Genomic DNA, 57,576 nt, shown 5'->3' on the forward strand with positions numbered 1-57,576 from the left:
ATTGACCGAACGCAAGACGCGCAAAGAACACATCCTGAAGATCGATCGCAAGACGGCGGAATGCGTGAAGCAAGCCTTACAGGAAGTGAAGCAACAGTATGGATCCGTATTCTCAACCGTGTTCAAAACGATCACATCAGACAATGGAGCTGAATTNAGTGAACTCAGCCANGCTATNGAATCCGAGGTGTATTACACACATCCTTACACATCATGTGAACGAGGAACCAATGAACGCCACAACGGACTCATTCGTCGATTTATTCCAAAAGGCAAGTCCATTGAGGATATCGATCCATCGCTCATTATCTATGTAGAGAANTGGTGTAACACCCTCCCCAGGAAGATCCTGGAATATCGTTCACCAAACGATGCGTTTCATGAAGAGTTACGAAACATCGCTTGATCATAACCATATTTTGGATTACTGTGAGTTGTTGCATTTATTATTGCAATTTAAGTTCGGTTTTTCTATAAAAAATCCGACTTTTAAATCTTGACAACAATCGACAAATATGGTAGCAAACACAACATATTGTATATATAAAAATATTGTTATACAATATATTGATTTTTGCGGACAAGTTATGGTATTGTAAAGATACACTTCAAGATTCCGAATGCTGCTTGCATATAGAGAAAATTTTAAGGAGTGGGTATCGATGAACACGGTTGTCAATGAAAAACCGAAAATAAATGTGAAACAATTGAACGAGGCCATCAAACTTTTCCCGCAGGTGTTCCCGATTACCGACGACATGAAGATCACCTTCAAGGGCGTGTCCCGCCTCGTCATGCTCGACCGGTATTCCTTCAAAGACACGGAAAAATTGACCCTGGCCAAAGGGGATTTTGTCGTTTTGACGATCAAGGACGATCCGAAGTTTCCCGCCCGCGGATTGGGATACATTGTGGATATCGACTGGGAAAACAACAAGGCCCGGGTGCTGGTGGAAGAGGAATACCGCCATGCCTTGGACAAGGAAGAAGAGAAGGAGACGGGGATCGTCGTCCGCTCGCTGGAAGTGATCGACAAGCCTTTGGAGATCTATTTCGAGCAAATCGCCAAAAGGAACGCCGCCGGCTTGTCGCAGGTGGAACAGACGGAGGAGAAAAGACGGGAATGGTTTGAAAAATTTTACCGGGAGCTCGTCCAGCTGAATTTCATCCCCGCGGGAAGGGTGCTGTACGGCGCCGGCGCGGGGATCGACGTGACCTACTTCAACTGCTACGTCATGCCCTTCGTCCATGATTCCCGGGAAGGGATCTCCGAGCACCGGAAACAGGTGATGGAGATCATGAGCCGGGGCGGCGGCGTCGGAACGAACGGTTCGACCCTGCGCCCCCGGAATGCCCTCGCCCGGGGCGTGAACGGAAAATCTTCCGGCTCCGTTTCCTGGCTCGACGATATCGCCAAGCTAACCCACTTGGTGGAACAGGGCGGATCCCGCCGGGGGGCGCAAATGATCATGCTCGCCGTCTGGCATCCGGACATAATCGAATTCATCGTTTCCAAGATGCAAAACCCGAGGATTCTGCGCTATTTGATCGAAAACACCAACGATGAATCGATCAAAAAGGCGGCGGAAGCAAAATTAAAATTCGTCCCCCTCACCCCGGAAGAAAGAAAGATGTACGAGGTCATCGTGAAGTACAAACATATACCGGGATACGGCGGATTCACGGAAGAGATCATCAAAAAGGCGGAGGCGAAACTGCGGGACGGCGGCACCTACGAAGTCCATAACCCGGACTTCTTGACGGGCGCCAACATCTCCGTCTGCCTGACCAATGATTTCATGGAAGCCGTGGAAAAGGACGACTGGTACGAGCTCCGCTTTCCCGCGGTGGAAACCTACAATGAACAGGAAATGAAAGAATACAACGAAAAATGGCATCTCGTCGGCGACGTGCGGGAATGGGAAAAGATGGGCTACCGGGTGCGCACTTACAAACGGATCCGGGCCCGGGAACTGTGGAATTTGATCAACATTTGCGCCACCTATTCGGCGGAGCCGGGGATCTTTTTCATCGACAACGCCAATGAGATGACGAACGCGCGGGCTTACGGACAGAAGGTCGTGGCCACCAACCCGTGCGGGGAACAGCCCCTCGCCCCCTATTCCGTCTGCAATTTGGCGGCGGTCAATCTGGCCAACATGGTGGATAAAGAGAAGAAGGAAGTCGATTTTGACAAGCTGATCCGGACGGTGCAGATCGGCGTCCGTTTGCAGGACAACGTCATCGATGCCACCCCCTATTTCCTGGAAGAAAACCGGAAGCAGGCCCTCGGGGAACGGCGGATCGGCCTCGGCGTCATGGGTCTCGCGGATATGCTCATTTACTGCGAAAAGGAATACGGTTCGCCGGAAGGGAACGAGCTGGTCGATAAAGTCTTTGAAACGATCGCCACGACGGCTTACCGGACTTCCATTGAGCTCGCGAAGGAAAAGGGCAGTTTCCCGTTCTTGGTCGGGAAAACGGAGGAGGAAACGAACCGGCTGAGAAAGGCCTTTATCAACACCGGGTACATGAAACGGATGCCGGAGGACATCCGCCAGGACATATTGAAATACGGCATCCGCAACTCCCATCTGTTGACGGTCGCCCCGACGGGCTCGACGGGGACGATGGTCGGGGTCTCCACCGGGCTCGAACCCTATTTCTCGTTCACCTACTACCGGAGCGGCCGTTTAGGAAAATTCATCGAAGTCAAGGCCGAGATCGTTCAAGAATACTTGCGCAAACATCCGGAGGCGGACCCGGATCGGCTGCCGCACTTTTTCGTCACGGCGATGGACTTGACGCCGGAAGCCCATGCCGACGTCCAATGCATCATTCAGCGGTGGGTGGACAGCTCCATCAGCAAAACGGTCAACGCCCCGAAGGGATATACGGTGGAACAGGTGAAAAAGGTGTACGAGCGGCTCTACAAAGGCGGCGCCAAGGGCGGGACGGTCTATGTGGACGGCAGCCGGGACTCCCAGGTGCTGACGTTAAAAGCGGAGGAAAACACCCGGGAGGAAGCGGAGGAGCTGCACCCGGAAAAGCCGAAGGTCGTCCTGGTGGAAACAATCCAGGACCTGCGCTCAACGGATGTGACGATCGGCTCGGAAATCGGCAATACATGTCCCGTCTGCCGGAAAGGAAAGGTGCGGGAAATCGGCGGCTGCAACACCTGTGACAACTGCGGCGCCCAATTGAAGTGCGGGCTGTAGCCTCAGGGATACAAGGCGGACCAACGTCCGCCTTTTTTCTTTGCTTTCATCCCCTTCCCGGGTACTAAAAACCCTTACCCTCGATTACATATGGATAAAAAGCCTTTATGGGGGATGGGTCATGCTTGTTCACGGGGTTTTTTCGGGAGGCGGTGTCAAGGGGATCGCCTTTATCGGAGCGTACCAGGTTTTGGAAGAGAAGGGGATCCGGTTCGATCAAGTCGCGGGGACGAGCGCGGGTGCCTTGTTCGCTTCCCTGATCGCCGCCGGGTATACGAGCGAGGAACTTTTTCAAATGTTTTCGGATTTGGATTTCCGGGATTTTTTGGATGAGACGGATGCCCTTGCTGCTATTCCGATTATCCGCTGGGTGCCTTTATATTGGCGGCTCGGCCTCTACAAGGGAAAGGCGCTGGAAAAATGGATCGCCGGCCGTCTGTGGAAGAAGGGGATCCATACCTTCAGCGATCTGCCCCCGAACGCTTTGCGGCTGATCGCCTCCGATTTGACCAACGGGACGATGATGGTTTTGCCCGACGATCTTCCCCGGTACGGCCTGTCGTGGAAAACCTTCCCGGTGGCCAAGGCGGTGCGCATCAGCTGCAGCCTCCCTTACTTTTTTGAACCGGTCCGGCTGAAGACGGAAAAGGGGAAGGTCGTTTTGGTGGACGGCGGGGTTTTAAGCAATTTTCCGGTTTGGCTTTTCGAAGAGGGAAGGATGCAAAGGAAGCGCCCGATCATCGGCATAAAGCTGAGCCAGGAAAAGGAAGTGATTCCGCCGAAGCGGATCAAAAACGCCTTGCATCTCTTTGAGGCCCTGTTTACGACGATGATGGACGCCCATGATGCCCGCTACATTTCCAAAAAACACACCGCGAACCTCATTTTTATTCCGACGGATGGGATAAACGCCACCGATTTTTCCTTGTCGGAGGAGAAAAAAAACACCCTCCTGCAGATCGGGAGGGAGAGGACGAAGGAATTTTTGAAAACGTGGCGCCGGGTGTTTTAAAGGTTTTCCCTTTTTCCCTTCTTTCCTTCAATGACCGTCAAACGGACGCCGCTTTTTTTCCGGAGGGGCGGGCGTTTCATTTTTCGGCCTTTCAATTCCCGCCGGTTTTCAAAACGTTTCCGCGACAGGCGGGCCGCCTTTCGGAAGGACGCCATTTCCTTCCGTTTCGGATCGTTCCGAAGGAGGAAATAACGGACGAGGAAAAACAGGATCCCGCCGATGAAGATCAGGGCCAGCAGGTGATTCATCCACCGGCCGGAGCTGCCGGACAGGGAGGATGCCAAACCGATCAGGGCGAGGAGGAAGATTCCGTAAATCGCCCACTTCGCTCCTTTTTTCATACTTCTAGCCACCCCCTATATGCATCATAAGCCAACGGCCCGGTTTTTAAACATTTCGGAAAATTTTTCGGAAACTCCGTCCCCAAAGATCTGTTTGCCGCCAAAAGATCGGCGCCGCAAGAGGCGGACGGCCGGAAACGAAATCCTCCACACTATCAGTTTAGCAAAGATCGTCCCGCTGCCTCCATCCGAATTTTATAAAAATCTTCTCCGGAAGCATACTACCAGGGTGGAGGTGCAGCCAGGTGAAAAAGTTGGAACGGGAGAAGGAAAAACCTTTTTCCTTTCGTCGGACGGTTGTCTCTGCCGGCTTTGGCGGCGGCGTCATTTGGTCCTTGGCCGGTTATCTCGCCTATTTTTTCAATTTTACGGAGATCCGGCCGAACATGCTGTGGAAACCTTGGGTCCACGCCGGGTGGAAGGCCGGCTGGATCGGGGACTTGGCCGCCGTTTTGGCCATCGGGATCCTGGGGATCGCCGCCGCCTTTCTCTATTATTTTTCCTTGCGGAACGTTCCTTCCGTCTGGGCGGGGGTCCTATACGGGGGAGTGCTGTTCGTCTTCGTCTTTTATTTGCTGAACCCGCTCCTTCCCGGTTTTAATCCGCCGTGGAAATTGGATGCGAACACGATTGTCACGAGCCTTTGCCTGTATGTGCTGTTCGGGATGTTTGTCGGCTATACGATCTCCTACGAGTACGGCGAGTACAAGCGGGAGCGGAAAGGGGGGCAGGGCGCGGGGAGCGGATGATTTCGCAGAAAAGGCAGGAAAAAATTTCTTTTCTATGTTAGAATACAGGTATCGGACGGGAAGGCACCCGATTCGGGCTTTCGCCGACAACCGCCGGAAAAAGGCAGGGATCCTGATGAAGAGCGTTTGGGTGATCAACGGACCGAACTTAAATCTGCTCGGCAAAAGGGAACCGGAGATCTACGGGCAAAAAACCCTCGCCGATTTGGAAAGCCTATTGAGGAAAAAGGCGGAAGAACATGGCATCCGGCTGGTGTTCAGGCAGTCGAACCATGAAGGGCAGATCATCGACTGGCTCCATGAGGCAAACGGGGACAAAACGGCCCTCGGCATCATCTTGAATCCGGGCGCCTTCACCCATTACAGCTACGCCATTTTTGACGCGGTGAAAGCCATTGAAGTCCCCGTATTTGAAGTCCATTTGACCAACATCTTCGCCCGGGAACCTTTCCGGAGCCGGTCGGTCATCGCGCCGGCCGCAGCCGGCCATATCTGCGGGGCCGGTTTTTACGGCTACGAACTTGCCCTGCAATTCTTTATTGACTTGAGAAAGAGGAGAGGCGAAAATGGAAAAGCTGGAGAAGATCCGGAAAAAAATCAGTGAATTGGGCGTGGACGGCTTGCTCATCATGAGTCCGTCCAACCGGCGTTACGTATCCGGTTTTACCGGGACGGCGGGAGCGGCGCTGATCACGCTGGACGAGGCCTTTTTCATTACCGATTTCCGCTACGTGGAGCAGGCGAAAAAGCAAGCCCCGGATTTCACCGTCGTCCGCCACAAAGGCTCCATCATCGAGGAAGTGAAAAATCTTTGCAGCCGCAAGGGCTGGAAACGGATCGGATTCGAGGAGCAGCACGTGACCTACGCGCTGTACCGGGAGATGGAAAACCGGCTGCCGGCGGAGCTCGTTCCCGTCTCCGGCGCCGTGGAAAAATTGCGATTGATTAAAAGCGAAGCGGAGATTAAGATAATAAAGGTGGCAGCCGATATTGCCGACGCGGCGTTCAAGCATATTCTCGATTACATAAAACCGGGCGTTACCGAAATGGAAGTGGCCAACGAACTCGAGCATTTTATGAAAAAATGCGGCGCATCCGCCGTCTCCTTCGAAACGATCGTCGCCTCCGGCCACCGCTCCGCCTTGCCCCACGGGGTTGCCTCGGAAAAGGTCATCGAAAAGGGGGATATGGTTACCCTCGATTACGGGGCCGTCTACCAGGGCTATGTTTCCGACATTACCCGCACCGTGAGCGTCGGCGAGCCGTCCGACACCTTGAAGGAAATTTACGGCATCGTGCTGGAAGCCCAACGGAAAGGGGTGGAAGCGATCCGGCCGGGGATGACCGGGAAGGAAGCGGACGCCGTTTGCCGCAGCTATATTGCCGAAAAAGGCTACGGGGAATATTTCGGCCATTCCACCGGACACGGAATCGGCCTCGAAGTTCATGAAGGGCCCGCCCTATCGGAAAGATCCGATGAGGTGTTGGCGGAAAACATGGTCGTGACCGTCGAACCGGGCATCTATCTTCCGGGAGTCGGGGGCGTCCGCATCGAAGACGACATCCTTCTCTCGGAAAAGGAAAATATTCGGCTGACCCATTCCACCAAGGAACTGATCGTACTTTAGATTGATGGATGGAAGGACGTGAAAAGATGATCTCTGTGAACGATTTTCGCAACGGCCTGACGATCGAAGTGGACGGCGAGATCTACCGGGTGCTCGAATTCCAGCATGTGAAGCCCGGAAAGGGTGCCGCCTTCGTCCGTTCGCGGCTGCGCAATTTGCGCAACGGAAATATCGTCGAGAAAACCTTCCGCGCCGGCGAAAAAGTGGAGCGGGCGCAAATCGACAATCGGAAAATGCAGTACCTGTATTCCACCGGCGATACATATATTTTTATGGACACCGAAACCTATGAACAGGTGGAATTGTCGGCGAAGCAAATCGAGTACGAACTGAAATTTTTAAAGGAAAACATGGAAGTTTCCGTCATCATGTATCAAGGGGAGACGATCGGCGTCGAACTGCCGAACACCGTCGTCTTGACCGTCGTGGAAACCGAGCCCGGCATTAAGGGGGATACGGTGAGCGGCGGAACGAAGCCGGCCAAACTGGAAACCGGCCTCGTCGTCCAAGTTCCCCTTTTCGTCAACGAAGGGGACAAGCTGATCATCAACACGGCGGACGGCACCTATGTTTCCCGGGCGTAACCGGGGGAGATGTCCGTCGCGGCTTGCCGGATAAGGATCATCCGGCAAAACTTTCCGCAAAAATGCGGGGATCCGTCCGCAAAGGTCCCGGAAGCCCGATTGCGGGAACCCTTTACAGGTTCCCCTTCCCTGCGGCTTCCGATCCCCGCACTTGCCGGTCTTATCGCGGCCGGAATTGGCGGTTTGACCCGCCGGTTCCGCGCCGCGTTTTTTTGTACCGGGAAAAAATTCCTGCCGGGGCTGCCGGCCCTGAATCCCCGGGACGCCGGCTCGGCCTTGGCTGCCTTTTTCCCTCTCGCCAACGGACGCATAAGAGCCGCAGGTGAGGCGGCCGCCTTGATATATGTCGGCCATCCCATTTCCTTGAATTTCGAAATGGAACCGCCCCGAGCCATCGGGGTTATTTTTTTGCCGGGGGCGAATGCGGTTCCGTCCCCCTTTGCCCCCGGACCTTGGGGGTATTTTTTTGCCCTTCAAGAGAATTCCGGTTTTGCCAGTCATACTTTGTCCAACGGGCCAATACATTTAAAATAAACAGCAGCATATCCGAGGTGGATGGGATGAAGGAAGTGATCCGTTATTTTCCGGAAAGGATCCGGGAACGGATTCTCGCCATTCCGGAGGCGAGCAGGGAAAGGATCGATGAGATCCGCATCCGAATCGGCCGGCCGGTGGAACTGAATTTTGGAAAAACCGTTCAATTCCTTCCCCCGGCCGTCAGCGAAAAGGAAGGGGAACAATTGTTTGGCAATTTGGCGAAGCATTCCATATACGCCCTTGAAGAAGAATTGAAGAGGGGATACATCACCGTCGAAGGGGGCCACCGGGTGGGCCTGGCAGGCAAGGTCATTTTGGAGAACGGCGCCGTGAAAGCGATCCGCGATATTTCTTCCTTCAACATCCGCATTGCCCGGGAGAAGATCGGGATTGCGGACAAGCTGTTGCCCTTTCTTTTTGACGGGGATTGGAAACATACGATGATCATCGGCGCTCCCCATACCGGGAAAACGACGCTGCTCCGGGACATCGCCCGGCTCGTTTCCACCGGTTCCAAGGCACGCCGCATTCCCCCCGCCAAAGTGGGGATTGTCGATGAGCGTTCGGAAATCGCCGGATGCTTTCACGGCATTCCGCAAATGACCTTCGGAACCCGGGTGGACGTCTTGGACGGATGCCCGAAGGCGGAGGGCATGATGATGATGATCCGTTCCATGAGCCCGGACGTTTTGATCGTCGATGAAATCGGCAGAAAGGAAGATACGGAAGCGATTTTGGAAGCCGTTCACGCCGGGATCCGGCTGATCATGACCACCCACGGCGAGACGCTGGACGAACTGGTTCAGCGGCCCATTTTAAAAGAGATCATCGAGCAGAAGGTTTTTGAACGGTTTATCGAATTATCGAAAAGCCAGGGCCCGGGCACGATCGTCTCCTTGAAGGACAGGGAAGGCAGGCAGCTTTTCCGCAAGGTGAGTGCCGTCCATGATTAAGATCACGGGGGCCTTGATGATTCTGTTGGCGACCAGCTGGATCGGCTTCGAGCTGTCAAGGCGGTATGCGGAACGTTCTTCCCAATTGCGGCTGCTGCGATCGGCGCTGCAAAGTCTGGAGGCGGAGATCATGTACGGGCACGCCCCCCTCCATGAAGCTTCGCGGAGGATCGCCAAACAGCTGCGGGCGCCGGTTTCCGAGCTGTTTGCCGCCTTCGCGGGAAAGCTCTTGCAGAAGGATACGACGGTAAAGGACGCCTGGGAGGAAAGCCTTTCGGAAGTTTGGAAGCGGACGGCCCTGGAAAAAAACGAATACGAAATCTTGCGCCAGTTCGGGGAGACGTTGGGAAAGCACGATAAAATCCAGCAGCAGAAACAAATCATCTTGGCCTTAACCCATCTGGAACGGGAGGAAAAGGAAGCCAGGGAGAAGCAGGCGGCTTACGGGAAGATCATGAAGAGCGTCGGCTTTTTGAGCGGCCTGCTGGCGGTCATTTTGCTTCTGTAAGGAATAGGAGGATCAGGAATGGGCATTGATGTGGACGTCATCTTTAAAATCGCGGGGGTGGGCATCGTCGTCGCATTTTTAGTCACGATCCTGGACCAATTGGGAAAGAAGGAATATGCCCAATGGGTGACCTTGTTCGGCTTCATCTACATCCTGTTTCAAGTTGCCGCCATCGTCGATGATCTGTTTCAAAAAATCAAATCCGTATTTCTGTTCAACCATTAGGGGGGATCGGCGACGGAAATCTTTCAAATCGTGGGAACCGGCTTGATCACCGCGTTTTTGGCCCTCATCCTGAAGGAACAAAAGCCGAATTTCGCCTTTTTGCTGACGGTGTTTGCCGGCTGTGCGATCTTTCTCTTCCTCATCGACCAGATCTTCCAGATCATCCAAATGCTGCGGCGGATCGCCGTTCATGCCAACGTCAATCTCGTTTACCTGGAAACGATTTTAAAAATCATCGGAATCGCCTACATCGCCGATTTCGCTTCCCAAATCACGAAGGATGCCGGCCAGGGGGCCATCGCTTCCAAAATCGAATTGGGAGGGAAAATATTGATCCTGGCGATGTCCGTTCCGATTTTAACCGTTTTGATCGAAATGGTCCTGAAAATGATCCCGACCTGATTGGGAGTCGAAAATGGCGAGGTGAGACGATGAAAACGAAATGGGCCCGGCTGTTGGCAGTCGCGGCGGTGTTTTTCCTCTTTTGGCTGGATTCCGTTTCGGCGGTTGAAAAGGGCGGGGGGGAAACCGGGGAAGAATTGAGCCCGAAGGCGATCGCGGAAAAGGAATTGAAAGAATTGGATCTGGGGGGAATCCGGCAATTTTGGGAAGAGATTCAACGGGAATACGGCGCCTTCCTCCCGGAAAGCAAAACCGGGGACGTGACGGATTTTATAAAAAGCGCGGGCAGTTTTTCCTTTAAGGATTGGGGGACCGGCCTGTTGAAATACGCCTTTCAGGAACTATTGATCAACGGAAAACTGCTGGGATCCCTCCTGCTTCTGACGATCTTCAGCATGTTTTTGCAGATGCTGCAAAATTCCTTCGAAACCGCTTCCGTCAGCAAAATCGCCTACGCCATCGTGTTCATCGTCCTGTTGATCATCGCCCTGAACAGCTTCCATATCGCCGTCTCCTATGCCGAGAAAGCCGTCGGCCGGATGGTCCATTTCACCCTGGCCTTCATTCCCCTCTTCCTGGCCCTTATGGCCTCGGGCGGCGCCGTCGTTTCCGCCGGCTTTTTCCATCCGGTCCTCCTCTTCATGGCCAATGTCAGCGGCATGTTCGTCCAAAAAATCGTCTTTCCCCTGCTTTTCCTCTCCGTCCTGTTAAACGTCGTCAGCACCTTGACGGAGCATTACAAGGCGACCCAGCTGGCGGGGCTGTTGAGGAATTGGAGCATCGGGCTCCTCGGGCTGTTCATGACGGTTTTTTTGGGGGTGATTTCCGTCCAGGGAGGAGCCGCGGCCGTGGCCGACGGGGTGGCGGTCCGCACGGCAAAGTTTTTAACGGGCAATCTGATCCCCGTTTTCGGACGAATGTTGACCGATGCGGCGGATACGGTCATCGCCGCGTCGTTGCTTCTAAAAAACATGATCGGCGTCGCCGGGGTGGTCATGCTGCTGTTCTCGGTCCTCTTTCCGTCCGTCAAAATATTGCTGATCGCCTTTTTTTACAAATTGGCCGCCAGCATCATGCAGCCCCTGGGCGGCGGCCCGATCATCGAATGTTTGTCGATCATTTCAAAAAGCGTCCTCTACATTTTTGCCGCCCTCGGAATCGTTTCGATGATGTTTTTTCTCAGCCTGACGATCATCATCATCGCCGGAAACATGCAAGTCATGATCCGTTAGAAGGTGATACGGTGGAACTTCTATCCTCCTGGATCCAGAACATCATCCTTTTTATCCTGCTTTCCGTCGTCATTGAAATGCTTCTTCCCCGCTCCGACATGCAGAAATATGTCCGCATGGCCGCCGGGCTCGTGCTGTTGATCCTCATTTTAACCCCGATCATGAAATTGTTCGCCATGGATGGGGAAGAGCTGATGGAACGGGCCCGGGAATCGATCGCTTCCATCCCCGCTGCGGGAAATGACATCGATGCGAAGAAAAAAGAAATACAAGCCAGACAAGATGCATATATTTTAGAACAAACGGCTTTCCAGCTGAAGGAAGCAGCGGAAAAGGGGCTGATCGGCCAATTCGGTTTCCGGTTTGACGAGATCGAAATCGAGCTGAAGAAGGGCGATGGGAACATCCCCGGCGACGCGGAGAAGATCCGGGCGGTTTTGGCCAAGGAAGAAGGCGGCCGGGAGGTGGAAGAAATCCGGGAAGTCCATATCGGAGCGGATGGCGACGCCAAGAGGATTGAGGAAGATTTGCGGCAGGAAATCGTGAAGTATTTGTCGGAAAAATGGGAGGTGGATTCGGAAAAACTTGAAATCGTCATTGAAGGAGGATAAGCGCCGAAAAATGAAATTGTTCGGGAAAATCAGCGAAATCCTTTCCGGATGGGGCGATGAAAAGAAAAAGTCCTATTTTCTTGTCATTCTCGTACTCGGCATCGCTTTGATGATCGCAGGAAATATCTTCCGTTCCGATGAATCGGCGATAACGGAGCCGTCGGGAAAAAATCCCGGCGGCGCGGAAAGCCGAAAGGAACAGCCGGTTTCCGGGAATGAAGCCCCGAACCAAGCCAGCGGAATGGCGGACTATGAATCCTATTACGAAAACGAACTGAAAAAGGCCCTCGAATCGATCGCCGGGGTGGGGGATGTCACCGTCCTCATCAATGTCGGTTCGACGGAGAAGAAGATCTATGAAAAAAATACGGTGAAAAAAAAGCAAGTGACCAATGAAAAGGACACAAACGGGGGAGAAAGGGAGATCGAGGATGAAACCGTGGAAGAGCAGATGGTGATCATCCGGGAAGGGGACAAGGAGGTCCCCCTCGTTTCGGAAACGAAAAAGCCGGAAATATCCGGCGTGCTTGTCGTCGCCAAAGGCGCGGAACAGATCCAAATCCGGAAGATGATCCTGGAAGCGTGCATGAAGGTGTTGGATGTGCCGAGCCACCGAATATCCATCATGGCGAAAAAATAAAGGAGGTTTTGCGGGATGATGCTGAAAAAACAGACGGTATGGTTTTTAACCATGTTAAGCCTGGTCATCGTTTTGGCCGTATATTATCTTTCGTTGCCGGAAAATAACAGGGATCTTTCGGCGGTCAGCGAAAAAGGGAGTTCGCAGGAAAAATCCGGAGGCGAAGGGAACCCGGAAGATACGTCCGGTTTGACCGGCGATGAGAACTTTGAAGCGATCCGCCTGCAGCTGCAGGACGAAAGGAGCAGAAAGATGGAAGAGCTGCAGGCCATCGCCGCCTCCACCGATTTATCCGCCGAGGAAAGGAGCCGGGCGAAGGATGAAATGGACCAGCTGAGCAAAAACGCGGAAAAGGAAAAATTGCTCGAGTCGCTGATCACCTCCACTCTCGGCTATGAAGACGCCCTCGTCCGCGTCGACGGGAACGAGGTAAGGATTACCGTAAAAGGGCAGGAGCCGTCAAGGGCGAACGCCAATGAGATCATCCATCTCGTTCTGAAGGAAGTGGGAACCACCCAGGTCAACGTCGCCTTCCAAAAAGAACAGACGAACGATTCAAAATAAGGAAATGTCCGGTCCTCCTGATGAGAGGATCTTTTTTGTCCCGCTTCAGCCGGTTTTCGTGGAAAAGCCGCTGGGGAGCGGCATCCTTTTTGCTTTTTGGCCAGTTGGGAATCGCCTCATCTGTCATGTGGCCGTTCCAAGAGCGGCTTCCTTTTTGCTTTTTCGCCAGGCCGGATCCGGGTAAGGGCTTCCATGGCGGCCCGGCATTTTTCCGAAACGCGGGAACGGAAGCAGCGGCCGCCCGGCCCGATCCCTTTTCAATGGTGGTTGAATCGGAGAAATGGGTTATTGTATGATATTAGTAGCTAGTCACAAAAATAAAGGGGTGTGTTTTTTTTGCTGAAAGTGCAGGAGATACGGGAATTGATCCGTTTAGTCGACCAATCCAGCCTGGAAGAATTCAAATACGAATATGACGGCATGAAATTGGAAATGAAAAAGAGAAAAATCCTCCCGGAAACGGCGATGGAGGCGCCGGTCCGTCAACCGGCGGCGGAGCGGACCCAGGAACAGCCGGGGAATGCCGAAGCGGAGGCCGGCCGTTCCCTTGCCGTGAAGGTAGAGAATGAAGGAAAACCCGCGGTTGCCGAACCGTCCCCCGCAAAGGAAGAGGGCGGACAGAACGCCGGGGAAAATCTCCATAAGATCACGTCGCCGATGGTCGGCACCTTCTATCAGGCACCGTCGCCCGGCGCGGAACCTTACGTGAAGATCGGTTCGAAAGTGAAGAAAAACACGGTCGTCTGCATTATTGAAGCGATGAAGCTGTTCAACGAAATCGAAGCGGATGTGGAGGGGGAAATCGTCGATATCCTGGTGAAGGACGGACAATTGGTGGAATACGGCCAGCCGCTGTTTTTGGTGAAGGAAGAATAAGGGGTGGCTGCAGTGATCAGGAAAGTTTTAATCGCGAACAGAGGGGAAATCGCCGTCAGGATCATCCGCGCCTGCAAAGAGCTCGGCATCGAAACGGTCGCCGTCTATTCCACGGCGGATCAGGACGCCCTCCATGTGCAGCTGGCCGATGAGGCCTATTGCATCGGGCCGAATCCGTCCAAGGACAGCTATTTGAACAAAACGAACATTTTGAGCGTCGCCAAATTGACCGGCTGTGACGCCGTTCATCCCGGTTACGGGTTTTTGGCGGAGAACGCGGACTTTGCCGAACTGGTCAATGAATGCCAGTTGATTTTTATCGGGCCGAGCCCGGAGGCCATCGCCAAGATGGGGCTGAAAGACGTGGCCAAAGCGACGATGAAGGAAGCGGGCGTTCCCGTCGTTCCCGGTTCCGACGGCATTGTTTCCGACAGTGAAGAGGCGGTGAAAATCGCCGAAGACATCGGTTATCCGGTCATTATTAAAGCGACGGCCGGCGGCGGGGGAAAAGGGATCCGCGTCGCCCGAGACCGGGATGAACTGATCAAGGGCTTGAGGATCACCCAGCAGGAGGCGATGACCGCCTTCGGGAATCCCGGCGTCTATTTGGAGAAATGCATCGAAGATTTCCGCCACGTGGAAATTCAAATTTTGGCCGACCGTTACGGAAACGTGATCCATTTGGGAGAACGGGATTGTTCGATTCAAAGGAGATTGCAAAAATTGGTGGAGGAAGCCCCGTCTTCGGCCATCGACGAGGAAATCCGGAATCGGATGGGGGAAGCGGCGGTCCGGGCCGCCAAAGCCGTCGGCTATACCGGCGCAGGGACGGTGGAATTTATTTTCGACGTGCAAAACAAGAAGTTCTACTTCATGGAAATGAACACGAGGATTCAGGTGGAACACCCCGTCACGGAGCTGGTGACCGGCATCGACATCGTCAAGGAACAGATTTTGATCGCATCAGGCGAGAAATTGTCCTATAAACAGGAGGATATCCGTTTTGACGGCTGGGCGATCGAGTGCAGGATCAACGCGGAAAACCCGCTGAAAAATTTTGCCCCGTCCCCGGGGAAGATCCGGATGTACCTCCCGCCGGGGGGATTTGGCGTGCGCGTCGATTCCGCCGCCTATCCCGGCTACAGCATTCCGCCCTTTTACGATTCCATGATCGCAAAGCTGATCGTTCACGGGAAGACGCGGGAAGAAGCCATCGCCCGGATGAAGCGGGCGTTGGGCGAATTTGTGATCGAAGGCGTGCATACGACCATCCCCTTCCATTTGAATTTGATGGATCATCCGGCATTCAAGGAAGGAAAGTTTAACACAAAATTTCTTGATATTCACGATGTGATGAAGGAAACTAAAGAAGGAGGTGTATCGCATGGCTGAAAATAATCCGCTGGAAATGGTGAAAGAAGGCTTGGGCAAAATCGAGATCGCCCCTGAAGTGATCGAGGTGATCGCCGGGATCGCCGCCTCGGAAGTAAAAGGGGTTGCGACGATGCGCGGAAATTTCGCGACGGGCGTGGCGGAACGCTTGGGGAAAAAATCCCACAGCAAAGGCGTCCGCGTCGATTTGTCCAACAATCAGATCATTATCGATGTTTATTGCGTCTTAAATTTCGGCGTTTCCATTCCGAAGGTGGCCAAGGAAATCCAGGAAAATATCCGTCAGGCGCTTTTGAACATGACCGGACTGGAGACGGATGAAATCAACGTCCACATCGTCAACATCAATTTTGAATCGCAAAAGGAACCAGCCGTCGAAGAGTGAGACTTTGCCAAGGCGGAGAACCCGCTTTGGCTTTTTTATTCCCCTTCGGGGCGGCCGGTGCCGGCACTTTTCTTATCATTTTTGTTATGTTATGATCATGTTGATCGATTTTGGCAATGAGAGGTGCGTCCATGAAGAGGAGGACAGCCAGAGAAAAGGCGCTGCAAACCTTATTTTCCATCGACATCGGCAAGATCCGGCCCCAGGAGGCCTATGAACATATGGCCGGCGAAGGGGAAGCGGATGATTTTTTCAAGGATCTCGTCTTCGGCACATGCGAACGCCTGCCGGAGATTGACCGGTTGATCGAAGAACATTTGGAACATTGGAAGCTGGAAAGGCTGCCGGCGGTGGAACGAAATCTGTTGCGGATGGCGGTCTACGAGATCGTGTACCGGGAAGACATCCCCGCGGGGGTTGCCGTCAACGAGGCGGTGGAAGTCGCCAAAAAATACGGGGATGAAAAATCCGGCCGGTTTGTCAACGGCGTTTTGGCAAAAATCATCGATCGCCGTGGCGAATGAGGAGGAACGGGGCCCCGCGCGGGGGAACCGTCCGCCGGCATCGGCCGGCAAAAAGGAACCGGCGAACGGAGGGGGAAAAGGTGACAGCGAAGATCATCGACGGAAAAGCGATCGCACAAAAATTGCGGGAAAGATTGAAACGGGAAGTGGATGATTTAAAAGAAAAGGGCATCACCCCCGGATTGGCGGTGATTTTGGTCGGGGAGGACCCGGCGAGCCTGACCTATGTGCGCAACAAGCGGAAGGCCTGCCGGGAAATCGGGATCCGGTCTTTTTTATTTTCCCTTCCCGAAACGGTTTCCGAAGGGGAGCTCGTCCGAAAGATCGAAGAATTGAACAAGGATGAACAGGTTCATGGAATTTTGGTCCAATTGCCCTTGCCCTCCCATGTGAACCCGGCAAACATCCTTCCGCGCATCCACCCGATGAAGGACGTGGACGGATTCCATCCCCTCAATGCCGGCAAGTTGATGGCCGGAGAAAAGACCTTCATTCCCTGCACCCCTTTGGGGATTTCCGTCCTTTTGAAGGAGATCGGATGCCGGGTGGAGGGGAAACACGCCGTTGTCGTGGGCCGATCGAATATCGTCGGGAAGCCGGCGGGGCAGCTTCTTTTGAACATGAACGCCACCGTCACCTATTGCCATTCGAAAACGGCGGATTTGCAAAAATTCACCTCCATGGCGGATATTTTGATCGTCGCCTGCGGGAAGCCGAATCTGATCGGCGCCGGCCACGTGAAGGAAGGGGCGGTCGTCATCGACGTAGGCATCAACCGGGACGAAAGCGGGCGGCTGACCGGCGACGTGAATTTTGAGGAAGTCAAGGAGAAGGCCGGTTTCATTACCCCCGTTCCCGGAGGGGTCGGGCCGATGACGATCACCATGCTTTTGTCCAACACGATCCAGGCGGCCAAGCAAATCCACCGCCTGCCGTGGCCTTGATTCTGCCGGAAAAGCCCGGGACCCGGTCCCGTCCGGGGAGATCGAGCGGCCGGGATAAGGGTTCCCCGATGAAGCCTTGGCGGTGAAGCCGATTTGCGAGGGCGGGCCTTCGCCGGAAACGGGAAGCTTCCGGAACGGAAGGCCGGAGACCGGTATCGGAGCCCTCTCTTCCGTCAGCCGGATCTTTCCTTTCCGCGGGCCCGGGAGACGGAAGGGATGCTTTGTATTTTCACGATTTTCAAATAAAGGTGATTCTATGGCGGAGTTCCGTTATTTGACCGTATCCGCATTGACGAAATACATAAAGAGGAAATTCGATTACGACCCCCACCTGCAAAACCTCTATGTCAAGGGCGAGATTTCCAACATGAAAAAACATACGAGCGGCCATATTTATTTTACCTTGAAGGACGCCGGCGCCCGGATTCTGGCCGTCATGTTTTCTGCATACGCCCAAAAGGCCGGGTTTCAGCCGGAAGACGGCATGCACGTCTTGGTGCGGGGGGATGTATCCGTTTACGAACCGTCCGGCAATTACCAGATCTATGTGAAGGAAATCCAGCCGGACGGCATCGGCAGCCTGTATTTGGCCTATAAACAACTGGAGGAAAAACTGGCGAAGGAAGGGCTGTTCAGGCGGGAGCATAAAAAACCGATTCCCCGCTACCCCCAAACCGTCGGGGTCGTCACTTCGCCGACGGGCGCCGCGGTCCGGGACATCATCACCACGATCCGCCGGCGCTACCCGATCGCCCGGATCATCGTCTATCCGACCCTCGTTCAGGGAAAACAGGCCGCTCCTTCGATCGTCCGGGCGATTGAAACGGCGAATGCCCGCGGGGAAGCGGATGTGCTGATCGTCGGGCGGGGAGGCGGTTCCATCGAAGAACTGTGGGCGTTCAATGAAGAGGCGGTAGCCCGGGCCATTTTCCGCTCGAAAATCCCGGTCATTTCCGCCGTCGGCCATGAAACCGACGTCACGATCGCCGATCACGTCGCCGACTTGAGGGCGCCGACCCCCACCGGCGCCGCCGAACTGGCCGTCCCCCACATCGACGAGCTGCTGGAGAAGATCTTCCAATTAAAAATCCGTTTGACGCGCTCGGCAAAGGAAAGGACGGAAAGGGCGAGGGTCCGGCTTTCCCGCCTGGAAAACTCCTACGCCTTCCGCTTTCCGCAAAAACTTTACGAGCAGAAAATGGAACAGCTGGACAAAACATTCGACCGTTTGCAAAAATTATTGGTAAAATCATTGAAAGAAAAAGGGGAACGCCGCGAGGCCCTCTGCCGGCGTTTGTGGAAATTTAAACCGGCGGCCGTCCTGCGGGAAAAGGCGGAGGAGGTGAAGGTGCGGGAAAAACGGCTGAACCGCCTGGCCGCCGACATCCGCAAGCGGAAGGAGCGGGAATTTCTCAACCTGCTGAATACGCTGGAAGCGGTGAGCCCCTTAAGGACGATGGAGCGGGGCTACAGCATCGTCTATCACGAAAAGGGAAATCTCGTCAAGAGCGTCCGGGATGCCAAAATCGGGGATCAAGTCTACATTTACGTCAAAGACGGGAATCTCCATTGCGAAGTGAAGGAACGGGAGGAGTCGGGAAACCGTGGATAAAAAGGAAGAACTTACATTCGAACAGGCGATGGAAAAATTGGAGCGGATCGTGGAAAGCTTGGAAGAAGGGGATGTTCCCCTCGAGGAAGCGATCGCCAAATATAAGGAAGGCATGGATTTGGCCAAGATTTGCCATCAGAAGCTGAAGAACGCGGAGGAGCAGCTGACGCAAATCCTGAAGGATAACGGTGAAGTGGATAATTTCGTCATTGAGGAGGAGTAGGCTTGCCGTCGATCGAAGAGCGGATGAAAGAACAGATCGGGGAACTGCAGGGACAGCTGCAAGAGTACATCGACCGCCTGGATGCCCCGAAAACGCTGAAGGATTCCATGCTGTATTCGCTCCAGTCCGGGGGAAAGCGGATCCGCCCCCTGCTCCTTTTCGCCACGCTGGAGGCCTTTCGGAAAGATTGGCGGGCGGGGCTGCCCGTCGCCTGCGCCGTGGAAATGATCCATACCTATTCCCTCATCCATGACGATCTGCCCTGCATGGACGACGACGATTTGCGCCGGGGAAAACCGACCAACCATAAGGTTTTCGGGGAAGCGGTGGCGGTGTTGGCCGGAGATGCGCTGTTGACATACAGTTTCCAAATCCTGTCTGATGCCCCTCCCGCCCTTCTGGACGACCGGAAGAAAATCCTGATCATTTCCGAACTGGCGAGGGCCGCTGGTCCGGAAGGGATGGTCGCCGGCCAAACCTTGGACATGGAGGCGGAAGACAGGAGGATCTCCCTGGAGGAGTTGGAATCGATCCATCTGCACAAAACGGGAAAATTAATTTCCTTTTGCGTAAAGGCCGGGGCCATTCTGGCCGACGCCGATGAAAAGACCCAGGCCAAACTGTCTGAATTCGCCCGCCGCATCGGGCTCGCCTTCCAAATTCGCGACGACATCCTGGATATCGTCGGGAAGGCGGAGATTTTGGGAAAGAACGTGGGGAGCGACCAGTCCAAGAAAAAGAGCACCTATCCCGCCTTGCTCAGCCTGGAGGGGGCCGATAAAAAATTGGAGGAAACCATCTTCGCGGCCAAGACGATTTTAAGGGAACTGCCCTTGGAAACCTCCTCCCTGGAAAGGATTACCGAGCAAATCTGGAAGCGGGAAAATTGAATCTGCAAAAACGGACAGGCGGAAGGTTGGATTTCATTTCGTTTTCATGGTTCAAAACGTTATAATGGAAGGAAAGGAAAATTTGAACGGGAAGCGGAGTGATCCGAAGATGGATCTTTTGTCGATTAAAGACCCGGGTTTTTTAAAACGGATGACCATTCCGGAACTGGAGGAACTGAGCGAAACGATCCGCAAGTTTTTAATTGAAAAGCTGTCGGTCACCGGCGGCCATATCGGCCCCAATTTGGGCGTCGTCGAGCTGACCATCGCCCTGCACCGCTCCTTCGACAGCCCGAAGGACAAAATCATCTGGGACGTCGGGCACCAATCCTACGTCCACAAAATTTTGACGGGCCGGGCGAAGGATTTTGACCGGTTGCGGCAATACGGGGGGATCAGCGGGTTCCCGAAGCGGAGCGAAAGCCCCCACGATGTCTGGGAAACCGGCCACAGTTCCACCAGCCTGTCGGCGGCGATGGGGATGGCCGTCGCCAGGGACTTGCGCAAGGAAAGCTATTACATCGTCCCGGTGATCGGCGACGGCGCCCTTACCGGGGGGATGGCCCTCGAGGCGTTGAACCATATCGGCCATGAAAAGAAGAACATCATCGTCATCCTGAACGACAACGAGATGTCCATCGCGCCCAACGTCGGCGCCTTGAACAACATCCTGGGCCGCCTGCGGACCGCGCAAAAATACAACTGGGCGAAGGAAGAGCTGGAAACCTTGCTGAAAAAGGTTCCCGCTGTCGGCGGCCGCCTCGCCTCCACCGCGGAAAGGCTCAAGGACAGCCTGAAATACATCTTCGTCCCGGGGATGTTTTTTGAAGAGCTCGGCTTCACCTATTTCGGGCCGGTGGACGGCCACAAATTTGAAGACCTTTTGGAAAACATCGGCTATGCCAAAAGGACGGAAGGCCCGGTCCTGCTCCATGTCGTCACGAAAAAAGGGAAGGGCTACCGCCCCGCCGAAAACGACCGGGTGGGAAATTGGCACGGAACGGGGCCCTATAAAATCGAAACCGGCGATTTCATCAAGCCCGTCGACGCCCCGCCGGCCTGGAGCAAGCTGGTCAGCGAGACGGTGAGGAAAATGGCGCGGATGGACCCCCGGATCGTGGCGATCACGCCCGCCATGCCCGTCGGTTCCAAATTGGAAGGCTTCCAGAAGGAATTCCCCGACCGGATGTACGATGTGGGCATCGCCGAGCAGCACGCCGCGACGATGGCGGCGGGTTTGGCCGCCGCCGGCATGAAACCTTACCTGGCGATCTATTCCACCTTTTTGCAGCGGGCCTACGACCAGGTCGTCCATGACATTTGCCGGCAAAATTTGAATGTTTTCATCGGCATTGACCGGGCGGGCCTGGTCGGCGCCGACGGGGAAACCCATCAGGGGGTTTTTGACATCGCATTCTTAAGGCATTTGCCGAACATCGTCATCATGATGCCGAAGGACGAAAACGAAGGCCAGCACATGGTGTACACGGCGCTGACTTACGACGACGGCCCGATCGCCATGCGTTTCCCCCGCGGCAACGGTCTCGGGGTTCCGCTGGACGAAGAATGGAAAAGGATCCCGATCGGCACTTGGGAAATTTTGCGGAACGGGAAGCAGGCGGCCATCCTGACCTTCGGGACGACGATCCCGATGGCCCTGGAAGCGGCGAAGATCCTGGAAAAATACGGGATCCGCTGCATGGTGGTCAACTGCCGGTTCATAAAACCCCTCGATGAAAAAATGCTCACCGATATTTTGAACATGCATATTCCGATCTTGACCGTCGAAGAAGCGGCCCTCGCGGGCGGTTTCGGGAGCGCCGTCCTCGAATTCGCCCACGATGCGGGCTTCAGCCACGTCAACATCCGGCGGATGGGCATCCCCGACCGTTTCATCCAACACGGCAGCGTGAAGGAATTGTACCGGGAGATCGGCTTGACCCCGGAAAACATCGCCAAGCAGATGATAAGCATGATGGAGAAAATTTCAAAAAGGGCTTAGCAAAATGAAAGAGGAGAAAATCAGGATCGATCAACTGCTCGTGGAAAAAGGCTTTTTTGAAACGAGGGAAAAGGCCAAACGGGCGATCATGGCCGGGCTGGTATACACGGAAAACCGGCGGCTGGAAAAGCCGGGCGAAAAGGTCCCCAAATCCTTGCCCGTTGCGGTGAAGGGGGATCCGATGCCCTATGTTTCCAGGGGAGGTTTTAAGCTGGAAAAGGCGTTAAAGGCATTCGGCCTTTCGGTGAAAGGGAAGATTTTCCTCGATGTGGGGGCTTCCACCGGCGGGTTTACCGATTGCGCCCTGCAAAACGGGGCAAAGATATCTTACGCGGTCGATGTCGGATACAATCAGCTGGCTTGGAAGCTCCGCACCGATCCGCGGGTCGTCGTCATGGAAAGGACGAATTTCCGCTACATGAAACCGGAGGATTTGCGCTACGGGATGGCGGAATTTGCCGCCATCGACGTCTCCTTCATTTCCCTGGAAAAAATTTTGCCGCCGCTGAAGGCCATGCTCGTGCCGGACAGCGACGTCGTCGCCCTGATCAAACCCCAATTCGAAGCGGGCAAGGAATCCGTCGGAAAGAAGGGGATCGTCCGCGATCCGGCGGTGCATGAAAAAGTCATCCGCGACATCGTCCGTTTCGCCCGTTCCGAAGGTTATGGCCCCCGGGGGCTCACCTTTTCCCCGATCACCGGCGGGGACGGGAATATCGAATTCCTTCTCCACCTGAAATGGCCGTGCCCGGATCCGGATGCGGCCGATTTGCCCGATTCGGCGATCGGAGAAGTGGTGAAACAGGCGCACCGGGAATTCCATAAATAGTGTCTGTCCCATGGCGAAAAAATCCGGGAATCCTTCCTTCCCGCCCGGGCTTCCGGAAAAGGAGCTCCCGGATCCGCCCCCCGTTTCAAACAAACCCTGCCGCCGTCCTTCCGGCGGATCGTCCCCCTCTTTTCTCCCGTTTCTCCGGGAATATGCCAAAACCCCCTCTGAGTTCCGATTCGCCCCGAAATTTCCACATCAAGTATCCCTTTTCGTCCGCATTCTTTTGTATAATGGGGTTAAATGGAGATTCTTCGGAAAACGGGCCCTGTACGAGGTGAAAAAATGAACAAAGAAAAAAGGCATTTCAAAATTAAGGAACTGATCCAGAAATACGAAATAAAGACCCAGGACGAGCTCGTACATTATTTATCAAAGGAAGGATTTCACGTTACCCAGGCGACCGTATCCCGGGATTTGAAAGAACTGCATCTGGTCAAGGTCCCGTCCCCCGGCGGGGGGTACAAATACAGCCTGACCCAGGAACAAAACGTTTCCGTCGTCCCGAAATTGCAGAAACTTTTAACGGATGTTCTCGTGAAGGTGGATTACGCCCAGCACCTCGTCGTTTTGAAAACGATTCCCGGAAACGCCCATCCGGTGGGGGTGCTGATCGACCAATTGGATTGGAAGGAAATCGTGGGCACCGTTTGCGGGGACGACACCTGCCTGATCATCACGCGGAACAACGGCGACGCATCGAAACTGACGAAACGTTTCCGTGAGCTGTTAACCTAGGAGGGAAGCAGGATGCTTTCGGAATTGTCGATAAAAAATTTCGCCATTATCGATTCCATTTCCCTTTCCTTCGACGACGGGTTTACCGTTTTGACCGGGGAAACGGGGGCGGGAAAGTCGATCATCATCGATGCCATCCAGCTTTTGATCGGCGGCAGGGGCTCCGCCGAATATGTCCGCCACGATGCGGAAAAGGCGGAAATCGAAGGGCTGTTTCTCCTCGATGAAAACCATGCGGCCGTGGAGAAACTGAAAGAATTCGGCATCGAGCCCGACGAAGGGACGCTTATTTTAAAACGGGATATTTACAGCAACGGAAAAAGCGTCTGCAGGATCAACAGCCAGCTGGTCACCCTTTCGGTGCTGCGGGAGATCGGGACAAAACTCGTCGACATCCACGGTCAGCATGAAACCCAGGAATTGATGAACGAGCGGAATCATCTCTTCTTGCTCGACGAATTCGCGGGCGATCCGGTCAAGGAGGCTTTAGCGGATTACCGGGCCCTGTACCGGCGGTATGCGGATCTGAAAAAAGAGTGGAAAAACTTGAGCGAAAACGAGCAGCAATTGGCGCAGCGGCTCGATTTATTGAAATTCCAGTGGAAGGAAATCGCCGACGCCCGGCTGGAGCCGGGAGAAGACGAAGCGCTCGAAGCGGAAAGGAAGAAATTCATCCATTTTGAGCGGCTGTATCAATCCTTATCCGCCGCCTATGACGCCCTGTCCGGCGAAGGGAAGGCCATGGACTGGCTCGGAATCGCTTTAAGCCAACTGGAAAATGCCGCGGAGATCGATCCGTCCTGGCAAAGATATCAGGAAAATTTTTCTTCCAGCTATTATGCGCTGGAGGATATCATGCACCAGCTGCACGACCGGCTGGATGAAATGGAATACGATCCCGAGCGGATCCATTACGTGGAGAGCCGGCTCGACGAAATCCACCGGCTGAAACGGAAATACGGGAAGACCGTCGCGGAAATTTTGGATTATCACGGAAAAATCGCAAAGGAAATCGAAAAGATTGAAAATAAGGAAAGCACCCTTTCCGAACTGGAAAACAAGATCCGGGCCGCGGAAGCGGAATTGCGCGATAAGGCAAACCGGCTCACCGGACGGCGGAAGCAGGCGGCCGAAGTGTTAACCTCGGCGATCCAAAAGGAATTAAAAGCGCTGTACATGGATAAAACTGTATTTAAGACCGTCTTTCACGAAGCGGGAGACCATTTGACGGAAAACGGGGCGGACCGGGTGGAGTTTTTCATCAGCACGAATCCCGGGGAACCGCCAAAGCCGCTCGCCAAAATCGCCTCCGGCGGCGAATTGTCCCGGATCATGCTCGCCTTGAAAACGATCTTCTCCAAACACCAGGGAAGGACGTCGATCATCTTCGATGAAGTGGACACTGGCGTCAGCGGCAGGGTGGCCCAGGCGATCGGCGAAAAAATTTACCAGATTTCCGTCTCTTCCCAGGTGCTGTCCATCACCCATTTGCCCCAGGTGGCCGCCTTGGCCGATCAACATTATCATATTTCAAAAACCGTCGTTCAAAACCGGACGATCACCTCGGTGAAAAAACTGGACGAAAAGGAACGGGTTGAAGAAATCGCCCGCATGCTGTCGGGCGCCAAAATGACCTCGGCGACGGAACAGCACGCCAAGGAAATGATTGATTTGGCGAAAAAAGTAAAAACAAAGGCCGCAAAGGCCCTGCCGGCTGCAGGAAAATAAGGCATAGGGCGATTTGGCAAACCTTTTCCCCCATGGGGAAGAATTCCTTTTTGCGCATGATTTTTTGCCTCCGCCCTCCTTATAATTATTCCCGCCGTCAGGCAAGCTATGTAGTGTAGTCGTATTGGGTGGAATAGAAGCGGGGAGAGTGAATCATTTGAAAACGGATGCCATTCGAAAAACAGTCGGCTTTCTTCTCCTTGTTTCTTTCGTTTTCTTCGGCTTTTTTACACCGGCGGGAAAAATCTTGCAGACACCTTTTCAGCTGACATTGTTTGAAGGCCAGGAACAGGCGGTTTCTTCCGCCGCGGGGATCCGGGCGGACAGCGGCTCCGACCGGATCGGAATCGCCTATAAAGAGGAAGGCCTCGCCATCACCGGCAAACGGACCGGGAACGGGGAAGTGACCGTCCATTACGGTTCGATTCCCTTAAAAAAGGTTGACGTCCAAGTATTGGAAAACATCCGGGTCGTCCCCGGCGGCCAGTCCATCGGCGTCAAGATTCACTCCAAAGGGGTGCTCGTCGTCGGCCACCATCTCGTCGAAACGGATGAGGGAACGTTTTCTCCCGGGGAAAAGGCTGGAATCCGGGCCGGGGACCTGATCGTCAAGATGAACGGAAAAACGGTGGAAGAATTGGCGGACATTTCCCCTTATGTCCAAGAATCGGGAAGGAAAGGAACTCCCCTGTCGGTCCTCGTCCAGCGCCATGACGGGAAAACCTTCGAAGCGAAAATCACCCCGGCAAAGGCCAAGGGGGATGAAAAATACAAGCTAGGCCTTTACATTCGCGATTCGGCGGCCGGCATCGGCACGATGACCTTCTACGATCCGAAGACGAAAAAATACGGGGCCCTCGGCCACGTCATTTCCGACATGGACACCAGGCTTCCGATCGCCGTGAAAGACGGCTATATTGTCCCCTCGACCGTCACCTCCATCCAAAAGGGAACGAACGGCTCCCCCGGAGAAAAAATGGCAAGAATTTTAGCGGACAAGGAACGGATCGGCAACATCTTCGCCAACAGCCAGTTCGGCATATTCGGGACGCTGGATAAGCCGGTGGAAAACGGGATGCTCGACCAAGCGATTCCCATCGCCCTGTCCCATCAGGTGAAAAAAGGCCCGGCGGAGATATTGACGGTTGTGGAAAACAATAAAGTGGAACGGTTCCAGGTAAAAATCATCAGCACCGTTCCGCAAAAATTTCCGGCGACGAAAGGACTGGTGATCAAAGTCACCGATCCCCGGCTGCTGGAAAAGACCGGCGGCATCGTCCAGGGAATGAGCGGCAGCCCGATCATCCAAAACGGGCGGTTAATCGGTGCCGTCACCCACGTCTTTGTCAATGACCCGACCACCGGTTACGGGGTGCATATCGAATGGATGCTGAATGAGGCGGGGATTAAGATCCCGAAAAAAGAGCTCGAAAAAGCGGGCTGAGGCGGGGAGAAAATCCCCGCTTTTTTTCTGAAATTGTCGAAAAAGAAAGAATAAATAGGAATATATATATATTTTTACATATTTTAAAAAATCAAAAGGATTTTTCGTTGCGATATGGAAATTATAAGTTAAAATAGGTTTAGAAAGACGATTCGAAAAGTTTAGTCAAGGAGGAATTTTTTAGGTGAAAAAAATCAGGGTTTGCATTGCCGACGACAACAAGGAACTGACGAAATTGTTGGAGGAATACATAAACAGCCAGCGGGACATGGAAGTGATCGGAATTTTCCACAACGGCCAAGAATGCGTAAAGATGATCGACAGCCTCGAGGCGGACGTCCTTCTGTTGGATATTATCATGCCCCATCTGGACGGTTTGGCCGTCCTCGAACGGATCAAGAAAAACGGGTCGAAATTATGCGTGATCATGCTTACCGCCTTCGGCCAGGAGGATGTGACGAAAAAGGCGGTGGAATTGGGCGCCTCCTACTTCGTTTTGAAACCCTTTGACATGGAAAACCTGGTCAGCCAAATCCGCCAAATCCGGGGAGAAGAGAATTATTCCGTCCCGTCGTCGGTTTCTTCCTACCGAAGCGCGAATCAGGGAGAAGACCGGCAATACAAAAACTTGGACGCCACCATCACCAGCATCATTCATGAAATCGGGGTCCCGGCCCATATCAAAGGCTACATTTATTTGCGGGAAGCGATCGCCATGGTTTACAAAGATATCGAACTGCTCGGCTCGATCACGAAGGTGCTCTATCCGGACATCGCCAAAAAATATAATACGACCGCCAGCCGGGTGGAACGGGCGATCCGCCACGCCATCGAAGTCGCCTGGAGCCGGGGTAACATCGAATCGATTTCCTCCCTCTTCGGCTACACCGTCAGCATGACCAAGGCAAAACCGACCAATTCGGAGTTCATCGCGATGGTCGCGGATAAATTAAGACTGGAACATAAAGTGAGTTAAACGTCGATATGACGCGGTTTTAAACACGTCAATTGCGGAATTCATTCCGGTGAATGATTCGTTAGAATTCCGATGAATTTTTCGTCACCATTCCGGATTCAATCACTCGGATTATATATGCTTGCTTTAACAGCGGCAATTTATTGGTATTTCTGGCATTCCACAGCAAATCATAATTGGAAAAATTTTTAAAATCGTGAAAGACAGAGTTTGATGACGAAAATTCACTAATTGTCACTGACAATGTTTTTCGCATCGAAGCCGCCCGGCGTGCAAAAAACTGTAAAAGGCCCGCGGCGATCCAAACACTTTAAATGACAAAGCTCATGCATGTTCTTGCGTGAGCTTATTTTTTGTTAAAAAGGCCCCCGAGTGTTATACCAATCGATGATACAGTTGACAAGGCGAAACGGGGGACGTTATTAAGCCTTGTCAGCGTGAAAGCGTAAAAAGAATACTCCATCAACAAACGCGGATATTTTTAAAATGTACGTTGACGCAGTTTGATCCGGCTTAAATCGCGGACATGGGGACGAAGACTTGCGGAACATAAGATTTTTTTTGAAAACGGACGCATCAAGGGTTTGAATGCTGCCGGCCATATTAAAGCCGGCGAATCGGATTTATGCCAATCATTTTTCAGCCTCCGCCAATCGATCGAATGATTTATTGGGGGAGTTCTTTTTGTTGAAGACGCAAGGAAATATGCACTTTTGGCAAAAACAAAGACGGCTGGGAGCGGAACTTGAAAATCCGGCATTTTTTCCTTTCCGCCCTTTCTTAAGGAAATCCCTGTTTCACTTGTCATTATTTTGTTAAAATGAAGGTGCTGAAAATGGGAGGGTAAATGAGATCTCAATGAATTTCAACGATGGATAAAGGATTATTACGAAAGCAAGGGATGGGCGGAATTGGACATCTTTATCCGCATCGGATTTTTGGCGGAAGAAACGGGTGAGGTCGCCCGGGCGATCAGAAGCCCTGGAAATCGGGAGGGACAGGCCCGATGAACCCGCGGGCTCCCTTTAGGAAAACAAGCGGAAATTGACCGAGGAGCTGGGCGATGTGTTGGGAAACTTGATCGTGATTGCGAACCGGTACGAAATTCCTCTGGAAGAAGTATTTCAATCCCCTAAGAAAAAACTGTCGGAACGCTATTCGAAGGTTTAGGTTCCTTTCCGAATCGTCCTGAAAATCCCCTTTTCGTTCCTCCCGGCGGCGCCGCCGCACCGTCCCGTCGTTTGCCTTCCATAAAGAAAGAAATTTCATCCGTCATCCGCGGTGCAAGGCACTTGCGCGGTGCGGCCTCTCCTTCATCCGTGATGCACCCGCTTCAATGCCGGCTGAAGGAGTGAGAAGGATTGCATGTTCGTAAACGGTTGAGACGCGAAAAGGAGAATCGGACATGATTGTTCTGGAAACACGAAGGCTGATCTTAAGGGAGTTCGAAGCCGAAGATCTTGAACCGCTCCACCGGATTTTTTCGGATCCGGAAACGATGAAGTATTATCCGGCCCCCTTTCCCGTGCAAAAAACCCGCGACTGGATCAGGCGCAATCAGGAAAGGTACCGGTATGACGGTTATGGGCTGTGGGCGGTTTGTTTGAAGGAAACGGGGGAATTGATCGGCGACTGCGGTCTTGTCAAGCAAATCATCGATGTCGGAACGGAAGTGGAGATCGGCTACCACATCAACAAAAAGCACTGGTCCAAAGGGTTCGCCACGGAAGCGGCCCAGGCGTGCAAGGACTACGCCTTCGAAAGATTGGGTATAAGCAAGCTCATCTGCATCATCGACCCGGGGAATGCCCCGTCCATCCGAGTGGCGGAGAAGATCGGGTTCACGAAGGAAAGGGAAGCGTTCATTTTCGGCAAGAACCATGCGATTTACGCGGGGACGAAAGAAAGCGGCGCGGGGATGGAACGGACTGCATTCGGCAAATAGGAAAAAAGGGATCGCGGATAAACCCGTTGATCCGCGAACGGAACGGACGGCACCCGGCAAGTGGACGGGAAAAAGGACCGCATCCGGCGATTAGGACGGGGACAAAAGCTGCCTGAACCCATCAGGCGGTTTTTTACTTGTCCGGGAATCCGCCGTTCACGGCAACGGGCTTTTCGGAAGAGGAATAATCCCATGGAACGTTGAATTCTTTAAGAAGGGGGAGGCCTGCCGGCGGAGATTGTCGCCGGGCGGGAATCCGCCGCCCGTCCGCCCATTTAAGCCCCTTTCGGCGCGCAGCGGATTTCTTCTGTCCCTTCCCTCCCCTCAATAAAAACATGGTTGAAAAATTTTTTTGGAACGAAGGTGAAGACGAATGTCACTGATTTTTGCCCACCGCGGCGCAAGCGGGACTCATCCCGAAAACACGATGCTTTCCTTTTACGAGGCGGAAAGGGTAAAAGCGGACGGCATTGAACTCGACGTCCAATTGACGAAGGACGGCGAAGTGGTGATCATCCACGACGAAACCGTCGACCGGACGACCGACGGGAAAGGGAAGGTCAAGGATTTTACCCTGTCCGAAATCAAAAAGCTGAATGCCGCCCACCAATTCCAGAAGGGCCGGCTCAAGGCGGAGATCCCGACCCTGGAAGAATTTATGGAATGGTTTGTCAAAACCGATTTGGTCTGCAATATCGAGCTGAAGACCTATACGATTGAAAATAACGAATTGGAAAACAAAGTGCTCGATCTGATCAAAAAGTTCCGGGCGGAGGACCGGATCATCCTCTCCTCCTTTAACCATTACAGCATTTATTATTGCCGCTTGCGGGCACCGGAAATCGAAATCGCCCCGCTGTTCATGGAAGGCCTGTACCAGCCCTGGGCGTACGCGAAGGGCATCCGCGCCGAAGGGATCCACCCGTACCATAAGGCCTGTCCGACGCAGCTCGTCATCCAATCCCAGGAAAACGGGATCAAGGTTCGGCCCTTCACCGTGAACAAAGAAAAGGATTTGATCCGGTTCTTTCAGGCCGGGGCTGAGGCCGTCATCACCGACTATCCGGAAAGGGCGCGGCGGCTCAGGGAATCGTTGGGCCTTTGAGCGGAAAACCGCAAAGGGCCGCATTCTTTCATCTTTTTTTAAAACGCTTTTGCACCTTGTTCCGTTTTTTGTCGCGGTGAAAGATAAACCCGCCGACAAAAAAGATTCCGAAAACAAAGAAGAGCAGGCCGGCGATCGTCTGGGACGCCGTACCGGGAAAGGGCGGATTCACGATGCCGAACAGGGAGTCCCGCATCAGCTTTACGCCCCACGCGGCAAGAATGCCGGGCACGAGGAGAATGAGGAAGGCAACGGTTCTCATCATGGCGAATTTTCCTTTCCGATAAAAGGTGCTCAAAAAAAGCATAATGGAAAAGGGAAAATTGTCAAGGCAAGGGACTTCGATTACAATAGTGCTATGAAAAAATTTTCATAGGGCAAAGTTGGTGGTAGCTTGCAAAACGTGATGATCATCGGCGGCGGCCAAGGGGGGACGGCCATTTTCGACATCCTGAACCAGTCGGAAATGTTGCGGGTGAAAGCCGTCGCGGATATCCGTCCCGAGGCCCCGGCCCTTTTAAAGGCGAAGGAGCAGGGGATATTGACGGGGAAAGATTGGAAGACCCTGTTGACGGATGAGATCGACATCGTCATCGACGTGACCGGAGACGAGCAGGTCCATCGCGCCCTTTTGGCCGAAAAAAGGGGATTTACGATCATCCCGGGAAGCATCGCCTATGTCATCGTCAAGCTGATCCACGAGAAGGAAGCCTTGATCCGCCAATTGAAAAACCAGGCCCGAAAGAACGAACTGATCATTCAGTCCATCAACGACGGGATGATCATTATCGACGCGGAGGGAACGATCACCGCCTTCAACCGGGCGGCCGAGCGGATGACGGGGATCGGCGGGAAAGATGCCATCGGAAAACCGATCGATCAGGTGATCCCCTCCAGCGACCTGCCCCAGACCCTTGCGGCAAAAATTCCCGCGATCCATGAAAAATACACCTTCCCCAACGGCACGAAGGTGATCGCCTCGCGAATCCCCATCCTCGATGACGGCGGAAGGGTGCTCGGGGCCTTTGCCGTATTCAAGGACGTCACCGAGCTCGTCAGCCTGGCGGAGGAAGTGACCAATCTGAAAGAGGTCCGGACGCTTCTGGAGGCCATTATCCAGTCCAGCAACGACGCGATTTCGGTCGTCGATGAAAAGGGATTGGGCATCATGGTGAACCCGGCCTATACCCGCCTGACCGGACTGAAAGAAGAAGACGTGATCGGAAAGCCGGCGACCATCGACATCTCCGAAGGGGAAAGCATGCATATGAAGGTGTTAAAAACGAGGAAGCCGGTCCGCGGCGTGCGGATGAAAGTGGGCGTGCGCAAAAAAGATGTGGTCGTCAATGTGGCTCCGATCATCGTGGACGGCCAATTGAAAGGAAGCGTCGGCGTCATTCATGACATGTCGGAAATCCTCTCCCTGACGGCGGAACTGAATGCGGCGAAGGAAAGGATCCGTAAACTGGAGGCGAAATACACCTTCCAGGATATCGTCGGCCGGTCGGATGAGATCAGAATCGCCGTCGAGCAGGCGAAGATTGCCGCGAGGACGCCTGCCACCGTCCTTTTGCGGGGAGAATCGGGAACGGGCAAGGAACTGTTCGCCCACGCCATCCATAACGAGAGCGACCGGAAGTACAATAAATTCATCCGCGTGAATTGCGCCGCCTTGAGCGAATCCCTGCTGGAGAGCGAATTGTTCGGCTATGAGGAAGGAGCCTTCTCCGGGGCGAAACGGGGAGGAAAGAAGGGCCTGTTTGAAGAGGCGGACAACGGAAGCCTCTTTTTGGACGAAATCGGCGAGCTCTCCGCCAAGATGCAGGTAAAGCTGCTGCGGGTTTTGCAGGAGAAGGAAATCATCCGGGTCGGGGGCACGGAGCCGATCCCGGTCAACGTGCGAATTATCGCGGCAACGAACCGGAACCTGGAAAGGGAGATCGCCGCGGGAAAATTCCGGGAAGATTTGTATTACCGATTGAACCGGATCCCGATTCACATCGCCCCTTTGCGCCAGCGGAAGGAAGACATCCCCCCTTTGTGCGCGCACCTGATCCGGAAAATCAATCACGATTACGGCCGCAGCGTGGAAGGGATCTCTCCTTCGGCGCTGAAAAAACTGGAAAGCTACGATTGGCCGGGAAACGTCCGGGAGTTGGAAAACATCCTCGGGCGGGCGATCATCTTTATGGGCAAACATGAAAGGATCATCGAAGAGCATCATTTGCCGGATTTTTTGGAAAACCGGCCCACCCTGCAAAAGGAATCCTTTCCCGGGTTTCCTCCCGGGACGGGAAGAAGCCTTTCCGAGCTGCTCGACAGCTATGAAAGGGAAATTATCCGGAGCACCCTGGCCAAAAATAAGGGAAATAAGACAAAAACGGCGAAGGAGTTGGGATTGTCCATCCGAAATTTGTATTATAAGCTGGAAAAACATTCGATTCTGTAGAATTTGCATGCAATTTTTTTCCAACCTTGCAAGATCCTTCATGATTTTTAAAAGTATAAAATGTAAAGCGTTTACATTTTTCCCTTTGGCATGATAATTGCATCTAAATTCCTGGGTGGAAGTGGAAGATCGACGGAATGGGAGTGGAGGACATGGACATGGAAATCTTTAAATACATGGAAAAGTACGATTATGAGGAGCTGCATCTGTGCTACGATCAAGCGTCGGGTTTGAAGGCGGTCATCGCGATCCACGATACCACCCTGGGGCCGGCCCTCGGCGGGGCGAGGATGTGGACTTATGAGACCGAGGAGGCGGCGATTGAAGACGCCCTCCGCCTGGCGAGGGGAATGACGTATAAAAACGCGGCGGCCGGCTTGAATTTGGGCGGCGGGAAAACGGTCATCATCGGCGATCCGCGGACGGAGAAAAGCGAAGCCAAGTTCCGCGCCCTCGGCAGGTACATCCAGGGGTTGAACGGCCGTTACATCACCGCGGAAGACGTCGGGACGACGGTGGAAGACATGGATATCATTTATCAGGAGACGGATTATGTGACGGGCGTCTCTCCCGCTTTCGGTTCATCGGGAAATCCGTCGCCGGCAACCGCCTACGGGGTGTACAAAGGCATGAAGGCCTGCGCCAAAGAATATTTCGGAAACGAATCCCTCGCCGGGCGGACGATCGCCGTTCAGGGTGCGGGAAGCGTCGCCTTCCACCTTTGCCGGCACTTGCATGAAGAGGGGGCGAACCTCATCGTGACGGACATTGAGCCGGACAAGGTAAAACGGGCGGTGGAGGCATACGGCGCCAAAGCCGTCGACCCCGAAGACATCTACGAGACGGAATGCGACATTTTCGCCCCGTGCGCGCTGGGCGCGGTCATCAATGAGGAAACCATCCCGAAATTGAAGGCGAAGATCATTGCCGGTTCCGCCAACAACCAGCTGAAGGATGAGAAACACGGGGAAATCCTTCACGAAAGGGGCATCCTTTACGCCCCCGATTATGTGATCAACGCGGGAGGCGTGATCAACGTCGCCGACGAATTATACGGTTACAACCGGGAACGGGCGATGAAAAAAGTGGAACAGATTTATCACAACCTGCAAAAGGTTTTCGAAATCGCCAGGCGGGACCGGATCCCCACCTACTTGGCCGCCGACCGGATGGCGGAGGAACGGATTAAGGAAATCCGGCAGACGCGGAGTACGTTTTTGCCGAATGAAAAACACGCATTAAGCCGGCGAATGAGATAAGCGGGAGGGATTTCCCTCCCCCGGCTGATGGAGGTGCAAAATGGCAAAGGAATACGATCTGGTCATCATCGGCGGGGGCACCGGCGGCTATGTGGCGGCGATCCGGGCCTCCCAATTGGGCTTGAAAACGGCCGTCGTGGAGAAGGAGGCCCTGGGAGGCACCTGCCTGCACCGGGGCTGCATCCCGACCAAGGTTTTGTTGAAGAGCGCCGAGATCTATCAAACGGTGAAAAACAGCGAAAATTACGGGATTATAGGCGGTCCGGCCACGATAAATTTTTCGAAAATTCAGGAAAGAAAGTCATCGATTGTGGAAAAATTGCATCAGGGCGTCCAATATTTGCTGAAGAAAGGAAAAATTGACGTCTATTACGGGACCGGACGGCTTTTGGGCCCCTCCATATTTTCTCCGCTGGCGGGAGGTTCCGTTTCCGTGGAATTGAACGTGGGGAAAGAAAATGAGATCCTGCTTCCGAAAAACATCATCCTCGCCACGGGATCCCGGCCGAAAACCCTCCCGGGGCTGAACGTCGATGGGGTGACGGTCTTCACCTCGGATGATGCGCTGATGATGAAGGAACTTCCGGAATCGGTGATCATCGTCGGCGGCGGGGTGATCGGCATCGAATGGGCATCGATGCTCGCCGATTTCGGCGTGGGCGTTACGGTCATCGAATACGAAAAACGGATCCTGCCGTCCGAAGACGGCGAGATCGCGGCGGAGATGGAAAAGGCCTTGCGGAAAAAGGGGGTTGAAATCGCCACCGGGGCGAAGGTGCTGACGGAAACCGCCGCCGCAGGGGAAAAGGGGATTTCCGTGGAGGCGGAAACGGAAGGGGGAAGGAGGATATTCACGGCGGAGAAAATGCTCGTCTCCGTCGGAAGGGAAGCGAACACGGAAGGGATCGGCCTGGAAAATACGGATATTGAAACCGACCGGGGCTTCATTCGCGTCAATGAATATTATCAGACGAAGGAATCCCATATTTATGCCGTCGGCGACGTGATCGGCGGGTTGCAGCTGGCCCATGCGGCGGCAAGGGAAGGGACGATCGCCGTGGAACATATCGCGGGTTTGCGTCCGGATCCCCTCGCCTACGAAAATGTTCCGCGCTGCGTCTATTCCCGGCCGGAAGTCGCCTCCGTCGGTTTGTCGGAGGAGGAGGCGAGGGCGAAGGGATATTCGGTGAAGATCGGAAGATTTCCCTTCCAGGCGGTCGGAAAGGCGCTCATCAACGGCGACGGGGAAGGGTTCATCAAGATCATCGCCGATGAAAAAACCGATGATCTCTTGGGGATTCACATGATCGGCGCCCATGTGACCGATTTGATTGCCGAGGGGAGCCTCGCCAAGTTTTTGGATGCCGTCCCTTGGGAGATCGCCCAGGCCGTGCATCCCCATCCGACGCTGTCGGAGATCTTTTCGGAGGCGGCTCTCGCGGTCGACGGAAAGGCGATCCATATTTGATGAGGGAAGAAGGGGGAGATTTTATGGTCAATCGGCACGAAGCGCTCGGTTTGAGCGACGAGACGGTATTGGAAATGTACAGGACGATGCTTTTGGCGCGGAGATTGGATGAGCGGATGTGGCTGTTGAACCGTTCCGGGAAAATTCCTTTCGTCATCTCCTGCCAAGGGCAGGAAGCTGCCCAGGTGGGGGCGGCCTTCGCCTTGGACCGGACGAAGGATTATGTGCTGCCCTATTACCGGGATGTGGGGCTGGTACTGGCCTTCGGGATGACGGCGAGGGAACTGATGCTGGCGTCCTTTGCCAGGGCGGAAGATCCGAATTCCGGCGGGAGGCAAATGCCCGGCCATTTCGGGATGAAGAAAAACCGGATCGTCACCGGTTCCTCCCCGGTCACGACCCAGGTTCCCCATGCGGTCGGTTTTGCCTTGGCGGCGAAACTGGAGAAAAAGGATTTTGTCGCCTTGGTCACTTTCGGTGAAGGATCGTCCAACCAGGGGGATTTCCACGAAGGCGCCAATTTCGCCGGCGTCCACAAGCTGCCCGTCATCTTCCTTTGCGAAAACAACCAATATGCCATCTCCGTACCGCTGAAGAAACAACTGGCTTGTGAAAGGGTTTCCGACCGGGCCGCCGGCTACGGAATGCCCGGATTCACCGTGGACGGGAATGATCCCTTGGAGGTGTATGAGGCCGTCAAGGCGGCGGCCGACCGGGCGCGGAAGGGAGAAGGGCCCACCTTGATCGAGGCCGTCACCATCCGGCTGACGTCCCATTCCAGCGATGATGACGACCGGGCCTACCGGGATCCGGAGGAGGCGAAAAAAGCGCGGGAAAAGGACCCGATTCCCCGCTTCGCCCGGTACTTGAAGGAGACGAAGGTGCTGACCGAGGAAAAGGACAAAAAAATCCAGGAAGAAATCATGGGGATCGTCGATGACGCCACCGAATACGCGGAAAAGGCGCCCTACGCCAATCCGGAAGACGCGTTGAAATACGTCTATGCCGAATGAAGGGGAGGAGAGAACGATGCCGGTCATATCGTATATCGAAGCCGTGAATCAGGCCCTGCGCGAAGAAATGGAGCGGGACCCCCGGGTCTTCGTCCTGGGGGAGGATGTGGGCAAAAAAGGCGGGGTGTTCAAAGCGACCCAGGGACTCTATGAACAATTCGGCGAAGACAGGGTGATCGACACCCCGCTGACCGAATCCGCCATCGTCGGGGTGGCCATCGGGGCCGCCATGTACGGGCTGCGCCCGGTGGGGGAAATCCAGTTTGCCGACTTCATCATGCCCGCCGTCAACCAAATCATTTCCGAAGCGGCGCGGATCCGCTACCGTTCCAACAACGACTGGAATTGCCCGCTGGTCATCCGCGCCCCTTATGGGGGAGGCGTCCACGGCGGCCTCTACCATTCCCAGTCGGTGGAAGCCGTCTTCGCCAACCAGCCGGGCCTGAAGATCGTCATGCCTTCCACCCCCTATGACGTGAAAGGGCTGCTGAAAGCCGCCATCCGCGATGAAGATCCGGTCCTGTTTTTCGAACATAAGCGGGCTTACCGGCTGATCAAAGAGGAAGTGCCCGAGGGGGACTACGTCCTTCCGATCGGAAAGGCGGATGTGAAGCGGGAAGGGGAAGACATCACCGTCATCACCTACGGCCTCTGCGTCCACTTTGCCCTCGAGGCCGCCGAACGTTTGGAAAAGGAAGGCATTTCCGTCCATATTTTGGATTTGCGCACCGTGTATCCTTTGGACAAGGAAGCGGTCATCGAGGCCGCGGCGAAAACGGGCAAGGTGCTCCTTGTCACCGAAGACAACAAGGAGGGAAGCGTGATGAGCGAAGTGGCGGCGGTCATCGCCGAGCACTGCCTCTTCGACCTGGATGCGCCCGTCATGCGCCTTTCCGGTCCGGATGTGCCGGCGATGCCCTTTGCGCCGCCGATGGAAAAATTCTTCCTCGTCAATCCGGATAAGATCGAAAAAGCCATGCGGGAACTGGCGGAATTTTAGGAAGGGGGGAGGAAAGGATGGCGCTGGAAAAAATGTTGATGCCCCAGCTCGGCGAAAGCGTGACGGAAGGGACGATCAGCAAATGGCTCGTCGCTCCCGGGGATTCCGTGAAAAAATACGAGCCGCTCGCGGAAGTGATGACGGATAAGGTAACCGCGGAAATCCCTTCCGCTTTTTCCGGGACGGTCCGGGAAATCGTCGCCCGGGAGGGCGAAACCCTTCCCGTCGGCGCTCCGATCTGCCTGATCGAAACGGAAGGGGAGGGAGCGGCGCCGCCGTCGGACACGGATAAGCCCGACGCCCAAAAGGGAAACGGGGAGGAAATCCGCGCCGGAAAGGACGGGGGCGAAAAACGGCGTTATTCGCCGGCTGTCTTGAAACTTTCCCAGGAATACGGCATCGATTTGTCCGAGGTGAAGGGAACGGGAAGGGGCGGACGGATCACGAGAAAGGATCTTTTGCGGCTGATCGAATCGAGGAAGGATCAACCAGCGGCGCCCGTTTTGGCGGACGGCGGGGACGGCAAGGCTCCGGAAAGAACCGCTGCGGTCCTCGGGGAACGCGGGGTCCGGGAAGAAACCCCGGCTTGGGAGGCGGGGTCTGCCGGCGATCTGGAAATCCCCGTCAGCGGCATCCGGCGGGCGATCGCCCAGAACATGTCGAGAAGCAAACGGGAAATTCCCCATGCCTGGACGATGGTGGAAGTGGACGTGACGAACCTGGTGACGCTGCGGGATTCCATCAAGGAGGAATTCGAGCGGAAGGAAGGGTTCAAGTTGACCTATTTCCCCTTTTTTGTCAAGGCGGTCGCCCAGGCTTTGAAGGAATTTCCCCAATTGAACGCGGTTTGGGCCGGCGACCGGATCATCCGGAAGAGGCACATCCATATCTCCGTCGCCGTGGCTACGGAGGACGCCCTGTACGTCCCGGTCATCAAACACGCCGACGAAAAAACGGTCAAAGGGATCGCCCGGGAGATTCATGAATTGGCAAGGAAAGCCAGAAATGGTACATTAAAATTGGAAGATGTGGAAGGCGGGACCTTCACCGTCAACAACACCGGATCTTTCGGTTCCGTCCAATCCATGGGGATCATCAACTACCCGCAGGCGGCGATCCTGCAGGTGGAAACGATCGTCAAGCGGCCGGTGATCAGGGATGGAATGATCGCCATCCGGGATATGGTCAATCTTTGCCTGTCCCTCGATCATCGGGTGCTGGACGGCCTGATTTGCGGAAGATTTTTAATGCGGCTGAAGGAAATCCTGGAAAACATCTCGAAGGAAAACACATCCGTCTATTAAATCAAAAAGAGAAGCCGTTGCCGGTATTTGCAACGGCTTTTCCTGCAAAAAACGGGGGATGGGAAATGGAGAAAAAAAGCGAATGGAAGCTGTCGGCGGCCCGTTCCGCTTCCTTTCCGGAGCCCGCCATCCGGGAATGGCTCGAAAGGGCGGAAAAATCTTGGAAGGGCGAGGAACCTTTCCGGCCGGAAAGGACGGACGGGGACGGGATCCGGGTAAAAATGCTGTACACGAAGGAGGATCTTCCTTACGGGAAGGTCCCCCCGGAAATCAGGGGGACCGCCTGGAAGAGGCAGGGGCCCGCAAACCGTTGGCGATCGGCCCAGCCGGCCGCGGGGGGCACCGCCCGGGAACTTTCCGAAAACATCGGAAAGTCCCTGGATAGGGGGCAGGACACGGTCTGTTTTTCCTTGCCCGAAACCCTCCGCCTGGAGGATTTGGACCTGCTTTTTCCCCCGGGGCTCTTGGACGAATACCCCATCGCCGTACGGGACGACGTGAAAACGGTTCCCTTTTTGTGGATGATGCAGGCATGGGCGGAAAGAAAGGGGAAAAATCCGCCCCGCATCCGCGGTTTTGTCGGCTTTGACCCGCTTGTGTTGCCCTTGCAATCCCGGGAGTTTCTTCCCCGGTTTTTCCCCGTCTATGAAGGATGGCTGGAGGCGGTGGTCGCTTCCGGGGAAAAATTCCCGGAGCTGCGGACGGTTTTCGTCGACGGCACGGTGTACGAACGGGGCGCCCTTTCCATACCCGAACAGCTGGCGTTCGCCTTCGCCGCTTTCGTTTTTCACGCGGAAAATCTGCGGAAAAAGGGGATCCCCCCTTCGGACATTTTTTCCAAAACCGTCCTGGCCTTTTCCGTCGGTTCTTCCTTTTTTCCGGAAATCGCCAAATTAAGGGCGGCAAAATATTTGTGGAAGTTGCTCGCAAAGGCCTATCAGATCGGCGGGGACGTCCCGAAAATCACGATCTATGCGGAAACCTCGCCCGTCAATAAGACGGCGGCGGATCCTTTCGTCAACATGCTCCGGTCGGCAAACGAAGCCTTTGCCGCCGTCGTCGGACAGGTCGATTTCCTGCACGTCCTTCCCTACGACCGGGTTCTCGCCGAAAAGACCGGCCTGGGGGAAAGGATCGCCCTCAACACCCACCATATCTTGCGGGAGGAAACCCGCATGCATGCGGTGGCCGATGCCGCCGGCGGCTCCTATTACATCGAGTCGCTGACAAAGCAGATCATCGAAAGGGCGTGGCAGCTCTTTCTGGAAATCGACGGGAAGGGGGGCATCCTCTCCCTTTTGGAGAAGGGCGAATGGTTTGAAACGGTGCGGAACCGGAAAGAAGAGCGGATCCGGTCGGTCCATACGGGGGAAACGAAATTGATCGGCACGAATGTTTACCGGGACCCGAAGGAAAAAATCCCTTCGGCCGGAGAAGGGAAGGGGGAAGGCGCGGAAGTGCTTCTTCTGGCCCCCCGCCCGCCGGAAGAAATCCTTTCCCTCGTCCAAGGCGGGGCAACGATCGGCGATTTTCTGGAGAAGGCACAGATCCCGGACGGCCTGTTGAACGAAAGGCTGAGCGGCCGGCTGGAAAGCCTTCTTGCGGAAAGCCGGACTTTCATTAAGAAAGCGGGAAAATTGGCCGTCGGCCTGATCGGCTTCGGCGATCCGAAGGAGCACCGCCGGGAGATGGATTTTGCCCTCTCCTTTTTCGCCGTCGGCGGTTTCGCCTGTGTGGAGTGCGGCCCCGTCCGCGAAGCCGGGGAGGCGCTCGGTTTTATCGAGCGGACTTCCCTTCCCGTCTATTGCCTGTGCGGGTTCCGAAAGGTGGAGTTGCTCCTTGATACGGTCCGGAAAATTAAAGAAAAAGGCATCCCCGCCGCCCTCTTTTCCACGGGCGGGGACGGCAAACTGGCCGAAGCCGGGGTCACGGTCATCGGCGAGAAAAGCGACCGTTACCGGATCTTGAAAGGATTGCTGGAAAAAATCATGGAGATGAACGGAAATGAAGCCTGATTTTAAAAAGATCGTTTTGTTTGGCGAGGAGCAAAGGGAAGCGGCGCGTCCCGGAGGGCAATCCGCGGAAACGCTGGAAACTTACGAAAACATCCCGTTGAAAGCCTTGTATACGGAGGAAGACATCCGGGACTGCGGCCATTTGGACGGCCTCCCCGGTTTTCCCCCTTACACCCGCGGGCCCTATTACACGATGTATGCGGCAAAACCGTGGACGATCCGCCAATATGCCGGCTTTTCCACGGCCGAAGAGAGCAACGCCTTTTACAAACGGAATTTGCAGATGGGCCAAAAAGGATTGTCCGTCGCCTTTGACCTGCCGACCCACCGCGGTTATGATTCCGACCATCCGCGGGCCTTGGGGGATGTGGGCAAAGCCGGCGTCGCCGTCGATTCCGTCCTGGACATGAAGATCCTGTTCGACGGCATCCCCCTGGACCAAATCTCCGTATCGATGACGATGAACGGGGCGGTTTTGCCGATCATGGCCTTCTACATCTTGGCCGCGGAAGAACAGGGCGTCCCGCCCCACAAACTTTCCGGAACGATCCAGAACGATATTCTGAAAGAATACATGGTGCGGAACACCTACATTTACCCTCCGGACATGTCGATGCGGATCATCGCCGACATCTTCGCCTATACGGCGAAACATATGCCGAAATTTAACAGCATCAGCATTTCCGGCTACCATATGCAGGAGGCGGGGGCGCCGGCGGATCTGGAACTGGCTTACACCCTGGCGGACGGTTTGGAATACGTCCGCATCGGGCTGAAGGCGGGCATCGGCATCGATTCCTTCGCCCCGAGACTCTCCTTTTTCTGGGGCATCGGCATGAATTATTTTATGGAAGTGGCGAAGCTGCGGGCGGCCCGGTACCTTTGGGCGAAACTGATGGCGCCCTTTTCGCCGGAAAACCCGAAATCTTTGGCCCTGCGGGCCCACTCGCAAACCTCCGGCTGGAGCCTGTCGGAGCAGGATCCGTTCAACAACGTCATAAGGACCTTGATCGAAGCCCATGCCGCCGTCATGGGGCACACCCAGTCGCTCCATACGAACGCCCTGGATGAAGCGATCGCTCTCCCCACCGATTTTTCGGCGAGGATCGCCCGGAATACCCAGCTGTATTTGCAGGAGGAGACCGGGCTGACCGCGGTGATCGATCCCTGGGGCGGTTCCTACTACGTGGAAGCCCTCACGAAGCAGCTGATCGACCGGGCGTGGGCGCACATCCGGGAGATCGAAGAAGCGGGCGGGATGACGAAGGCGATCGAAGCGGGGATCCCGCAGCGGAAGATCGAGGAAGCGGCGGCGATTCGCCAGGCGCGGATCGATTCCGGAAAGGAAAAAATCGTGGGCGTCAACTGTTTCCGCAGCGATGAAGTCGTCCCCCTTGAAATCTTGGACATCGACAATACGAAAGTCCGGGAACGGCAAATCGAAAGGCTGCGGCAGCTGAAACAAAACCGGGACGAACAAGGGGTCCGGGAGATTCTGGAGAGGATCTCCCGGGCCGCAAAGAGCGGGGAGGAAAATTTGCTGGAACTGGCCGTTGAAGCGGCGAGAAGGCGGGCCACATTGGGCGAGATCAGCGGCGCGGTGGAGCGGGCGGCCGGCAGGCACCGGGCGGAGGTCCGCTCCATCACCGGGGTTTACAAAAAACATTTCGGCGATGGGGACGGAGGGTTGGAAGAAGTGAAACATTTGGCGGATGAATTCCATCAGCTGGAAGGCCGGCGGCCGCGCATCCTGCTGGCGAAAATGGGCCAGGACGGACATGACCGGGGGGTGAAGGTGCTCGCCGCCGCCTTCAGCGACATGGGATTCGACGTGGATCTCGGCCCCCTCTTTTCCCTGCCGGAGGAAGTCGCCCGACAGGCCGTGGAAAACGACGTCCATGCGGTCGGCGTGAATTCCCTCGCCGGCGGCCACAAAACCTTCGTCCCCTTGCTTGCGGAAGAATTGAAGAAACGTTCCCGGGACGATATTCTCATCGTCGTCGGGGGCGTAATCCCGGCCAAGGATTATGAATTTTTGCTCCAAAACGGGGCGGCGGCCGTTTTCGGTCCGGGAACCAACATCCCCCTCGCCGCCAAACAGGTTTTGGAGGAAATCTTCCGCAGGCTCGGGTACGAGAAGGCGTGACCGCGATGGCTTACCGCTACCGTAAAACGAAGCCGGATCCGCCGGTATCCGTCGAACGATTGGCAAGGGGGATCGCAAGCGGCGACCGCGCCGCTTTGGCGAGGGCGATCACCCTGGCGGAAAGCGACCGCCCCGATCATTTCCGGTTGGCCCAGGAGCTTTTGCAACGGGTCGGGGACCGGACGGGAAACACCCTCCGGATCGGCATCACCGGCGTTCCCGGGGCGGGGAAAAGCACCTTTATCGAAACCTTCGGGATGAAGCTGTGTGCCCTCGGGAAAAAGGTCGCCGTCCTCGCCGTCGATCCTTCGTCCGCCCTGTCGAAGGGGAGCATCATGGGGGATAAAACCCGCATGGCGAATTTGGCGAAACATCCGAACGCCTTCATCCGTCCTTCCGCCACCGGCGGCCATCTGGGCGGCGTGCACCGGAAAACCCGGGAGAGCATCCTGTTGTGCGAGGCGGCGGGCTACGACGTCGTCCTCGTCGAAACGGTCGGCGTCGGCCAAAACGAGACGGCGGTCCGGACGATGGTCGACTGTTTTTTGCTTTTGGCTATCACCGGCGCCGGGGATGAACTCCAAGGGATGAAAAAGGGGCTGATGGAGCTGGTGGATATCGTCCTCGTCCACAAGGCCGACGGGGATAATAAAGAGAAGGCGCTGGAAACCAAAAAGGAGCTCGATCGGATCTTCCGTTTCCTGAAACCGGCCACGGAAGGCTGGCAAGTGCGGGTCCTGCCCTGTTCCTCTTTGACGGGGGAAGGGATCGGCGATGTGATCGACCTCGTTTTCCGGTTTGAAAGGGAAACGAAAAAATCGGGAATATTCGCGGAACGGCGGCGGAAGCAGACGAAAGACTGGCTTTATTCCGCCATCGCCGATCAGCTGCAGAACGCCTTTTTCCGCGATGGGCGGATCAGGGAAGTTTTGCCGGAAACGGAAAGGGACGTGATGTCGGGAAAACTTCCGGTGTCGGCTGCCGCGGAAAAACTGCTGGCCATTTTCCTCGAAAGCCGCCTGTAGGCCGGCGGGCGGCCGCTGCACCTTTTTCCTTCGCTTCACGATGAAGGGGAGGAGACGGGGATTGGGACGGCCCGTTTCCCTTTATGATAAAGAGCTTACAATGCGCGTGTTTTTTTGTCTCGGACGGGGGCGCTGCCCTGTTATCGCGCACGAGCCGGCGAAGAATCGTTTTCGAGCCCTTTTGCGGCCGGCGGAAAACGGGGATCGGGATGCGCTTTTCCGAACCGGGTGATTTTCCTCGGAAAGGCGAGGGGGAGAGCCGGAGCTGCGAGCGGCGAAGCCCATCTCCATTTGTTTGGGCGCATGCCCCGCTTCCGTCTTCCCGGATTTCCGGTCCCGATCTTCCGGGAAAAAGGCAGAAAGGGAAGGTTTTGGAGACGGTGCCCCATCTCCTGAAATCCGGGCAAAAAAATGACAGCGCGTTTTTCCGCGCCGTCCATCATCATTAGGGAGTTAGGGGTATGGATCATGTTGTCCCCAGTATTCCCCTTTTCCCCTGTTTTCAAACCCTTTTTGTTGAAAAAATTCTTTTTTTCCTGTTATGATGTTGACAAGGACAGGAGGAGAGGAACAATGACCATGGATTTTCAGCTGTTTATGGAAGATTACGTGCAAAGGGCGAGGGACGAGATCGTGGCGGCCGGTTTCCGGGAGCTGAGGACGCCCGAAGAAGTGGATGAGGCCTTGAACAGGAAGGGCACGACGCTGGTGATGGTGAATTCGGTGTGCGGATGCGCCGGCGGCATCGCCCGGCCCGCCGTCAAGTACGCCTTGGACTACGACAAACGGCCCGACCACCTCGTGACCGTTTTCGCCGGCCAGGACCGGGAGGCGACGGAAAGGGCCCGGGAGTATTTCGTCGGCTACCCGCCTTCATCTCCGTCCTTTGCCCTTCTGAAAGACGGAAAGATTTGCGCGATGGTGGAACGCCACGAAATTGAAGGTCATGAAGTGGTTTCCGTCGTGCGGCGTTTGCAGGAACTGTTCGACCAATATTGCGATGAAGTGTAGTCCGTAAAAGGGACGCAAAAACATAAACCACCTGCTTTTACACATAATAAAAATAAAAGGCAGGTGGTGTTTTTTTATGAAGTCCGCTTTTTTAACCCTTTTTTTTACCCTGTCCCCGTTATGGCCCCTCGGGCCGAATCCGTTGCCCGGCGATCCTTTGGTCATCGTCAATTTGAACACGAACCGGGTCGCCTTCATCCACGGAGGGGAAGTGCAGGAGATCTATTTGGCGGCGACGGGGAAATGGGGGCAGGAAACCCCGGAAGGGCTTTTCACCGTCACGGTGAAGGTGATCAATCCCTACTACCGGAAATTGAATATCCCCGGCGGGGCCAAAACCAATCCGCTGGGGTCCCGCTGGATCGGCTTTGACGCCTATGAGACCGACGGAAGAAAATACGGGATTCACGGAACGAACCGGCCGGAACTGATCGGCGGTTATGTATCCCAAGGCTGCATTCGCCTGGCCAACGAAGATATTGAAAGATTGTATGAAAAGGTCCCATTGGGCACAAAAATATTCATCACCCGTTCGGACAAAACCTTCCGGGCGCTGGGTGCGGAACTGGGGGCCATTCCCCGGAACGGGAATGCCGGCGGGGCCGGTTCCCGTTAAAAGCTCCGAAAAGGATAAGTGCAAACGAGGATTTTCCTTTTCTTTGCATCGCCTTCGTCCGGCAAAGGGCCGGTAACGCAAGCCGGCGTTTCCCCATTCACGAAAAATCCCCGCCTTTTGCGGGGTGGGGAAATTTTCCCTAAAAGGAAGGGATTCGGCTTCAAAAAAAGATGGTTAAACCGGCCAAAAAGGTGGATGCCAACATGGCAAACAGCATCAAGTAAACCACGAGTTTTTGAATTTTCCGGCTGCGCATTCTTTTCCCTCCGCCCACTGGTTTCTGATCATCATTTTACTTCCCTTTTCCGGATGGGACAAGTTTTTTTGTCGGGTCCCCCTCCCGTTCCGCTTTCGTGTCCGCAAGGGGCGCCCCGCCATCGGATCGCGCATCGGTGATCCATGGCGGAGGGCGCTTTTTTGCCTTTCCGCATGCCTCCGGATCAGCGTGAAAAAATAATAATTCTTCGGGAGGATCGGTATCAATATCTTCATCAGAACTTTTTTTTGCAAAGTTCCGGAGGGATTGCCGGCAATACTCGCTGGTTTAAAACATCCCCCTTTCTTCGCGATTGGGGATGTATTCTTCAATGTGCAGGGGCTTAGGGTGCGTTTCATTGCCGCAGGGTTTCCGGCAATATCGGTTGGATTGTCTTGACCGAGGTTTTTGCTCAATATGGGGAAGGAATCTCCTGCATTCATGAATGACCAGACCGGAATCTTCCACACGCAGGTTTTCATCGGGGACGGATGGTTCGACCTCCAAGAAAAGATGTTTAACATTTTTCTAAAACGTACAGTAAAAGTTTCGTTTGTCCAATATCTTGGGTAAAACGTTTAACATTCGTTTCGGCAGTTACTAAGGATTGTCCAACATCCCAATCGGATTGTTCGAAATCTTAAAAATATCGTCCAACACCGCATGAGATTGTCCGCCATTTTCACCGGTTGGTTCATCATTTTAAAATTTTTGTTCAACATGGAAATAAATATGTTCGACATGAACGAAAAAATAACCGTTATCCTGGGAAAAATGCTCATCACCGCCGGAAAAATGTCCGTCATCGCTGCCGTTGTTCAACATCCGAGGCATTTTTTTAAAATCATAGCCCTAATTGCGGACACTGGACCGCATGTTCAATCACTGCGGAATCCGAACGGGCTTCCCGGCGAAAGGATCGGCGTTCAGCCCTCCGGAGCGAATTCCCCGGACCGTTTCGGTTTTCCGGCATACGGGAACGGCGGATTCCCCTTCTTTCGGAAAATGACGGATGAAAAACAGCCGGAATTATTATATGATTAAAATATATTTCCAATGTGAAAACAGGGGAAATTTTCTGAACAAACATCCGAACAGGGAGGTGCCCGAGAAGTGAAGGGTGTGGATCATATCGGCATCGCCGTCCGCTCGCTGGAAGAGGCCTTGCCCTTTTATACCGGGGTCTTGCCGTTCAAGCTCGTCAAAATGGAAACGGTGGAATCGGAACAGGTGCGGGTCGCCTTTCTGGACGCCGGGAATTGTAAAATTGAACTTTTGGAGCCGGCCGGCGAGGATGGCCCGGTGGCGAAATTCCTGGAGAAACGGGGGGAAGGGATCCATCACGTCGCTTTTGAAACCGATTCCATCCATCAGACGATTCAACAACTGGCAGAACGGGGGGCGCGGATGGTCAGCGCAGAACCAAAGGAGGGGGCATCGGGTGCCCTGGTCGCTTTCATCCATCCGAAATCGGCCGGCGGCGTTCTTTACGAAGTTTGCCAAAAAAGGAAAAAATAACGGAACTTGGGGAGAGGAGCGCGGTGAAAACAAAGGAAACGGACATTTTTGAAAAGATTCACGAACTTTACGACAAAAGGCGGGAAATCGAGCTGGGCGGAGGAGAAGAGAAGATCGACCGGCAGCACGAAAAGGGCAAGCTGACCGCCCGGGAAAGGATCGATCATTTGGTTGATAAGGATTCCTTTGTGGAAATCGGCCCTTTTATCGAACACCGTTCCCATGATTTCGGAATGGACAGAATGAAAGGGCCGGGCGACGGCGTCGTGACCGGATTCGCAACGATTGACGGCCGTCCCGTCTATTTGTTTTCCCAGGATTTTACCGTTTTCGGCGGCGCCCTGGGGGAAATGCACGCGAAGAAGATCGCCAACGTGATGGATCTGGCCGCGAAAACGGGTGTCCCGATCATCGGCATGAACGATTCCGGCGGGGCCCGGATCCAGGAGGGGGTCATCTCCTTGGACGGGTACGGGCATGTTTTTTATCGGAACTCGATCTATTCCGGCGTCGTCCCGCAAATTTCGCTCATTTTGGGCCCGTGCGCCGGCGGGGCGGTCTATTCCCCGGCCATTACCGACTTCGTCATCATGGTGGAGAAAACGAGCCAAATGTTCATCACCGGCCCGAAGGTCATCGAATCGGTGACCGGCGAAAAGATTTCTTCGGAAGATTTGGGCGGGGCGAAGGTGCACGCCTCCGTCAGCGGCAACGCCCATCTGCGGGCGGCGACGGAAGAGGAGGCCTTCTTTCTCGTCCGCAGGCTGTTAAGCTATCTCCCTTCCAACTACAAAAAAAAACCGCCTGCGGGAAAAGGAGGGGAGGAGAATGATTACCGTCCGGATTTGACGGATATCGTCCCGATGGATCCGACCCGCCCCTACGACGTGCGGGAGGTCGTCCGGGAAGTGGTCGACCGCGAATCCTTTTTTGAAATCCATCCCGATTTTGCCAAAAATATCGTCGTCGGTTTCGCCCGGATCAAAGGGGAAGTGGTCGGCTTGGTCTGCAACCAGCCGAAATGGATGGCGGGGGGATTGGATATCGATTCCTCGGACAAGGCGGCCCGCTTCATCCGTTTTTGCGACGCCTTCAATATTCCGCTCATCACTTTTGAAGATGTGACCGGATTTTTCCCGGGGGTGAAGCAGGAACACGGCGGGATCATCCGCCACGGGGCGAAGATCTTGTATGCCTATTCCGAAGCCACCGTCCCGAAAATTACGGTCATCCTGCGCAAGGCGTACGGCGGGGCCTATGTGGCGCTGAATTCCAAGGCGATCGGCGCCGATTTGGTGTATGCCTGGCCCAATGCGGAAATCGCCGTCATGGGCCCCCACGGGGCGGCCAACATCATTTTTGCCAAGGAGATCCAGGCGAGCCCCGATCCCGAGCGCGTCCGGCAGCAAAAAATCGCCGAATACCGGGAAAAATTCGCCAATCCCTACGTGGCGGCGAAAATGGGAATGGTGGATGATATCATCGACCCGCGGGAAACGAGAATCAAGCTCATCCAGGCCCTCCGTATGCTGAAAAACAAGGAGGAGACCCGCCCGGCGAAAAAACATGGCAATATTCCCCTGTAACGGAAAGGAGGCTGTCCCCGAAGGACCGGAAAAAGGTTCCTCGGAGGACGGCCTCCGGCATTCATTCGTCCTTTTGGGGGTATATTTGCTTTCTCAAAGACTCCGTTTCTTCCGGACGCCTTAACCGGGCGCGAACGAAGGAACGATCGTTGCCGACATGGACCCGGAAGTTTCTTTCCGGACGCCACAGCCGGGCGTCCGTTTCGCAAAAGGACCGGTTCCCTGTCCCCGGCCGGGAAAAGCTTTCCCGGCCCATTTCCGCGGCGGGCCCGGAAAGGGGATTACGGAAAGCCGTCGCGGAATCCGGCCTCATCCGTTGCCATGAAGGGAACGGGGATCGGAACACGCCGTTTCCCGGAAGGAGCGAAACAAAAAATATACGGGCGGGAAGAGTTGCCCTTTGTGCCGGGCGGGGCGGCGGACCGGAAGGCGCCCCGCCGGGGAGGTGGTGCGGGCCGCCCTCCTTTTTCGCCCCGTTCGCGTCTTCATCGTCAAAACACGGACAAGTTCCCGGGGTTAATTCCGTTGAACATCTCCGTCCGGTAGCGGTATACTAGGGATATGAGAGAGGAGAGGATAAACCCCATGATTCAGCAGGAAAGGCTCATCGAAGAATTCACGGAACTCGTCGGGGTGGATTCGGAAACGAAGGAAGAGAGAAACATCGCCGACCTGTTGCTGAAAAAATTGACCGGGCTGGGGCTGGAGGCCTACGAAGACGATTCCGCATCGGCGACCGGCCACGGCGCGGGAAACCTGATCGCCATCATGAAGGGCAACAAAAAAGAGGCCGATCCCATCTATTTTACCTGCCATATGGATACCGTCACCCCGGGGAAGGGGATTCGGGTGCAAAGGAAGGACGGCTATCTTTCGAGCGACGGGACGACCATTTTGGGTGCGGATGATAAAGCCGGTTTGGCGGCCTTATTGGAAGCCCTGCGGGTGGTGAAGGAAAACCGCCTGCCCCACGGGGATATCCAGATCATCATCACGGCGGGCGAAGAGTCCGGCCTGGTGGGGGCCAAGGCTCTGGATCCGGCAAAAATCCGCGCCAAGTACGGCTTTGCCCTCGACAGCGAAGGAAAGGTCGGGACGATCGTCGTTGCCGCCCCATCCCAGGCGAAAATAAGGACGATCATTTACGGAAAAAGCGCCCATGCGGGGGTCGCGCCGGAAAAGGGCATATCGGCGATCCAAATCGCCGCGAAGGCGATCGCCAAAATGCCCCTCGGGCGGATCGACGAAGAGACGACCGCCAACATCGGCCGCTTTGAAGGGGGAAGGGCGACCAACATCGTTTGCGACCGGGTCGACATTTGGGCGGAAGCCAGGTCGTTGAACAAAGAAAAGCTGGAAAAACAGCTGAAAACGATGAAGGAGATCTTCGAAAAAACCGCCGAAGAAATGGGCGGAAGGGCGGAAGTCCGAACGGAGATTTCCTACCCCGCCTTCGCCTTTTGCGAAGAGGATCCGGTCGTCCAAATCGCGAAGGAAGCCGCGGAAAAGGTCGGACGCGAGGCCGTCCTCGCCAAGATCGGCGGAGGAAGCGACGCGAACATCTTCGCCGGCTTCGGCATACCGACCGTCGTCCTGGGGGTCGGCTATGAAGAAATACATACCACCCATGAACGGATCCCGGTCGGGGAATTGGTGAAACTGTCGGAAATGGTGCTGGCCATTATCGAAACGGCAGCGAACCGGAAGTAAAGGAGGGGAATCGATGGGGACAGCCAATATCGTCGTGTTTAAAGTCGGCGGCGAAGAATACGGCATCGATGTGAAAGACGTGGTTTCCATCGAAAAAATGGCTGAAATCACGCCGATCCCGAACCTTCCCGGCTACGTCCGGGGAGTCACGAGAATCAGGGAGGAAGTCATCCCGGTATTCGACCTGTCAACCGTTTTCCATGAGGAAAAAACGGCGGCGGACGGGCTGGCCCGCCTGATTTTGCTCCGGATCGGCCCGTACCCTTGCGCCCTGTTGGTGAAGGAAGCGAAGGAGCTCTTGGAAATCGAGACTTCGCAAATCAGCCGGATCGATCTCATCGCCTGCCGAAGCACCCCCTACTTTTCCGGAATCGTCCATATTCAGGACCGGATCATTACGATGATCGACGCGGCAAAGCTGATCGGCGCGTTGGGAGGAATGGAAAATATCCAGGCGTCCATTGACGAAGCGGGCGTCAAGGCATGAGGCCGGGCGGGTTTTTCCGCCGCGAAATCTTTTGTGAACGGATGGATGGCCAATGGGCAAAAGGAAATCCCGGATCCTCCTGCATGTGGATATGAATTGTTTTTACGCCTCCGTCGAGATGGCCTACGACCCGTCGCTGAAGGGGAAACCCGTGGCCATTGCCGGAAGCGAGGAAGACCGGCGGGGCATCGTCGTCACCTGCAGCTATGAGGCGAGAAAATTCGGGGTGAAAACGACGATGACGGTGAGGGAAGCGAAAAGGCTTTGCCCCCAGCTGATCATCCTCCCCCCGAATTTTGAACGCTACAAAAAGGCGTCGCAGGCCGCCTTTGCCATTTTGCGGGAATACACCGATCTGGTGGAGCCGGTTTCCATCGATGAAGGGTATTTGGACATCACCCACCGGATCAAGTTCGAGCATCCGCTGGAGACGGCGAAAAGCATCCAGAACCGGCTTTTGGACGAGCTGGATCTGCCCTGCAGCATCGGCATCGCCCCGAATAAATTTTTGGCGAAGACCGCCTCCGACATGAAAAAACCCCTCGGGATCACGATCCTGCGGAAAAGGGATGTCCCGCGCCTTCTCTGGCCGCTGGACATCCATGAGATGCACGGGATCGGGGAAAGGACGGCGGAGAAATTAAAGCAGATCCACATCCACACCATCGGCGACCTGGCGAAGGCCAACGACGTCCAATTGCGGATGCTGCTCGGCATCAACGGCCTCCGGCTCAAGGAGCGGGCGAACGGCAATGACGACCGTCCCGTCGATCCGGAATCGGTTTATGAATTCAAAAGCGTGGGCAACTCCACCACCTTGCCGGCGGACTCCTCCGACGAAGGGGAGCTGCTTTTGGTTCTCGATTCCCTGGCGGAGACGGTTTCCCGGCGGCTGGCCAACAAAAGGGTTTTCGCCGGCCGGATCCAGGTCATGATCCGTTACCACGACCGGAAGACGGTGACAAGAAGCGAAAAGACGGAAAACCCGGTGCGGGGGAGAGGGGAAATTTTTTCCTATGCCCGGAAAATTTTTTTGAAACATTGGACGGGATCCCCCATCCGGCTCCTCGGCATCACCGCCGACGAATTGCTGGAAGAAGGGCAGGCCTTCAAACAGCTGGACCTTTTCACCTACGAGAAGGAGGAGAAAAGCGGGCAGCTGGCGAAGGCGATCGAAAAATTGAAGGAAAAGTACGGGAAAAATATTATTGTAAAAGGAATGACGGATTATAATAAAGAAGGGTTGTTGACATCCAGCTTTTCCAAAGATTTTTTGGATGAAAGCGGCATAAGGAAATAGGAAGGGAAGGAAAGGAAGGCAAAGATGGCAAAACAACAAGTCGGAGTCATCGGATTGGCAGTGATGGGAAAAAATCTGGCTTTCAACATCGAAAGCAAGGGATATTCGGTGGCCGTATACAACCGCAGCCGGCAAAAAACCGACGAGATGATGGAGGAAGCGTCGGGAAAAAACATCGTGCCCGCATACTCGCTGAAAGAGTTTGCGGAAATGCTGGAAAAGCCGCGGAAGATCATTTTGATGGTAAAGGCCGGCGAAGCCACCGACGCGACCATCGAACAATTGAAACCTTATTTGGAAAAAGGGGATATCATCATCGACGGAGGAAACTCCTATTTTAAAGATACCCAGCGGCGGTACGAGGAGTTGCGCCGGGAAGGGATCCGGTTTATCGGTTCCGGCGTGTCCGGCGGGGAAGAAGGCGCCCTTCACGGGCCCGCCATCATGCCGGGCGGGGATAAGGAAGCCTACGATTTGGTCGCTCCGATCCTGACCGGCATCGCGGCGAAGGTGGAAGGCGATCCCTGCTGCATCTACATCGGCCCCGACGGGGCGGGCCATTATGTGAAAATGGTCCATAACGGCATCGAGTACGGGGACATGCAGTTGATCGCCGAAGCCTACTGGCTGCTGAAACATTTGGCCGGTTTGTCCGCCGAAGATTTGCACCGGGTTTTTGCCGAGTGGAACAAAGGCGAATTAAACAGTTATTTGATCGAAATCACCGCGGATATCTTCAAAAAATACGATCCGGAAACCGGAAAACCGTTGGTCGACTGCATTCTTGACAAGGCCGGCCAAAAGGGAACGGGAAAATGGACAAGCCAAAGCGCCCTCGATTTGGGCGTCCCCCTTCCCCTCATTACCGAGTCGGTATTCGCCCGCTTCCTTTCCGCGCTGAAGGATGAACGGGTGAAGGCAAGCCGGATATTGCCAGGTCCGGAGAAAAAAACCGTCGAAAACCGGGAAGATTTGATCGAGAAAGTCCGGCGGGCCTTGTATTTGAGCAAAATTTGCTCCTACGCCCAAGGGTTCTCCCAATTGAAGGCCGCCTCCAGCCATTATCAATGGAACCTGTCCCTCGGGGACATCGCCATGATTTTCCGCGGCGGCTGCATCATCCGCGCCCAGTTTTTGCAAAAAATCAAGGAGGCCTACGACCGGAACCCGGATTTGGAAAATCTGTTGCTCGATCCGTATTTCCAACGGATCGCCGAGGATTATCAGCAGGCTTTGCGGGAAGTCGTCTCCATCGCCGCCCTTTCCGGCGTGCCCGCACCCAGCTTTTCCAGCGCGCTGGCATACTACGACGGATACCGTTCGGAACAGCTGCCGGCCAACCTCATCCAGGCGCAGCGGGACTATTTCGGGGCCCACACCTACGAAAGGGTCGATAAGAAAGGCATCTTCCATACCAACTGGCAAGAATAAACCGGGCCCGGAAAAAGCGAAAGCCGTCCGAAAGGTGTTGAAACCTTTCGGACGGCTTTTTCGCGTTTGCCGGTCGTGGATCCGTCCGGCCGTCGGAAACATGCAGCCTCTCGAACGGTTTTTTATTTTCCGGAAAAAGGAAAAACCCCCGTTTTCCCCGGATGCTGCGGCGGGAGGGCAAGGGGAAGCCTTCCACCTTTCAGCGGCAGATGACAATACCGCAAAACCGGAAGGCTTCCGGAAAATGCCCGCACCCCTCGCAAGAATCCCCGGATCCTTTGCGCCAAGAGGCGGGCAAGGTCCGGGGATTTCCTTTCGCAACGGAATCAAGGTTTTTCCTTCAGCAAGACGACCCGTGCGGGCGATGCGTCCACGCCGGTGATTTTCAGCGGGGCGCAGATCATGAAATATTCCCCTTTGGGGACGTCCTTCAAGCGCAGGCCTTCCATGATGATAATGCCGCTCGACAACAGGATCCGGTGGGTCGGATGGCCTTCCTGGGCCCGCTCGATGCCCAGGGCGTCGATGGCCACCCCGTCGATTCCCTTTTCCTTCAGGAATTCGGCCGCGCTTTCGGAGACGTATACGAAGGAAAAGTTGAAATGATCTTCAAAGGAATTTTTCGTTTTAAAGAGGACGAAATCATTTTTTTCAATGGGAAGGTGTTCGAGATCCTCCCTTGAAATTTTTTCTTCCACTGCGGTCAAATCGAAAACCTTGCAGGGACGGATCAATTTTTCGAGCGGGATCGTTTCGATCGTCTCGCCCCCGTTGATCATATGGCGCGGGGCGTCCACATGGGTGCCGGTATGAACGTCCATGGAAATTCTCGATTCGGTGACATGGCCGTTCACGACGGTCGAGATTTTCGGCTGTTTTTCCTCCTTGTTCTTATACACCGGCATGCCTTCGTAAATCGGTGCGGTTACATCGTACATTTCCATTCCTTTCACGCCTTTCCCTTTTAATCGTCGATATTCAGATTCGTAATCGGCCACCAGAAGAAGCCGTCTCTTTGCAAAAGTTCATCCGCCGCTTCCGGTCCGAAGGTCCCCGCCGCATAATTGGGAAAATCGGCCTTTTCCTCCGCCCAGGCTTCGGAAATCGGGTCGACAAAATTCCAGGAATAGGCCACTTCGTCCCAATGGGTAAAGTTGGTGGCGTCCCCGCGGAGGATGTCGTATAGAAGCTTTTCATAGGCTTCCGGCGTATTGATGCCGTCGACGTTTTTGTTGGAAAAATTCAGTTTGACCGGGGTCGTTTCCATTGTTCTCCCGCTTTTTTTCACGTTCAGATGCAACGTGATGCCTTCTTCCGGCTGAATGTGGATCACCAGGAGATTCGGATTCAGGGACGAACCGTTCCGGTAGTACAAGTTCATCGGAATGTCCTTAAATTGCACGACGATTTTTAACGTTTTCGCCTGCATCCTTTTTCCGGTGCGGATGTAAAAGGGAACGCCTGCCCAGCGGAAGTTGTCGATCATCAGTTTTCCGGCGACAAAGGTTTCCGTATTGGAATTCGGGTCGACCATCGGCTCTTCCCGGTAGGCGGGGACTTCCTTGCCGCCGATGATGCCCCGGCCGTATTGTCCGCGGACAAAGTATTTATGGACGTCCTTTTTTTCGATCGGGTGCAGGGCCCGGAGCACTTTCACCTTTTCGCTGCGGATTTCGTCGGTGGTCAGCCGGATCGGAGGCTCCATGGCCAGGAGGGAAACGATCTGCAGCATATGGTTTTGCACCATGTCCCGGAGCGCCCCGTTTTTTTCGTAATATCTGCCCCGTTCTTCGACCCCCAGGGTTTCCCCCGAGGTGATTTGGATGTTGGAGATGTACCGGTTGTTCCACAGCGGCTCGAAAATGGCGTTGGCGAAACGGATTACCTCGATGTTTTGCACCATTTCCTTGCCGAGGTAATGGTCGATGCGGTAGATTTCCTTTTCGGAGAAGGCGCTGCGGATCCGCTCATTCAACTCCACGGCCGACGACAAATCCCATCCGAAAGGTTTTTCGATGACGAGCCGCTTGAATCCTTTCGTGTCGGTAAAGCCGTATTCCTTTAAACTTTCCGCGACGGTCCCGAAAAATTCGGGAGACATCGCCAAATAAAAAATGCGGTTTCCGTTGGCCGCGTATTTTTCATCCAGCTCATCGGCCAGTCCCTTCAATTCCCGGTACGAGTTTTCATCGGTGACGTCATGGGATTGAAAATAAAAATGCCGGATGAATTTGCCGATCTTTTCCTGCGGCATGCCGAAGGTTTCTACGGAATCCTTCACCCAGTTGCGGTATTGTTCATGGGTCAATCTCCTTCGGGCAATGCCGATGACGGCAAACTGCTCCGACAAGATCCCCTTTTCATACAGGTTGTAAAGGGACGGATACAGTTTCCTTTTGGCCAAATCTCCAGTCGCTCCGAAAAGCAGCACTAGTGTTGCAGGTGTATTCGTTTGGATCAATGCTGAACCCTCGCCTTTTTGTTCCATATTATTCAAGTTCATTTTACTAACAACTCGAAAGGAGCGCAAATAAGAAAAACGGGGATTTCAAAATTGTTTCGGAAATTCCGCCCGCCGGGGCGAAAAACGGTTGCGGGCGGAAGCGGGCAGGGAACCGGACCGTTCCGCCTTGAACCAAAATAGCGCCCGGCCTGTCATGCGCGGCCGGGATCCATCCCTCCCGCGGACGGTTTTCCTTGCGGCCTACGAGGCGCCACTCGGGCGGCTTCGCTCCCCATGGACAGTTTTCCTTTGCAGGAGTAAAATGTGGGTGGGCAAAGGAGCTGATAAACCTTAGCGGTGGCCCAGACTGAACCGTTAAGGGAACCGATGGGAATGCATCAGCCGAAAAGGCATGGAAAAAATCCTCTTTTTGTATGTGTAAAATTTTTCTCGGTACAGGAACTATCCAGTAGGCAAAAAAAGAGAAGGCGTCCTACAATAGAGTTGTCCATCACAACACTTCCCAAAGGAGGCGCCTTCTCTTGGATAAGATTATATCAAAAATTTACGAAATCCTGAAGGATTCCGCGAATCTGATGGAAGCGGAAGAAAATCTGTCGCGGCTTATGCATCGGTTTTTTGCGGATGCCTTGGAAAAAGTTCTTTCCCAACTTAACGAGACGATCAAAAAGCAAAAACAAGGCGAAGGCTGGAAAGTGGAG

General features: G+C 54.7%; 54 protein-coding genes and 1 pseudogene. 50 read left to right on the top strand and 5 right to left on the bottom strand.

Annotated elements, in window-relative coordinates; all coding sequences use genetic code 11:
• The 3 genes from A3EQ_RS0108390 to A3EQ_RS0108400 form a co-directional block, all read left to right on the top strand.
• On the top strand, positions 1 to 406 hold a 406-nt coding region (locus A3EQ_RS0108390), incomplete at its 5' end, for an IS30 family transposase (RefSeq protein WP_020154728.1).
• A 256-nt stretch (positions 407 to 662) separates the two neighbouring features.
• Positions 663 to 3,218: a vitamin B12-dependent ribonucleotide reductase gene (locus A3EQ_RS0108395; protein ID WP_020154729.1), complete on the top strand. Its 2,556-nt coding sequence runs from the start codon at positions 663 to 665 to the stop codon at positions 3,216 to 3,218.
• 121 nt (positions 3,219 to 3,339) lie between these two features.
• On the top strand, positions 3,340 to 4,230 hold the full coding sequence (locus A3EQ_RS0108400) for a patatin-like phospholipase family protein (RefSeq protein ID WP_020154730.1): 891 nt from the start codon (positions 3,340 to 3,342) through the stop codon (positions 4,228 to 4,230).
• Here the strand turns inward: A3EQ_RS0108400 and A3EQ_RS0108405 are convergent.
• A complete protein-coding gene (locus A3EQ_RS0108405; protein WP_020154731.1) occupies positions 4,227 to 4,571 on the bottom strand; it encodes an SA1362 family protein in 345 nt (114 codons plus the stop codon). The genes A3EQ_RS0108400 and A3EQ_RS0108405 overlap by 4 nt on opposite strands.
• A 245-nt stretch (positions 4,572 to 4,816) precedes the next feature.
• Here A3EQ_RS0108405 and A3EQ_RS0108415 point away from each other — a divergent pair, with 245 nt between their 5' ends.
• The 29 genes and pseudogenes from A3EQ_RS0108415 to A3EQ_RS0108590 all read left to right on the top strand — a co-directional run bounded on the left by A3EQ_RS0108415 (position 4,817) and on the right by A3EQ_RS0108590 (position 30,817).
• Positions 4,817 to 5,320 carry a YqhR family membrane protein gene (locus tag A3EQ_RS0108415; RefSeq protein WP_020154733.1) on the top strand — a complete coding sequence of 168 codons (504 nt, stop codon included), beginning with the start codon at positions 4,817 to 4,819 and terminating at the stop codon, positions 5,318 to 5,320.
• A 115-nt stretch (positions 5,321 to 5,435) separates the two neighbouring features.
• Positions 5,436 to 5,924, top strand: coding sequence for a type II 3-dehydroquinate dehydratase (gene aroQ, locus A3EQ_RS20805; RefSeq protein WP_051091406.1), 489 nt, complete (start codon positions 5,436 to 5,438; stop codon positions 5,922 to 5,924).
• Positions 5,887 to 6,948: a M24 family metallopeptidase gene (locus tag A3EQ_RS0108425; protein ID WP_020154735.1), complete on the top strand. Its 1,062-nt coding sequence runs from the start codon at positions 5,887 to 5,889 to the stop codon at positions 6,946 to 6,948. The genes aroQ and A3EQ_RS0108425 overlap by 38 nt, the downstream gene beginning before the upstream one ends.
• A gap of 26 nt (positions 6,949 to 6,974) precedes the next feature.
• Positions 6,975 to 7,532 (top strand): elongation factor P, encoded by a 558-nt coding sequence (gene efp / locus A3EQ_RS0108430; RefSeq protein WP_020154736.1) that lies wholly within the window; start codon positions 6,975 to 6,977, stop codon positions 7,530 to 7,532.
• A gap of 560 nt (positions 7,533 to 8,092) precedes the next feature.
• A complete protein-coding gene (gene spoIIIAA, locus A3EQ_RS0108440; protein WP_020154738.1) occupies positions 8,093 to 9,022 on the top strand; it encodes a stage III sporulation protein AA in 930 nt (309 codons plus the stop codon).
• Positions 9,015 to 9,530, top strand: a complete 516-nt coding sequence (spoIIIAB, locus tag A3EQ_RS0108445; RefSeq protein ID WP_020154739.1) for a stage III sporulation protein SpoIIIAB — start codon at positions 9,015 to 9,017, stop codon at positions 9,528 to 9,530. The genes spoIIIAA and spoIIIAB overlap by 8 nt, the downstream gene beginning before the upstream one ends.
• An 18-nt stretch (positions 9,531 to 9,548) precedes the next feature.
• Entirely contained in the window at positions 9,549 to 9,755 is a 207-nt protein-coding gene (gene spoIIIAC / locus A3EQ_RS0108450) for a stage III sporulation protein AC (protein ID WP_020154740.1), read from the top strand.
• An 18-nt stretch (positions 9,756 to 9,773) separates the two neighbouring features.
• On the top strand, positions 9,774 to 10,157 hold the full coding sequence (gene spoIIIAD, locus A3EQ_RS0108455) for a stage III sporulation protein AD (protein WP_040369255.1): 384 nt from the start codon (positions 9,774 to 9,776) through the stop codon (positions 10,155 to 10,157).
• Positions 10,158 to 10,186: 29 nt separating this feature from the next.
• A complete protein-coding gene (gene spoIIIAE, locus A3EQ_RS0108460; RefSeq protein WP_020154742.1) occupies positions 10,187 to 11,389 on the top strand; it encodes a stage III sporulation protein AE in 1,203 nt (400 codons plus the stop codon).
• 11 nt (positions 11,390 to 11,400) lie between these two features.
• Positions 11,401 to 12,000: a stage III sporulation protein AF gene (gene spoIIIAF / locus A3EQ_RS0108465; protein WP_020154743.1), complete on the top strand. Its 600-nt coding sequence runs from the start codon at positions 11,401 to 11,403 to the stop codon at positions 11,998 to 12,000.
• Positions 12,001 to 12,010: 10 nt separating this feature from the next.
• Positions 12,011 to 12,640 (top strand): stage III sporulation protein AG, encoded by a 630-nt coding sequence (spoIIIAG, locus tag A3EQ_RS0108470; protein WP_040369260.1) that lies wholly within the window; start codon positions 12,011 to 12,013, stop codon positions 12,638 to 12,640.
• Positions 12,641 to 12,655: 15 nt separating this feature from the next.
• Positions 12,656 to 13,204 (top strand): SpoIIIAH-like family protein, encoded by a 549-nt coding sequence (locus tag A3EQ_RS0108475; RefSeq protein ID WP_020154745.1) that lies wholly within the window; start codon positions 12,656 to 12,658, stop codon positions 13,202 to 13,204.
• 339 nt (positions 13,205 to 13,543) lie between these two features.
• Entirely contained in the window at positions 13,544 to 14,080 is a 537-nt protein-coding gene (gene accB, locus A3EQ_RS0108485) for an acetyl-CoA carboxylase biotin carboxyl carrier protein (protein ID WP_026499843.1), read from the top strand.
• Between the two features lie 12 nt (positions 14,081 to 14,092).
• Positions 14,093 to 15,472, top strand: a complete 1,380-nt coding sequence (gene accC / locus A3EQ_RS0108490; protein WP_020154748.1) for an acetyl-CoA carboxylase biotin carboxylase subunit — start codon at positions 14,093 to 14,095, stop codon at positions 15,470 to 15,472.
• Positions 15,465 to 15,857 carry an Asp23/Gls24 family envelope stress response protein gene (locus A3EQ_RS0108495; RefSeq protein ID WP_020154749.1) on the top strand — a complete coding sequence of 131 codons (393 nt, stop codon included), beginning with the start codon at positions 15,465 to 15,467 and terminating at the stop codon, positions 15,855 to 15,857. Before accC ends, A3EQ_RS0108495 begins: the two co-directional genes overlap by 8 nt.
• Positions 15,858 to 15,988: 131 nt before the next feature.
• Positions 15,989 to 16,381 (top strand): transcription antitermination factor NusB, encoded by a 393-nt coding sequence (gene nusB / locus A3EQ_RS0108500; RefSeq protein ID WP_020154750.1) that lies wholly within the window; start codon positions 15,989 to 15,991, stop codon positions 16,379 to 16,381.
• An 80-nt stretch (positions 16,382 to 16,461) separates the two neighbouring features.
• Entirely contained in the window at positions 16,462 to 17,325 is an 864-nt protein-coding gene (gene folD, locus A3EQ_RS0108505) for a bifunctional methylenetetrahydrofolate dehydrogenase/methenyltetrahydrofolate cyclohydrolase FolD (RefSeq protein ID WP_026499844.1), read from the top strand.
• 256 nt (positions 17,326 to 17,581) lie between these two features.
• Positions 17,582 to 18,937: an exodeoxyribonuclease VII large subunit gene (gene xseA, locus A3EQ_RS0108520; protein ID WP_020154754.1), complete on the top strand. Its 1,356-nt coding sequence runs from the start codon at positions 17,582 to 17,584 to the stop codon at positions 18,935 to 18,937.
• On the top strand, positions 18,930 to 19,160 hold the full coding sequence (gene xseB / locus A3EQ_RS0108525) for an exodeoxyribonuclease VII small subunit (protein WP_020154755.1): 231 nt from the start codon (positions 18,930 to 18,932) through the stop codon (positions 19,158 to 19,160). The genes xseA and xseB overlap by 8 nt, the downstream gene beginning before the upstream one ends.
• A 23-nt stretch (positions 19,161 to 19,183) precedes the next feature.
• Positions 19,184 to 20,050 carry a polyprenyl synthetase family protein gene (locus tag A3EQ_RS0108530; RefSeq protein WP_040369262.1) on the top strand — a complete coding sequence of 289 codons (867 nt, stop codon included), beginning with the start codon at positions 19,184 to 19,186 and terminating at the stop codon, positions 20,048 to 20,050.
• A gap of 109 nt (positions 20,051 to 20,159) precedes the next feature.
• Complete coding sequence (dxs, locus tag A3EQ_RS0108535; protein ID WP_026499846.1) at positions 20,160 to 22,052, top strand: 1-deoxy-D-xylulose-5-phosphate synthase; 1,893 nt, start codon at positions 20,160 to 20,162, stop codon at positions 22,050 to 22,052.
• Positions 22,053 to 22,056: 4 nt separating this feature from the next.
• Positions 22,057 to 22,881: a TlyA family RNA methyltransferase gene (locus A3EQ_RS0108540; RefSeq protein ID WP_020154758.1), complete on the top strand. Its 825-nt coding sequence runs from the start codon at positions 22,057 to 22,059 to the stop codon at positions 22,879 to 22,881.
• Positions 22,882 to 23,166: 285 nt separating this feature from the next.
• Positions 23,167 to 23,619 carry a transcriptional regulator AhrC/ArgR gene (gene ahrC, locus A3EQ_RS0108550; protein WP_020154760.1) on the top strand — a complete coding sequence of 151 codons (453 nt, stop codon included), beginning with the start codon at positions 23,167 to 23,169 and terminating at the stop codon, positions 23,617 to 23,619.
• A 12-nt stretch (positions 23,620 to 23,631) separates the two neighbouring features.
• Positions 23,632 to 25,347 (top strand): DNA repair protein RecN, encoded by a 1,716-nt coding sequence (recN, locus tag A3EQ_RS0108555; protein ID WP_020154761.1) that lies wholly within the window; start codon positions 23,632 to 23,634, stop codon positions 25,345 to 25,347.
• 148 nt (positions 25,348 to 25,495) lie between these two features.
• Complete coding sequence (spoIVB, locus tag A3EQ_RS0108560; RefSeq protein ID WP_020154762.1) at positions 25,496 to 26,791, top strand: SpoIVB peptidase; 1,296 nt, start codon at positions 25,496 to 25,498, stop codon at positions 26,789 to 26,791.
• 184 nt (positions 26,792 to 26,975) lie between these two features.
• Positions 26,976 to 27,767 (top strand): sporulation transcription factor Spo0A, encoded by a 792-nt coding sequence (spo0A, locus tag A3EQ_RS0108565; RefSeq protein WP_020154763.1) that lies wholly within the window; start codon positions 26,976 to 26,978, stop codon positions 27,765 to 27,767.
• 875 nt (positions 27,768 to 28,642) lie between these two features.
• Positions 28,643 to 28,937 (top strand): annotated as a pseudogene (locus A3EQ_RS20810) (MazG nucleotide pyrophosphohydrolase domain-containing protein).
• Positions 28,938 to 29,172: 235 nt separating this feature from the next.
• Positions 29,173 to 29,712: a GNAT family N-acetyltransferase gene (locus A3EQ_RS0108580; protein ID WP_020154765.1), complete on the top strand. Its 540-nt coding sequence runs from the start codon at positions 29,173 to 29,175 to the stop codon at positions 29,710 to 29,712.
• Positions 29,713 to 30,085: 373 nt separating this feature from the next.
• Entirely contained in the window at positions 30,086 to 30,817 is a 732-nt protein-coding gene (locus A3EQ_RS0108590) for a glycerophosphodiester phosphodiesterase (protein ID WP_020154767.1), read from the top strand.
• A gap of 28 nt (positions 30,818 to 30,845) precedes the next feature.
• Here the strand turns inward: A3EQ_RS0108590 and A3EQ_RS0108595 are convergent, their stop codons facing one another.
• A complete protein-coding gene (locus A3EQ_RS0108595) occupies positions 30,846 to 31,082 on the bottom strand; it encodes a DUF2627 domain-containing protein (RefSeq protein ID WP_020154768.1) in 237 nt (78 codons plus the stop codon).
• 129 nt (positions 31,083 to 31,211) lie between these two features.
• On the opposite strand from A3EQ_RS0108595, the gene A3EQ_RS0108600 reads away from it, so the two are divergent.
• The 11 genes from A3EQ_RS0108600 (at position 31,212) to A3EQ_RS0108655 (ending at position 46,123) form a co-directional block, all read left to right on the top strand.
• Positions 31,212 to 33,266 (top strand): sigma-54-dependent Fis family transcriptional regulator, encoded by a 2,055-nt coding sequence (locus A3EQ_RS0108600; protein ID WP_020154769.1) that lies wholly within the window; start codon positions 31,212 to 31,214, stop codon positions 33,264 to 33,266.
• Positions 33,267 to 33,424: 158 nt separating this feature from the next.
• Positions 33,425 to 34,525, top strand: coding sequence for a Glu/Leu/Phe/Val family dehydrogenase (locus tag A3EQ_RS0108605; RefSeq protein ID WP_026499848.1), 1,101 nt, complete (start codon positions 33,425 to 33,427; stop codon positions 34,523 to 34,525).
• A gap of 40 nt (positions 34,526 to 34,565) precedes the next feature.
• Positions 34,566 to 35,993, top strand: coding sequence for a dihydrolipoyl dehydrogenase (gene lpdA, locus A3EQ_RS0108610; protein WP_020154771.1), 1,428 nt, complete (start codon positions 34,566 to 34,568; stop codon positions 35,991 to 35,993).
• Positions 35,994 to 36,016: 23 nt separating this feature from the next.
• Positions 36,017 to 37,006: a thiamine pyrophosphate-dependent dehydrogenase E1 component subunit alpha gene (locus A3EQ_RS0108615; RefSeq protein WP_040369266.1), complete on the top strand. Its 990-nt coding sequence runs from the start codon at positions 36,017 to 36,019 to the stop codon at positions 37,004 to 37,006.
• 16 nt (positions 37,007 to 37,022) lie between these two features.
• Positions 37,023 to 38,006 carry an alpha-ketoacid dehydrogenase subunit beta gene (locus A3EQ_RS0108620; protein WP_020154773.1) on the top strand — a complete coding sequence of 328 codons (984 nt, stop codon included), beginning with the start codon at positions 37,023 to 37,025 and terminating at the stop codon, positions 38,004 to 38,006.
• A gap of 17 nt (positions 38,007 to 38,023) precedes the next feature.
• Positions 38,024 to 39,310, top strand: coding sequence for a dihydrolipoamide acetyltransferase family protein (locus A3EQ_RS0108625; RefSeq protein WP_020154774.1), 1,287 nt, complete (start codon positions 38,024 to 38,026; stop codon positions 39,308 to 39,310).
• Between the two features lie 65 nt (positions 39,311 to 39,375).
• Positions 39,376 to 41,325, top strand: coding sequence for a methylmalonyl-CoA mutase family protein (locus tag A3EQ_RS0108630; protein ID WP_154652839.1), 1,950 nt, complete (start codon positions 39,376 to 39,378; stop codon positions 41,323 to 41,325).
• Complete coding sequence (gene scpA / locus A3EQ_RS0108635) at positions 41,315 to 43,471, top strand: methylmalonyl-CoA mutase (RefSeq protein WP_020154776.1); 2,157 nt, start codon at positions 41,315 to 41,317, stop codon at positions 43,469 to 43,471. Before A3EQ_RS0108630 ends, scpA begins: the two co-directional genes overlap by 11 nt.
• A 5-nt stretch (positions 43,472 to 43,476) precedes the next feature.
• A complete protein-coding gene (gene meaB / locus A3EQ_RS20815) occupies positions 43,477 to 44,496 on the top strand; it encodes a methylmalonyl Co-A mutase-associated GTPase MeaB (RefSeq protein WP_020154777.1) in 1,020 nt (339 codons plus the stop codon).
• A 573-nt stretch (positions 44,497 to 45,069) separates the two neighbouring features.
• Positions 45,070 to 45,507 carry a BrxA/BrxB family bacilliredoxin gene (locus tag A3EQ_RS0108650; protein WP_026499849.1) on the top strand — a complete coding sequence of 146 codons (438 nt, stop codon included), beginning with the start codon at positions 45,070 to 45,072 and terminating at the stop codon, positions 45,505 to 45,507.
• A 76-nt stretch (positions 45,508 to 45,583) separates the two neighbouring features.
• Positions 45,584 to 46,123: a L,D-transpeptidase gene (locus A3EQ_RS0108655; protein ID WP_020154780.1), complete on the top strand. Its 540-nt coding sequence runs from the start codon at positions 45,584 to 45,586 to the stop codon at positions 46,121 to 46,123.
• 160 nt (positions 46,124 to 46,283) lie between these two features.
• Here the strand turns inward: A3EQ_RS0108655 and prli42 are convergent, their stop codons facing one another.
• Positions 46,284 to 46,379, bottom strand: a complete 96-nt coding sequence (gene prli42, locus A3EQ_RS22470) for a stressosome-associated protein Prli42 (RefSeq protein ID WP_020154782.1) — start codon at positions 46,377 to 46,379, stop codon at positions 46,284 to 46,286.
• A gap of 1,113 nt (positions 46,380 to 47,492) precedes the next feature.
• Here prli42 and mce point away from each other — a divergent pair.
• From mce to gndA, 6 genes are all read left to right on the top strand, one after another.
• Positions 47,493 to 47,897 carry a methylmalonyl-CoA epimerase gene (gene mce / locus A3EQ_RS0108685; protein WP_020154786.1) on the top strand — a complete coding sequence of 135 codons (405 nt, stop codon included), beginning with the start codon at positions 47,493 to 47,495 and terminating at the stop codon, positions 47,895 to 47,897.
• Between the two features lie 23 nt (positions 47,898 to 47,920).
• A complete protein-coding gene (locus A3EQ_RS0108690) occupies positions 47,921 to 49,483 on the top strand; it encodes an acyl-CoA carboxylase subunit beta (RefSeq protein WP_020154787.1) in 1,563 nt (520 codons plus the stop codon).
• A 585-nt stretch (positions 49,484 to 50,068) separates the two neighbouring features.
• Positions 50,069 to 51,193 (top strand): M20/M25/M40 family metallo-hydrolase, encoded by a 1,125-nt coding sequence (locus tag A3EQ_RS0108705; protein ID WP_020154790.1) that lies wholly within the window; start codon positions 50,069 to 50,071, stop codon positions 51,191 to 51,193.
• Positions 51,194 to 51,206: 13 nt separating this feature from the next.
• A complete protein-coding gene (locus tag A3EQ_RS0108710) occupies positions 51,207 to 51,680 on the top strand; it encodes a chemotaxis protein CheW (protein WP_020154791.1) in 474 nt (157 codons plus the stop codon).
• Positions 51,681 to 51,732: 52 nt separating this feature from the next.
• Positions 51,733 to 52,980 carry a DNA polymerase IV gene (locus A3EQ_RS0108715; RefSeq protein ID WP_020154792.1) on the top strand — a complete coding sequence of 416 codons (1,248 nt, stop codon included), beginning with the start codon at positions 51,733 to 51,735 and terminating at the stop codon, positions 52,978 to 52,980.
• A gap of 24 nt (positions 52,981 to 53,004) precedes the next feature.
• Positions 53,005 to 54,411, top strand: coding sequence for an NADP-dependent phosphogluconate dehydrogenase (gene gndA / locus A3EQ_RS0108720; protein WP_020154793.1), 1,407 nt, complete (start codon positions 53,005 to 53,007; stop codon positions 54,409 to 54,411).
• Positions 54,412 to 54,737: 326 nt separating this feature from the next.
• On the opposite strand, the gene A3EQ_RS0108730 is transcribed toward gndA, so the two are convergent.
• Positions 54,738 to 55,355, bottom strand: coding sequence for a cyclase family protein (locus tag A3EQ_RS0108730; RefSeq protein WP_026499852.1), 618 nt, complete (start codon positions 55,353 to 55,355; stop codon positions 54,738 to 54,740).
• A 20-nt stretch (positions 55,356 to 55,375) separates the two neighbouring features.
• Complete coding sequence (zwf, locus tag A3EQ_RS0108735) at positions 55,376 to 56,899, bottom strand: glucose-6-phosphate dehydrogenase (protein ID WP_020154796.1); 1,524 nt, start codon at positions 56,897 to 56,899, stop codon at positions 55,376 to 55,378.
• 497 nt (positions 56,900 to 57,396) lie between these two features.
• Between zwf and A3EQ_RS0108745 the strand changes: the two genes are divergently transcribed.
• Positions 57,397 to 57,576, top strand: a 180-nt coding sequence (locus tag A3EQ_RS0108745) for a hypothetical protein (RefSeq protein ID WP_026499854.1), incomplete at its 3' end; no start/stop codon positions are given.

This window comes from Caldibacillus debilis DSM 16016 (genome assembly GCF_000383875.1).
In the GTDB taxonomy this organism is placed as follows: Bacteria; Bacillota; Bacilli; order Bacillales; family Caldibacillaceae; genus Caldibacillus; species Caldibacillus debilis.

Excerpts from the sequence above, each read along its gene's own strand:
- A3EQ_RS0108395 (WP_020154729.1), top strand. The coding sequence starts at position 663 with ATGAACACGGTTGTCAATGAAAAACCGAAAATAAATGTGAAACAATTG.
- A3EQ_RS0108400 (WP_020154730.1), top strand. The coding sequence starts at position 3,340 with ATGCTTGTTCACGGGGTTTTTTCGGGAGGCGGTGTCAAGGGGATCGCC.
- A3EQ_RS0108405 (WP_020154731.1), bottom strand. The coding sequence starts at position 4,571 with ATGAAAAAAGGAGCGAAGTGGGCGATTTACGGAATCTTCCTCCTCGCC.
- aroQ (WP_051091406.1), top strand. The coding sequence starts at position 5,436 with ATGAAGAGCGTTTGGGTGATCAACGGACCGAACTTAAATCTGCTCGGC.
- A3EQ_RS0108425 (WP_020154735.1), top strand. The coding sequence starts at position 5,887 with ATGGAAAAGCTGGAGAAGATCCGGAAAAAAATCAGTGAATTGGGCGTG.
- efp (WP_020154736.1), top strand. The coding sequence starts at position 6,975 with ATGATCTCTGTGAACGATTTTCGCAACGGCCTGACGATCGAAGTGGAC.
- spoIIIAA (WP_020154738.1), top strand. The coding sequence starts at position 8,093 with ATGAAGGAAGTGATCCGTTATTTTCCGGAAAGGATCCGGGAACGGATT.
- spoIIIAB (WP_020154739.1), top strand. The coding sequence starts at position 9,015 with ATGATTAAGATCACGGGGGCCTTGATGATTCTGTTGGCGACCAGCTGG.
- spoIIIAC (WP_020154740.1), top strand. The coding sequence starts at position 9,549 with ATGGGCATTGATGTGGACGTCATCTTTAAAATCGCGGGGGTGGGCATC.
- spoIIIAE (WP_020154742.1), top strand. The coding sequence starts at position 10,187 with ATGAAAACGAAATGGGCCCGGCTGTTGGCAGTCGCGGCGGTGTTTTTC.
- spoIIIAG (WP_040369260.1), top strand. The coding sequence starts at position 12,011 with ATGAAATTGTTCGGGAAAATCAGCGAAATCCTTTCCGGATGGGGCGAT.
- A3EQ_RS0108475 (WP_020154745.1), top strand. The coding sequence starts at position 12,656 with ATGATGCTGAAAAAACAGACGGTATGGTTTTTAACCATGTTAAGCCTG.
- A3EQ_RS0108495 (WP_020154749.1), top strand. The coding sequence starts at position 15,465 with ATGGCTGAAAATAATCCGCTGGAAATGGTGAAAGAAGGCTTGGGCAAA.
- nusB (WP_020154750.1), top strand. The coding sequence starts at position 15,989 with ATGAAGAGGAGGACAGCCAGAGAAAAGGCGCTGCAAACCTTATTTTCC.
- xseA (WP_020154754.1), top strand. The coding sequence starts at position 17,582 with ATGGCGGAGTTCCGTTATTTGACCGTATCCGCATTGACGAAATACATA.
- A3EQ_RS0108530 (WP_040369262.1), top strand. The coding sequence starts at position 19,184 with ATGAAAGAACAGATCGGGGAACTGCAGGGACAGCTGCAAGAGTACATC.
- dxs (WP_026499846.1), top strand. The coding sequence starts at position 20,160 with ATGGATCTTTTGTCGATTAAAGACCCGGGTTTTTTAAAACGGATGACC.
- A3EQ_RS0108540 (WP_020154758.1), top strand. The coding sequence starts at position 22,057 with ATGAAAGAGGAGAAAATCAGGATCGATCAACTGCTCGTGGAAAAAGGC.
- ahrC (WP_020154760.1), top strand. The coding sequence starts at position 23,167 with ATGAACAAAGAAAAAAGGCATTTCAAAATTAAGGAACTGATCCAGAAA.
- recN (WP_020154761.1), top strand. The coding sequence starts at position 23,632 with ATGCTTTCGGAATTGTCGATAAAAAATTTCGCCATTATCGATTCCATT.
- A3EQ_RS0108580 (WP_020154765.1), top strand. The coding sequence starts at position 29,173 with ATGATTGTTCTGGAAACACGAAGGCTGATCTTAAGGGAGTTCGAAGCC.
- A3EQ_RS0108590 (WP_020154767.1), top strand. The coding sequence starts at position 30,086 with ATGTCACTGATTTTTGCCCACCGCGGCGCAAGCGGGACTCATCCCGAA.
- A3EQ_RS0108595 (WP_020154768.1), bottom strand. The coding sequence starts at position 31,082 with ATGATGAGAACCGTTGCCTTCCTCATTCTCCTCGTGCCCGGCATTCTT.
- A3EQ_RS0108605 (WP_026499848.1), top strand. The coding sequence starts at position 33,425 with ATGGAAATCTTTAAATACATGGAAAAGTACGATTATGAGGAGCTGCAT.
- lpdA (WP_020154771.1), top strand. The coding sequence starts at position 34,566 with ATGGCAAAGGAATACGATCTGGTCATCATCGGCGGGGGCACCGGCGGC.
- A3EQ_RS0108615 (WP_040369266.1), top strand. The coding sequence starts at position 36,017 with ATGGTCAATCGGCACGAAGCGCTCGGTTTGAGCGACGAGACGGTATTG.
- A3EQ_RS0108620 (WP_020154773.1), top strand. The coding sequence starts at position 37,023 with ATGCCGGTCATATCGTATATCGAAGCCGTGAATCAGGCCCTGCGCGAA.
- A3EQ_RS0108625 (WP_020154774.1), top strand. The coding sequence starts at position 38,024 with ATGGCGCTGGAAAAAATGTTGATGCCCCAGCTCGGCGAAAGCGTGACG.
- A3EQ_RS0108630 (WP_154652839.1), top strand. The coding sequence starts at position 39,376 with ATGGAGAAAAAAAGCGAATGGAAGCTGTCGGCGGCCCGTTCCGCTTCC.
- scpA (WP_020154776.1), top strand. The coding sequence starts at position 41,315 with ATGAAGCCTGATTTTAAAAAGATCGTTTTGTTTGGCGAGGAGCAAAGG.
- meaB (WP_020154777.1), top strand. The coding sequence starts at position 43,477 with ATGGCTTACCGCTACCGTAAAACGAAGCCGGATCCGCCGGTATCCGTC.
- A3EQ_RS0108650 (WP_026499849.1), top strand. The coding sequence starts at position 45,070 with ATGACCATGGATTTTCAGCTGTTTATGGAAGATTACGTGCAAAGGGCG.
- A3EQ_RS0108655 (WP_020154780.1), top strand. The coding sequence starts at position 45,584 with ATGAAGTCCGCTTTTTTAACCCTTTTTTTTACCCTGTCCCCGTTATGG.
- prli42 (WP_020154782.1), bottom strand. The coding sequence starts at position 46,379 with ATGCGCAGCCGGAAAATTCAAAAACTCGTGGTTTACTTGATGCTGTTT.
- A3EQ_RS0108705 (WP_020154790.1), top strand. The coding sequence starts at position 50,069 with ATGATTCAGCAGGAAAGGCTCATCGAAGAATTCACGGAACTCGTCGGG.
- A3EQ_RS0108710 (WP_020154791.1), top strand. The coding sequence starts at position 51,207 with ATGGGGACAGCCAATATCGTCGTGTTTAAAGTCGGCGGCGAAGAATAC.
- A3EQ_RS0108715 (WP_020154792.1), top strand. The coding sequence starts at position 51,733 with ATGGGCAAAAGGAAATCCCGGATCCTCCTGCATGTGGATATGAATTGT.
- gndA (WP_020154793.1), top strand. The coding sequence starts at position 53,005 with ATGGCAAAACAACAAGTCGGAGTCATCGGATTGGCAGTGATGGGAAAA.
- A3EQ_RS0108730 (WP_026499852.1), bottom strand. The coding sequence starts at position 55,355 with ATGGAAATGTACGATGTAACCGCACCGATTTACGAAGGCATGCCGGTG.
- zwf (WP_020154796.1), bottom strand. The coding sequence starts at position 56,899 with ATGGAACAAAAAGGCGAGGGTTCAGCATTGATCCAAACGAATACACCT.